The sequence below is a fragment of the Streptosporangium sp. NPDC000509 genome (genome assembly GCF_042898365.1).
Taxonomy (GTDB): Bacteria; Actinomycetota; Actinomycetes; order Streptosporangiales; family Streptosporangiaceae; genus Streptosporangium.
Genome location: NZ_JBIAYX010000019.1, coordinates 113,964 through 170,645, shown reverse-complemented (window position 1 = coordinate 170,645; position 56,682 = coordinate 113,964). Strand labels below are relative to the sequence as shown.

50 protein-coding genes and 1 pseudogene (2 of these 51 running past the window's edge) are annotated in these 56,682 nt (G+C 68.9%); 25 read left to right on the top strand and 26 right to left on the bottom strand.

Annotated elements, in window-relative coordinates; genetic code table 11:
- The 3 genes in view from ACFY3D_RS31620 to ACFY3D_RS31610 are tightly spaced (each overlapping or abutting the next) and all read left to right on the top strand, a layout consistent with a single transcriptional unit that may run on beyond the window.
- Window positions 1-101, top strand: the 3' end of a protein-coding gene (locus ACFY3D_RS31620) for an amidohydrolase family protein (RefSeq protein WP_389986185.1). The gene continues 1,129 nt to the left of window position 1, outside the view; 101 of the gene's 1,230 nt are visible here — the last part of the coding sequence; its start codon lies off the left edge, out of view; it ends in the stop codon at window positions 99-101.
- A complete protein-coding gene (locus ACFY3D_RS31615; RefSeq protein WP_389986182.1) occupies window positions 98-952 on the top strand; it encodes an alpha/beta hydrolase in 855 nt (284 codons plus the stop codon). Before ACFY3D_RS31620 ends, ACFY3D_RS31615 begins: the two co-directional genes overlap by 4 nt.
- Window positions 942-2,249, top strand: a complete 1,308-nt coding sequence (locus ACFY3D_RS31610) for an NAD(P)/FAD-dependent oxidoreductase (RefSeq protein WP_389986179.1) — start codon at window positions 942-944, stop codon at window positions 2,247-2,249. The genes ACFY3D_RS31615 and ACFY3D_RS31610 overlap by 11 nt, the downstream gene beginning before the upstream one ends.
- A gap of 524 nt (window positions 2,250-2,773) precedes the next feature.
- On the opposite strand, the gene ACFY3D_RS31605 is transcribed toward ACFY3D_RS31610, so the two are convergent.
- Window positions 2,774-3,247, bottom strand: coding sequence for a nuclear transport factor 2 family protein (locus ACFY3D_RS31605; RefSeq protein ID WP_350949921.1), 474 nt, complete (start codon window positions 3,245-3,247; stop codon window positions 2,774-2,776).
- Window positions 3,248-3,378: 131 nt separating this feature from the next.
- On the opposite strand from ACFY3D_RS31605, the gene ACFY3D_RS31600 reads away from it, so the two are divergent.
- On the top strand, window positions 3,379-3,933 hold the full coding sequence (locus ACFY3D_RS31600; protein WP_389986175.1) for a TetR/AcrR family transcriptional regulator: 555 nt from the start codon (window positions 3,379-3,381) through the stop codon (window positions 3,931-3,933).
- On the opposite strand, the gene ACFY3D_RS31595 is transcribed toward ACFY3D_RS31600, so the two are convergent.
- Complete coding sequence (locus ACFY3D_RS31595; RefSeq protein ID WP_389986172.1) at window positions 3,822-4,379, bottom strand: recombinase family protein; 558 nt, start codon at window positions 4,377-4,379, stop codon at window positions 3,822-3,824. The two genes, ACFY3D_RS31600 and ACFY3D_RS31595, sit on opposite strands and share 112 nt — an antisense overlap.
- A gap of 151 nt (window positions 4,380-4,530) precedes the next feature.
- Complete coding sequence (locus ACFY3D_RS31590; RefSeq protein ID WP_389986169.1) at window positions 4,531-5,118, bottom strand: helix-turn-helix domain-containing protein; 588 nt, start codon at window positions 5,116-5,118, stop codon at window positions 4,531-4,533.
- Between the two features lie 80 nt (window positions 5,119-5,198).
- Between ACFY3D_RS31590 and ACFY3D_RS31585 the strand changes: the two genes are divergently transcribed.
- Window positions 5,199-6,263: an alpha/beta fold hydrolase gene (locus tag ACFY3D_RS31585; protein WP_389986166.1), complete on the top strand. Its 1,065-nt coding sequence runs from the start codon at window positions 5,199-5,201 to the stop codon at window positions 6,261-6,263.
- Window positions 6,264-6,343: 80 nt separating this feature from the next.
- Window positions 6,344-6,634 (top strand): hypothetical protein, encoded by a 291-nt coding sequence (locus ACFY3D_RS31580; protein ID WP_389986162.1) that lies wholly within the window; start codon window positions 6,344-6,346, stop codon window positions 6,632-6,634.
- Between the two features lie 79 nt (window positions 6,635-6,713).
- Here the strand turns inward: ACFY3D_RS31580 and speB are convergent, their stop codons facing one another.
- Window positions 6,714-7,697 (bottom strand): agmatinase, encoded by a 984-nt coding sequence (speB, locus tag ACFY3D_RS31575; protein WP_389986159.1) that lies wholly within the window; start codon window positions 7,695-7,697, stop codon window positions 6,714-6,716.
- Window positions 7,698-7,883: 186 nt separating this feature from the next.
- On the opposite strand from speB, the gene ACFY3D_RS31570 reads away from it, so the two are divergent.
- Window positions 7,884-8,927 carry a serine hydrolase domain-containing protein gene (locus ACFY3D_RS31570; RefSeq protein ID WP_389986156.1) on the top strand — a complete coding sequence of 348 codons (1,044 nt, stop codon included), beginning with the start codon at window positions 7,884-7,886 and terminating at the stop codon, window positions 8,925-8,927.
- Entirely contained in the window at window positions 8,924-10,111 is a 1,188-nt protein-coding gene (locus ACFY3D_RS31565) for a M20 family metallopeptidase (RefSeq protein ID WP_389986153.1), read from the top strand. Before ACFY3D_RS31570 ends, ACFY3D_RS31565 begins: the two co-directional genes overlap by 4 nt.
- Here ACFY3D_RS31565 and ACFY3D_RS31560 read toward each other — a convergent pair.
- Window positions 10,087-10,932 (bottom strand): M55 family metallopeptidase, encoded by an 846-nt coding sequence (locus tag ACFY3D_RS31560; protein ID WP_389986150.1) that lies wholly within the window; start codon window positions 10,930-10,932, stop codon window positions 10,087-10,089. The two genes, ACFY3D_RS31565 and ACFY3D_RS31560, sit on opposite strands and share 25 nt — an antisense overlap.
- Window positions 10,933-11,046: 114 nt before the next feature.
- Here ACFY3D_RS31560 and ACFY3D_RS31555 point away from each other — a divergent pair, with 114 nt between their 5' ends.
- The 12 genes from ACFY3D_RS31555 (at window position 11,047) to ACFY3D_RS31500 (ending at window position 28,229) form a co-directional block, all read left to right on the top strand.
- The gene (locus tag ACFY3D_RS31555) at window positions 11,047-12,675 is read left to right on the top strand and encodes a PucR family transcriptional regulator (protein ID WP_389986147.1); all 1,629 of its coding nucleotides are present in this window, start codon (window positions 11,047-11,049) and stop codon (window positions 12,673-12,675) included.
- 152 nt (window positions 12,676-12,827) lie between these two features.
- Entirely contained in the window at window positions 12,828-14,393 is a 1,566-nt protein-coding gene (locus ACFY3D_RS31550) for an ABC transporter substrate-binding protein (protein ID WP_389986144.1), read from the top strand.
- On the top strand, window positions 14,390-15,418 hold the full coding sequence (locus tag ACFY3D_RS31545) for an ABC transporter permease (protein WP_389986141.1): 1,029 nt from the start codon (window positions 14,390-14,392) through the stop codon (window positions 15,416-15,418). Before ACFY3D_RS31550 ends, ACFY3D_RS31545 begins: the two co-directional genes overlap by 4 nt.
- Window positions 15,418-17,292: a dipeptide/oligopeptide/nickel ABC transporter permease/ATP-binding protein gene (locus ACFY3D_RS31540; protein ID WP_389986138.1), complete on the top strand. Its 1,875-nt coding sequence runs from the start codon at window positions 15,418-15,420 to the stop codon at window positions 17,290-17,292. The genes ACFY3D_RS31545 and ACFY3D_RS31540 overlap by 1 nt, the downstream gene beginning before the upstream one ends.
- Window positions 17,289-18,089 carry an ABC transporter ATP-binding protein gene (locus tag ACFY3D_RS31535; protein ID WP_389986135.1) on the top strand — a complete coding sequence of 267 codons (801 nt, stop codon included), beginning with the start codon at window positions 17,289-17,291 and terminating at the stop codon, window positions 18,087-18,089. The genes ACFY3D_RS31540 and ACFY3D_RS31535 overlap by 4 nt, the downstream gene beginning before the upstream one ends.
- Before the next feature lie 215 nt (window positions 18,090-18,304).
- On the top strand, window positions 18,305-21,400 hold the full coding sequence (locus ACFY3D_RS31530; RefSeq protein WP_389986132.1) for a serine hydrolase: 3,096 nt from the start codon (window positions 18,305-18,307) through the stop codon (window positions 21,398-21,400).
- Window positions 21,397-22,191, top strand: a complete 795-nt coding sequence (locus ACFY3D_RS31525) for a GNAT family N-acetyltransferase (protein ID WP_389986129.1) — start codon at window positions 21,397-21,399, stop codon at window positions 22,189-22,191. Before ACFY3D_RS31530 ends, ACFY3D_RS31525 begins: the two co-directional genes overlap by 4 nt.
- Window positions 22,192-22,193: 2 nt before the next feature.
- Window positions 22,194-23,321, top strand: coding sequence for an o-succinylbenzoate synthase (gene menC, locus ACFY3D_RS31520; protein ID WP_389986126.1), 1,128 nt, complete (start codon window positions 22,194-22,196; stop codon window positions 23,319-23,321).
- A 24-nt stretch (window positions 23,322-23,345) separates the two neighbouring features.
- Window positions 23,346-24,896 carry a GMC family oxidoreductase gene (locus tag ACFY3D_RS31515; protein ID WP_389986123.1) on the top strand — a complete coding sequence of 517 codons (1,551 nt, stop codon included), beginning with the start codon at window positions 23,346-23,348 and terminating at the stop codon, window positions 24,894-24,896.
- Between the two features lie 30 nt (window positions 24,897-24,926).
- Window positions 24,927-26,354, top strand: coding sequence for an aldehyde dehydrogenase family protein (locus tag ACFY3D_RS31510; protein ID WP_389986121.1), 1,428 nt, complete (start codon window positions 24,927-24,929; stop codon window positions 26,352-26,354).
- A 302-nt stretch (window positions 26,355-26,656) separates the two neighbouring features.
- Window positions 26,657-27,154 carry a hypothetical protein gene (locus tag ACFY3D_RS31505; protein ID WP_389986118.1) on the top strand — a complete coding sequence of 166 codons (498 nt, stop codon included), beginning with the start codon at window positions 26,657-26,659 and terminating at the stop codon, window positions 27,152-27,154.
- A 178-nt stretch (window positions 27,155-27,332) separates the two neighbouring features.
- Window positions 27,333-28,229, top strand: coding sequence for a DnaB-like helicase C-terminal domain-containing protein (locus ACFY3D_RS31500; protein WP_389986115.1), 897 nt, complete (start codon window positions 27,333-27,335; stop codon window positions 28,227-28,229).
- A gap of 129 nt (window positions 28,230-28,358) precedes the next feature.
- Here the strand turns inward: ACFY3D_RS31500 and ACFY3D_RS31495 are convergent, their stop codons facing one another.
- The 3 genes from ACFY3D_RS31495 to ACFY3D_RS31485 all read right to left on the bottom strand — a co-directional run bounded on the left by ACFY3D_RS31495 (window position 28,359) and on the right by ACFY3D_RS31485 (window position 31,003).
- Entirely contained in the window at window positions 28,359-29,225 is an 867-nt protein-coding gene (locus ACFY3D_RS31495) for an SDR family NAD(P)-dependent oxidoreductase (protein WP_389986112.1), read from the bottom strand.
- 88 nt (window positions 29,226-29,313) lie between these two features.
- The gene (locus ACFY3D_RS31490) at window positions 29,314-30,258 is read right to left on the bottom strand and encodes an alpha/beta hydrolase family protein (protein ID WP_389986109.1); all 945 of its coding nucleotides are present in this window, start codon (window positions 30,256-30,258) and stop codon (window positions 29,314-29,316) included.
- 19 nt (window positions 30,259-30,277) lie between these two features.
- Window positions 30,278-31,003, bottom strand: coding sequence for a TetR/AcrR family transcriptional regulator (locus ACFY3D_RS31485; RefSeq protein ID WP_389986106.1), 726 nt, complete (start codon window positions 31,001-31,003; stop codon window positions 30,278-30,280).
- A 154-nt stretch (window positions 31,004-31,157) separates the two neighbouring features.
- Here ACFY3D_RS31485 and ACFY3D_RS31480 point away from each other — a divergent pair, with 154 nt between their 5' ends.
- Together ACFY3D_RS31480 and ACFY3D_RS31475 are read left to right on the top strand one after the other, a co-directional pair.
- Window positions 31,158-31,376, top strand: a complete 219-nt coding sequence (locus ACFY3D_RS31480) for a helix-turn-helix domain-containing protein (protein ID WP_389986103.1) — start codon at window positions 31,158-31,160, stop codon at window positions 31,374-31,376.
- Between the two features lie 406 nt (window positions 31,377-31,782).
- Window positions 31,783-32,265 (top strand): hypothetical protein, encoded by a 483-nt coding sequence (locus ACFY3D_RS31475; RefSeq protein ID WP_389986100.1) that lies wholly within the window; start codon window positions 31,783-31,785, stop codon window positions 32,263-32,265.
- Between the two features lie 286 nt (window positions 32,266-32,551).
- Here the strand turns inward: ACFY3D_RS31475 and ACFY3D_RS31470 are convergent, their stop codons facing one another.
- Window positions 32,552-32,719 (bottom strand): hypothetical protein, encoded by a 168-nt coding sequence (locus tag ACFY3D_RS31470; protein ID WP_389986097.1) that lies wholly within the window; start codon window positions 32,717-32,719, stop codon window positions 32,552-32,554.
- A gap of 108 nt (window positions 32,720-32,827) precedes the next feature.
- Here ACFY3D_RS31470 and ACFY3D_RS31465 point away from each other — a divergent pair, with 108 nt between their 5' ends.
- A complete protein-coding gene (locus tag ACFY3D_RS31465; RefSeq protein ID WP_389986094.1) occupies window positions 32,828-33,532 on the top strand; it encodes a CPBP family intramembrane glutamic endopeptidase in 705 nt (234 codons plus the stop codon).
- A gap of 197 nt (window positions 33,533-33,729) precedes the next feature.
- Here ACFY3D_RS31465 and ACFY3D_RS31460 read toward each other — a convergent pair whose 3' ends face one another.
- From ACFY3D_RS31460 to ACFY3D_RS31450, 3 genes and pseudogenes are all read right to left on the bottom strand, one after another.
- Window positions 33,730-34,473 carry a MerR family transcriptional regulator gene (locus ACFY3D_RS31460; RefSeq protein ID WP_389986091.1) on the bottom strand — a complete coding sequence of 248 codons (744 nt, stop codon included), beginning with the start codon at window positions 34,471-34,473 and terminating at the stop codon, window positions 33,730-33,732.
- Window positions 34,474-34,533: 60 nt separating this feature from the next.
- Entirely contained in the window at window positions 34,534-34,746 is a 213-nt protein-coding gene (locus tag ACFY3D_RS31455) for a hypothetical protein (RefSeq protein ID WP_389986088.1), read from the bottom strand.
- Between the two features lie 164 nt (window positions 34,747-34,910).
- A pseudogene (locus ACFY3D_RS31450) lies at window positions 34,911-35,205 on the bottom strand (transposase family protein); the annotation flags it as partial.
- A gap of 139 nt (window positions 35,206-35,344) precedes the next feature.
- On the opposite strand from ACFY3D_RS31450, the gene ACFY3D_RS31445 reads away from it, so the two are divergent.
- A complete protein-coding gene (locus tag ACFY3D_RS31445) occupies window positions 35,345-35,701 on the top strand; it encodes a hypothetical protein (protein WP_389986085.1) in 357 nt (118 codons plus the stop codon).
- Between the two features lie 11 nt (window positions 35,702-35,712).
- A complete protein-coding gene (locus tag ACFY3D_RS31440; RefSeq protein WP_389986082.1) occupies window positions 35,713-36,234 on the top strand; it encodes a hypothetical protein in 522 nt (173 codons plus the stop codon).
- 504 nt (window positions 36,235-36,738) lie between these two features.
- On the opposite strand, the gene ACFY3D_RS31435 is transcribed toward ACFY3D_RS31440, so the two are convergent.
- The 14 genes from ACFY3D_RS31435 to ACFY3D_RS31370 form a co-directional block, all read right to left on the bottom strand.
- Complete coding sequence (locus ACFY3D_RS31435; RefSeq protein ID WP_389986079.1) at window positions 36,739-37,299, bottom strand: acyl-homoserine-lactone synthase; 561 nt, start codon at window positions 37,297-37,299, stop codon at window positions 36,739-36,741.
- Window positions 37,300-37,516: 217 nt separating this feature from the next.
- The gene (locus ACFY3D_RS31430; RefSeq protein ID WP_389986076.1) at window positions 37,517-38,041 is read right to left on the bottom strand and encodes an IS3 family transposase; all 525 of its coding nucleotides are present in this window, start codon (window positions 38,039-38,041) and stop codon (window positions 37,517-37,519) included.
- 338 nt (window positions 38,042-38,379) lie between these two features.
- Complete coding sequence (locus tag ACFY3D_RS31425; RefSeq protein ID WP_389986073.1) at window positions 38,380-39,033, bottom strand: hypothetical protein; 654 nt, start codon at window positions 39,031-39,033, stop codon at window positions 38,380-38,382.
- Between the two features lie 153 nt (window positions 39,034-39,186).
- Window positions 39,187-39,378 (bottom strand): hypothetical protein, encoded by a 192-nt coding sequence (locus ACFY3D_RS31420; RefSeq protein WP_389986070.1) that lies wholly within the window; start codon window positions 39,376-39,378, stop codon window positions 39,187-39,189.
- Window positions 39,379-39,803: 425 nt separating this feature from the next.
- The gene (locus tag ACFY3D_RS31415; RefSeq protein WP_389986067.1) at window positions 39,804-41,198 is read right to left on the bottom strand and encodes a salicylate synthase; all 1,395 of its coding nucleotides are present in this window, start codon (window positions 41,196-41,198) and stop codon (window positions 39,804-39,806) included.
- A complete protein-coding gene (locus ACFY3D_RS31410; RefSeq protein WP_389986064.1) occupies window positions 41,195-43,033 on the bottom strand; it encodes an ABC transporter ATP-binding protein in 1,839 nt (612 codons plus the stop codon). Before ACFY3D_RS31410 ends, ACFY3D_RS31415 begins: the two co-directional genes overlap by 4 nt.
- Complete coding sequence (locus ACFY3D_RS31405) at window positions 43,030-44,838, bottom strand: ABC transporter ATP-binding protein (RefSeq protein WP_389986061.1); 1,809 nt, start codon at window positions 44,836-44,838, stop codon at window positions 43,030-43,032. Before ACFY3D_RS31405 ends, ACFY3D_RS31410 begins: the two co-directional genes overlap by 4 nt.
- Window positions 44,839-44,984: 146 nt before the next feature.
- A complete protein-coding gene (locus tag ACFY3D_RS31400) occupies window positions 44,985-45,767 on the bottom strand; it encodes a class I SAM-dependent methyltransferase (RefSeq protein ID WP_389986058.1) in 783 nt (260 codons plus the stop codon).
- Entirely contained in the window at window positions 45,749-46,600 is an 852-nt protein-coding gene (locus ACFY3D_RS31395; RefSeq protein WP_389986055.1) for a thioesterase II family protein, read from the bottom strand. The genes ACFY3D_RS31400 and ACFY3D_RS31395 overlap by 19 nt, the downstream gene beginning before the upstream one ends.
- Window positions 46,594-47,868 (bottom strand): cytochrome P450, encoded by a 1,275-nt coding sequence (locus tag ACFY3D_RS31390; protein WP_389986052.1) that lies wholly within the window; start codon window positions 47,866-47,868, stop codon window positions 46,594-46,596. Before ACFY3D_RS31390 ends, ACFY3D_RS31395 begins: the two co-directional genes overlap by 7 nt.
- Window positions 47,865-49,871, bottom strand: coding sequence for a Gfo/Idh/MocA family oxidoreductase (locus tag ACFY3D_RS31385; protein WP_389986049.1), 2,007 nt, complete (start codon window positions 49,869-49,871; stop codon window positions 47,865-47,867). The genes ACFY3D_RS31390 and ACFY3D_RS31385 overlap by 4 nt, the downstream gene beginning before the upstream one ends.
- Entirely contained in the window at window positions 49,868-51,019 is a 1,152-nt protein-coding gene (locus ACFY3D_RS31380; protein ID WP_389986046.1) for a saccharopine dehydrogenase NADP-binding domain-containing protein, read from the bottom strand. Before ACFY3D_RS31380 ends, ACFY3D_RS31385 begins: the two co-directional genes overlap by 4 nt.
- On the bottom strand, window positions 51,016-56,526 hold the full coding sequence (locus ACFY3D_RS31375) for an amino acid adenylation domain-containing protein (protein ID WP_389986043.1): 5,511 nt from the start codon (window positions 56,524-56,526) through the stop codon (window positions 51,016-51,018). Before ACFY3D_RS31375 ends, ACFY3D_RS31380 begins: the two co-directional genes overlap by 4 nt.
- Window positions 56,523-56,682, bottom strand: the 3' end of a protein-coding gene (locus ACFY3D_RS31370) for an amino acid adenylation domain-containing protein (RefSeq protein ID WP_389986039.1). 6,590 nt of this gene lie beyond the right edge of the window; the window shows 160 of its 6,750 coding nt (coding positions 6,591-6,750); its start codon lies beyond the right edge, outside the window — the gene reads right to left on this strand; the stop codon is at window positions 56,523-56,525. The genes ACFY3D_RS31375 and ACFY3D_RS31370 overlap by 4 nt, the downstream gene beginning before the upstream one ends.

Sequence of the window (56,682 nt, the reverse complement as noted above, 5' to 3'; positions counted from 1 at the left end):
TCTGGAACGGCAACCCGCTCGAAGATCCGAAGCTCTTCGCCGACCCCGCCAACGCCGTCCTCGTCGTCCAGGCCGGACGCGTGGTGAAGGACCTGCGATGAGCGCCATGTGGCAGGGCTGCCTCGCCGACACCGACTACTTCGAGCTGCGTTCCAGCGGTGGGTACGACTACGGCGTCTGGGTCACCACGCCACCGGGCTACGACCCCGCCACGACGCCGGCGCCCGCGGTGTACGTGCTCGACGGCAATTGGGCCGTGGGCATGACGGCTCCGCTCATCGTCACCCAGCTGGACCCCATGCAGCAGATCCAGCCCTATATCCAGGTCAGCGTCGGTTACGCGGGCGAGGAAGCACAGCACTGGGCACGGCTGCGCAACAGAGACCTCGTGCCACCCGGCGAGCCCATCGCCCAGGAGTTCATCGATGCCGTGGAGAAGGGGTTCCAAGCGGGTGCGATGACGCGCGAGGAAGCCGACGCCTACCTCGCCGAGTTGAGCGACACCCACGCCGATACGTTCCTGAGCTTCCTCACCGCGGAACTGCACCCGCGGATCGAACGCGACTACGGCACAGCCGCGAGCGGTCACGGCCTTTACGGCTACTCCTACGGCGGACTTTTCAGCCTCTACACCTGGCTCTCCGGCAGCACGCTCTTCGAGAGCGTCGGAGCGGGCAGCCCCGGCGTCGTCAGTACGGACAGTCAGGTCTTCGCCCAGCTCGAAGAGATGGGGGACAGCCAGCGTGCGGCCAGGCTGCACGTGACCTTCAACGTCCGAGAGCTTCTCGGCGACTTGGCCGTCTACCAGAGCGTCACGAAGAACACGGCCACCCTCCTGCACCGCCTCACCTCACGCAGCGGAGCCGTCACCAGCGCGATCCTGGACGAGACGCACGTGACCGGCCTGCAGGCCTCGTTCCTCAGTTATCTCAGGACCTGCCGTGCCCGGTAAGCGCACGGATGTCGTGGTGATCGGGTCGGGGGTGATCGGCGCGTCGGTCGCCTTGGAACTCGCCCGCCGTGGCTGGCAGGTGACGGTGGTCGACAAGGCCGGGGGAGCCGGCCACGGCTCCACGAGTGCGTCCAGCGCGGTGGTGCGGTTCAACTTCTCCACCGCCGCGGGCGTCGCCGCCGCCTGGGAGGCGCACTTCGGCTGGAGGTCGTGGGCGGAGCACCTTGGCCGCGATGTCGGGCCGTTGGCTCGGTACGTACGGTGCGGGATGGCGATGCTGGACGTGGACGTGGCTCCTCGGTCGGTGTACCTGCCGTTGTTCCAGAACGCGGGTATCCCGTTCGAGGAGTGGACGAGTGCGGACCTGTCGGAGCGGATCCCGGGTATCGACGTCGGCAGGTACTGGCCACCGAAACGTATCGACGACGACGAGTTCTGGGCCGAGACCGAAACCACGCTGGGTGCCGTGTACACACCTGATGCGGGGTTCGTGAACGATCCGCAACTGGCGGCGCAGAATCTGGCCGCCGCCGCGCGGGCACACGGTGCCGAGTTCCGGTTCCATGCGTCGGTGCGCGGGATCGAACGGGCCCATGGCCGGGTCACCGCGGTGACACTCGCGGACGGAAGCAGGATCCCCTGCGGAGTGGTGGTCAACGCCGCAGGCCCATGGTCGACCCGCATCAACGAGTTGGCCTCGGTCGGATCCGACTTCACCGTGGGATCCCGGCCGTTACGGCAGGAGGTCGCGCACGTCGCGGCACCCGTGGGTTTCGGCGCCGACAACCGCGCCGGAATCTGTGTCGCGGACATGGACCTGGGTGTCTACCTGCGCGGTGAGGCCGGCGGGGGACTGCTGGTCGGTGGTACGGAACCGGAATGCGACCCGCTGCAGTGGGTGGACGACCCGGATGCCGTCACTGCGCATCCGACGACGGCGGTATTCGAGGCCCAGGTGACGAGGGCTGCGCGACGGCTACCGGCGTTGGAGATACCGAATCGGGCTCGCGGGGTCGTGGGAGTCTACGACGTCGCCGACGACTGGACGCCGATCTACGACCGTACGGAGCTGGACGGGTTCTACGTCGCCATGGGGACGAGCGGCAACCAGTTCAAGAACGCGCCGGTCGTCGGCAAGTTCCTCGCCGCGATCATCGAACAGACCGAGAACGGCGTAGATCACGACGAACGGCCGGTGCGATTCGTCGGCGAGCACACCGGCCTGGCCATAGACCTTTCGGCGTTCTCCCGCAAGCGTCCCCGCGGCACCGAGAACTCGGGCACAGTCCTGGGCTGATGCGCCTTCTTGGAGCGCGACAAGAACATTTAAAGACGCCGTAACAGGGCGACTCGGTAATATCCTCATCGTCTTGACACGCATTCGGACCATGCGTCGCCGCGCCACGGCGAACAGCAAACCGCGTCTCGTCATGCTGCGGATCGTCGATCGCTTACCCGGGCCGCACGATGGGAAGATCGATCGCCAGCCCTCCTCCCGCAACCCCGAATCATTCGCGGCTTTGACCACACCCGCGCTGGTGGCTCGGGTACCGGCCGGTCCGTTACCGTCGCATATACCTACCCGCTCGTGGACGAGAAGGGCGCTCCGGTCCGGTCCGGGCAGAGCTACCTAACGCTCATCAAAGGTGATCTGTTCGACCAGGCCACTCCAGAGAAGGCATGTGAGAGAAGCGAGAAGATTCGTGGCCAAGTGGGCGAACAGGTCTGCCTTGGCCGGAGGACATCCCGCTGAAAACGCGCAACGCCCGCGGCGAGGTCTCGCAGGGGCCACTCCCTTCGGTGGTTGCCGAGAAGGCGTCCTCAGAAGCCGAGATCGCTGAGGCCGGGGTGGTCGTCGGGACGGCGGCCCAGCGGCCAGAAGTACTTGCGCTCGGATTCGGCGATGGGGAGGGTGTTGATGGAGGCGTGGCGGGTGTGCATCAGGCCGTGCTCGTCGTATTCCCAGTTCTCGTTACCGTAGGAGCGGTACCAGTTCCCGGCGTCGTCGCGGTGCTCGTAGGCGAAGCGCACGGCGATGCGGTTGCCGTCGTAGGCCCACAGCTCCTTGATCAGCCGGTAGTCGAGCTCGGTGTTCCACTTGCGGGTCAGCAACGCGACGATCTCGTCTCGGCCCGTGGCGAACTCCGAGCGGTTGCGCCAGCGGGAGTCCACCGTGTAGCCCAGCGACACCTTCTGCGGGTCGCGGGTGTTCCACGCGTCCTCGGCCAACCGGACCTTCTCGATGGCCGTCTCCCGGGTGAACGGCGGCACCGGCGGGCGGGTCGTGTCAGCCATGTCGACTCAACTCCTTCGAACTCCGGGGACTCACCGCAGGTCCGGTGAGCTCTGGAAACATCGGAGAACACTCGTTCTCTCAACTACTTGCTAGAGTAGAGAACGTTGGTTCTCCGCGCAAGGGAGCACAGATGGTGGATCGGGAAGCGGCACGGGAACGGGTGCTCGACGCAGCCCAGGAGCTGTTCTACAGCCGGGGCATCCAGGCGGTCGGGATGGATGCGGTACGCAACGCCTCCGGGGTGTCTCTCAAGCGCCTCTACCAGCTGTTCCCCTCCAAGGAAGCGCTCGTGCTGGAATTCCTGCAGCAGCGGGATTCACGGTGGCAGCGGGCTCTCGCCGACTACGTCGAGGCGCAGCCGACGCCCGAGGAACGGATCGCCGCGGTGTTCGACTGGCTGCACAAGTGGTTCTGTGAGCCGGATTACCGCGGATGCGCCTTCATCAACTCCTTCGGCGAGCTGGGCGCGGTCTCGCCCGAGATCGCCGAGCAGGCCCAGCACCACAAGAGGGCCTTCCACGACTACCTCGCCCGGCTCGTGAAGGCATCTGGGCGGCCCGCCAAACTGGCCGATCAGCTCGCGCTCCTCGCCGAAGGAGCGATCACCACCGCAGCGATCTTCGGCACACCCGAAATCGCACACCAGGCACGAGACGCTGCATGCCTCCTGATGGCCCGTCCGTAGTTTCCAGACCAAAAACAACGATAAGCAGTTGATCTAGGCTCGTACCTGGGGTGATTGCCTCCAGGACTCGGGTCGCCGAAGGTCGCTTCACGATTTCCCGCAGTTTCGGTATGTGGGACGCGGGAGCAGAGAGCTGCTCGGCTACTTGAGCCGGTCGAGGGGGCGGCCCTGGATCCGGGCGGCCGGCTCGGGGTCGATTGGGTCGAGGACGCGGGCGGAACGGTCTCGCCGGCGGCGCGGCGGCGTAGCACGGTGTGCAGCATGTCGGCGGTGATGACGGCGGGCCGGCCGCCATGCTCACCTTTGCGGGCGGCGGCGTCGAGGCCTTCGAGGGTGCCTTCGCGGATGTTGTCGCGTTCGGTCTCGGCGAGGGCAGCGAAGAACGCGAACAGGATCCGGCCTGGGCCGGTGGGGTCGTAGATGCCGGGCAGGGGTCCGGCGAGCATCTCCAGGACCAGGTACGAGGTCGCGACGACCCCGGATCGCGACCGACACGGCGAGCCGGGCTGCGCCTGGCAAGGATGCTAAGGATGCTGTCGCTGGTCGCGCCACCCTCGGCCCGGCTTGGGTGAAATGTTTGCTCCAGAGCCGGTTCGTTCAGGTGGGCGATGTCAGGGAGGGCGATAGGTGGGCGCGTTCGCCTTGGGCGCCGAAGAGCGTGAGCAGTTCCGCGGCCTGAGAGTCGGCGCTGCCGATCTGGTGCGGGATACGGGTGTCGAACTCTGCGGCTTCGCCGGGGCCTAGCTGGTATTCCTGGTCACCGAGGACGAGCCTGACATATCCGTTGAGTACGTAGAACCATTCGTACCCCTCGTGGGTCTGCAGTGTCGTCGTAGCCGATTTCCCGGCCGGTGGATAGATCACTTTGTAGGCCTGGATGCCTCCGGGACGTCTGGTCAGCGGCACGACGGTGAAGCCGGATCGCCGTACTGGCCGCAGGTGGATACGTGGATCGCCGGTGGGCGGGGCCGCGACCAGTTCGTCGAGCGAGACGCCGTGCGCCCGCGCCAGCGGCAGCAGTTGCTCCAGTGTCGGGCGCAGTTTCCCGTTCTCGAGACGCGACAGCGTGCTTGCGGTCAGGCCGGTCTCTGCCGCCAAGGCGGCCAGCGAGATGTTCCGGGCCTGGCGTAGTGCGTGCAGGCGCGGGCCGACGCCCGCAAGGACGTCGTGCGACGTGACGTTCATGAACCCATGATGCGGATCCGCAACGTTTCTCGCAAATAGGCAACGCTGCTGGTCATGCTGGTAGCGGAGGTAAGTAACCAATGCTCACATCAGCAGCAACTTCGAGACCAGCAACACGGTGGTCGCGCACCGTCGCAGCCGTCACGGCCGCGCTCGTCCTGACGACAGCTTGCACGACCACCGGCGGCAGGGCGCAGAACACGACATCGCAGCAAGCGAGCGCCACCATCGCGGCAGGTTACGACGCGGCCACCCGGGATGACGCCCAGTTCAACCGTCAATTCAAGCACGAGACAGCCGACGTCGACGGCGTGAAGATGCACTATGTCACCGGCGGCACCGGCGAGCCGCTCGTCCTCCTGCACGGCTGGCCCCAGTCGTGGTACTCGTGGCGCGAGATCATGCCGGCGCTCGCCGAGAAATACACCGTGTATGCGCTTGATCTGCCGGGACTCGGCGACAGCGAGGGGGCGCCGTCCAGTTACGACAAGGCCACCCTGGCCCGCTACGTCCACCGGCTGCTCGCCGGCAAGCTGGGGCTGAACAAGATCAAGCTGGTCGGGCATGATCTCGGCGCCGGTGTGGCGTTCCAGTACGCCACACAGTTCCCGGACGAGGTCGTCGAGTACGCCCACCTCGACTATCCGATGCCCGGCCCCGCCCTCAGCGCGGACGCCTACCGGCAGGCGAGCTGGCACATGTCATTCCACAACCAGGAGGGGTTCCCCGAGCTGCTGGTCGACGACGACGTCCGTGACTACCTGTCTCTTTTCTACGGATATGTTGCCTATGGTGGGACCAGCTTCGGCGGGCCGGGCGCGAAGGCTCCCTTCACCGCACAACAGATTGACGAATACGCCCGCACATACCAGCACCCGCAGGTCCTGACCGGTGGGTTTGAGCTTTACCGCACCCTGGACCAGGACGAACGGGACAACAAGGCCGCGAAGCCGATCACCATGCCGACGATGCTGCTGACAGCCGAAGGCACGCTCGACTTCACCCGCTCGACGGTCCAGCCCCTCATGTCCAACATCACCCGCGCTGTCGAGGTGCCCAAGGCCGGGCACTGGCTGATCAAGGAGAACCCAGAATTCGTCACCACCGAGCTGGTGAAATTCTTCGCGAGGGGGGCGGGCCGATAACCGATACACTCAATGCCGAGTCGTTCTGGGAACAGCACCACCGCGCCCGGCGCGGCGGCGGCACCGGGCACCCCAACCCGGTGTTGGAAGAGACAGCCGAGACATTGCATCCCGGCGATGCCCTCGACCTGGGATGTGGCGCCAGCGGCGACACCATCTGGCTTGCCCGACATGGCTGGCAGGTCACCGCTGGCGAACCAGGTCATCGAAACCTGGACCGATCTGACCCAGCCAGCACCCCGGCCGCCCGGCCGCGGCGCCCTGCCGCCGTCGCAGCGATGGGTGCTGTGAAGTATCGGATCAGCTCGGCCCGGTTGATCTCCGGGAAGTCCCGAAGCCGCGCCGGTTCCTCCGCCGAGAACACGTCCTGAGTCGCCACAAACCCACCACCTGAGCATCGACCGTCGCCAAACGGGACGGGACGCTACGGCCAGGCAGTGAGTCCGATGACTACCTTCCCCGGGCAACCATGGCCAGGAGGTCGAACGTGAGGCCGGCGGCGGCCAGCGCGGTGATCTGAGCGTGGTCGTAGGCGGGTGAGACCTCGACGACATCCGCACCGACGATGTCGAGGTCCGCGAGGGAGTACAGCAGCAGCTGAAGCTCCCGGGTGCTCAGCCCGCCGGGCTCAGGGGTGCCGGTCGCGGGCGCATGGGCGGGATCGAGCACGTCGATGTCGATGCTGATGTAGACCGGCCGATCAGCCACTCTCTCCCGGAGCCGGTCGGCGGCGTGCTCGATGCCGCGCCGCGCGACGTCGAGTGTGGAGATCGTCGCGAATCCCAGCTCCCTGTCGTCCTCCAGATCCTTGGCGGCCGGGGTTGTGTGGCGAATGCCCACATGGGCGCAGTGGTTCACCGCCAGCAGTCGCTCCTCGGTGGCCCGGCGGAACGGAGTGCCGTGAGTGAGCCGCGCACCGAACATGTTGTCCCAGGTGTCGAGATGGGCGTCGAAGTGGATGAGTGCCACGGGGCCGTGGTGCCGATGGGCGGCTCGCAGCATCGGGAGGGCGACGGTGTGGTCGCCGCCCAGAGTGATGATCCGGTCAGCACTTCGATAGAGCCGCTGAGCGGCCGACTCGATCTGACTCACCGCCTCGGCGATGTCGAAGGGAGTCACGCCGACGTCACCGGCGTCGGCGATCTGCAACCTCGACCACGGCTCGATCTCGAGCCCGAGGTGGTAGGGCCTCAGGAGTTTGGAGCCGGCGCGAATGGCCTCCGGGCCGAATCGTGCGCCTGGCCGGTAGGTGGTACCGGCATCGAACGGCACGCCGAAGATCGCGACGTCGGCCCGGGAGACCTCGTCGAGCCGCGGCAGGCGGGCGAACGTGGATGGCCCCGCGAAACGCGGGAGCTGCCTGAGGGAATCGGGCGGTCCGACGATCCCTGTGTCGCCGGGCTCCGCGAGCCCGTCCTTCTCAACGCTCGACAACGCGATTCTCCCTCCAAGGTGACCGGCCCCGTCTTCTGGGCCTCACAGTAGTCAGAGCTCTCTCCCGGGCATTCGGTCGATCGCACGAGGGATTCGCGCCGCTTCCGGCCTTCGGCACAATGCGCCGATACCTGATGAGGACAATCATGCGAAGGTCGGCATAACACCCACGAGTGAGGATTCCGCTTGCCTGAGAATGCATCGGATGCGTATGCATCCTCGATTCCAGACCTGCTCGGCGCCTTGGACGGAGAGCGCCGGCGATTGGGCATCCCGGGTGCCGTCGTCCACGTGAGCGGTCCGTCGTACGGCAGTTGGACCCGTGCGCTCGGCGTCTGCGACCTGGCCACCGGGGTGCGGCTCACCGCCGACAGCCGTATGAGGATCGGGAGCCTCACGAAGACCATCGTGGCGCTGATCGTCCTACGCCTGGCGGAAGCCGGAGACCTCTCCTTGGACGATGAGATACAGGCCCATCTGGCAGAGCCGCAGATCCCGCGAGGAGTCACCGTTCGCCGTCTCCTCGACATGACCTCGGGCCTGCCCGACTACACCTCGGAGGAGTTCGTCGCCGGTCTGCTCCTCGAGCCCGACCGGCTCTGGGCTCCCTCCGAGCTGCTCGAAGTCGCCCTGCGGAACCCGCAGCAGTTCGAGCCCGGCACCTCCTGGGCGTACTGCAACGCCGGCTACATCATGCTGGGAATGCTCATCGAGCACGTAACCGGCGCACGAGTCGAGGACGTCGCGCGCCGGCTGGTCTTCGACCCCCTCGGCATGCGGGAGACCGAGCTCCCGCCGCTGACGCACGACGCCGCCGCCCTGCCGGATCCTCGGCTGCGTGGGTACCACCGCCGGGACGGCGAACTCGTCGACGCGACGCGCGTCAACCCGTCCTGGGCGTGGACCGCCGGTAACGCGGTGTCCACCGTGGGCGACTTGAGACTGCTCATCGAGGCATCGGTGCGCGGCGACCTCCTCCAGGAGCAGACCCGGCGTGAACACATGCGCACCCACCCGGTGCCCGACAGCACCTTCACCTACGGCCTCGGCATCGCGAACTTCGACGGCATGTGGGGCCACAACGGCGAACTGCCCGGATTCCAATCGTTCGCCGGCCACGATCCGGCGACCGCGATGACCGTCGTCGTCCTCACCAACCTCGACGACCACTCCGCGGACCTGCTCGCCGCGTTCCTGCGCACCCGGCTCGCGAACGCTGCCGGCTCATGAGGAAAAAGCCGACACCCGAGGATTCCACCGGGCCGGAGGTGTCCGGGAACCTGGCGCTCCTGCTCGAGGATCTGAGCAGACTCGTTCGTACCGAGTCGCCGTCGACGGACCTGGACGCGGTCGGCCGCTCCGCGCGGGTGGTCGCGGACTTGGTTCATGAGCGCCTGGGGCGTCGGCCAGAGATCCTGTGCGTCGGCGGAGTCGACCATGTCCTGCTGCGCGGGGCCGATCCGAAGGTCATGCTCCTCGGGCACCACGACACCGTCTGGCCGCTCGGCACGTTGGACGAGCTGCCCTACACCGAAACCGCCGGCGTCGTCAGTGGCCCGGGCTGCTTCGACATGAAACTCGGCCTCGTCCAGGCGATCCACGCTCTCGCGTGGCTGCGGCGATGCCGTGGCACCGGCGTCCTCGACCAGGTGACCCTTCTCATCACGGGCGATGAGGAGCTGGGGTCCACGACATCACGGGCACTGATCGAGCAGGAAGCAGGCCGCTGCCGGGCAGCCCTCGTGCTGGAGGCGGCCGGCCCGGGCGGCGCACTGAAGACGGGGCGCAAAGGCGTGTCCCTCTACCGGATCGAAGTGCTCGGTCGTGCCGCGCACAGCGGTCTCGATCCGGAGAAGGGCGTGAACGCGACCATCGCGATCGCCGAGGTGGTGCTGGCGATCGCCCAGCTCGCTGACCCGGCGGCCGGTACGACCGTCACCCCGACGGTGATGAGCGCGGGCACGACGCCCAACACCGTGCCCGCGACGGCCACTGTGGCTGTCGACGTCCGGGCCGGCACCGCCGAGGAGCAGCACCGCGTGGACCGGGCGATCCGCGAGGTCACGCCGGTTCTCGTCCCGGCGGAGATCCGGGTGCGGGGCGGAATCAACCGGCCGCCCATGGAACGGAGCGCGGCGGCGGCGCTGTTCGGCCAGGCGCAACGAATCGCACGCCGCCTCGGCCATCCTCCGCTGGAGGAGATGACGGTCGGTGGCGCATCGGACGGGAACTTCACCGCGGGTATGGGAGTGCCCACCCTGGACGGGCTCGGTGCCGTCGGCGGCGGCGCCCACGCCCGCGACGAGCACGCGGAGATCGCGTGGATCCTCCCGCGTACGCGACTGCTCACCACCCTCATCGAGGAAATCACAGGTAGGAGCGCCGGGCCTCAACGGCGGGTGGAGATCACCTGACGCGCGCGCTCGCTGCTCACCGCGAGTTCGTACAGGACTGTGATGAATCCGAGGAGATCCGCCGACGCCGTGAGGACTGCCGACACCGTCCGGTCGGCCGTCCGGGCGCAGCCGGGGATGCAGGCGGCGAGCTCGGCGGCCACCGGCGAAGGCAGGTCGACCTCGACCTCGAACGACGGGGGCGGCGGCGGACAGCTCAGTGCCGACGCGCGGGCCACGGCATCGGCGGCCCCTTCCCGCACCAGGTTCCTCGCCACGCTCGGCGCGACGGAGTCCGTGGCCGAGAATCCATGTGTCTTCTTCACGGTCACGATCGTGGCCTCGGGGAAGATCTCGGTCGCGATCGCGCCGATGACGTCATCCCCGGTGACCAGGCCCACCGGGACACCGAGCGATGCCGCGTACAGGGCATTGACCTCGGCCTCCGACACCGGTGATCCGTTGACTCTGACCTCACCGAAGTAGGCGGAGAAGGTGTGCGCCAAGAGCCCGGGCGTACCGGCCGGCGCGTGGTAGCCCACGAAGAGCGCCACGGCGCAGTCCTCGGTCAGGCCCTCGGCCATGCACTGGGCCTTGGGATGCCCGAAGACCAGCCGTGCCCTCGGGTCGAGGCGCTCGTGGATCAGGTTGTCCATCGTCCCGTGGGAGTCGTTCACGAGCACACTCGTCGCTCCGCCGTCGAAGGCGCCCGCGATCGCGGCATTGGCCTCCTCGGTCATGAGCTCCTGGGCTCGTGGGTAGCCGTACCCGCCGCGCGCGATCTGGTCGAGGGTCGCGATGCCGGCGACGCCCTCCATGTCGACGGAGATGTACGCCTTCATCGCTGAGCTGCTCCTTCGTCGGTGCCACGCGTCACTCCCATTGTTGTCGAGGCTTTCGCGCCAACACTGGGTCGATCAACCGAATCAAATCGGACACAGATGTACGATCACACAATGCAAGGCGGTACGAGCAGTCCAGCGGACCTGGGGCGGGTGGTCGAGCGGCTCGGCTCGACGCTGCTGACCATCAAGGCGGGGCCACGTCAGCCGGCTCGTGCCGTGACGACCGTCATCCTTCACGATCCTCTGGACCAACCCGACGTCCCGCCGGACGCAGTGGTGCTGGGAGTCGGCGTGGCGGCTGACGACAGCTTGGTCACCCTGGTCAGAGCGCTGGGCGAAGCCGGGGCCACGGCTCTCGTGGTCCGGGAGCCGCTGGCCGTCGACGAGGAGGTCGCCCGCGAGGCGGAGCGCGGCAAGGTGTCCGTCTTCGGCCTGGTGCAGGGCGCATCGTGGATCCAGGTGGCGACGTTGCTGAGCGGCGCTCTGCATCTCGGTGCCGATGGGGCGCCCGCTGTCGGCGGCGATGCGGACCGAGACCTGTTCGCCCTGGCGAACTCGCTGTCGGCTCTCCTCGATGCCCCGGTCACCATCGAGGATCTGTCGTCGCGGGTGGTCGCCTTCTCGGCTGACCAGGCCGGCGCCGACGAGCCGCGCCGCCTGACGATCCTCGGCCTCCAGGTGCCGCAGATCTACAGCGAATACCAGAGAGAACAGGGCATGTTCCGCCGCGTGTACGCCTCGGAGCGGCCGGTGTTCATGCAGAACCCCGCCCCTGGCACCCGTCCTCGGGCGGCGATGAGGGTCCAGGCGGGCAATGAGCTTCTCGGCTCCATCTGGGCCGCCGTGGCAGGGCCGCTCACCCCCGAGCGGGAGGTCGCCATGATCGAGGCAGCACGGGTGATCGCGCTCGAGATGCTGCGTGCCCGCGTCAGCGCCGATGCCTCCCAACGACTCGGAGTGGCCCTGCTGTCCATGCTCCTTGAGGGAGGGACCGGCGCGCGCGAAGCCGCGCAGCAGCTGGCCTTCGGTTCGTCGCCGGCCTGCGTCCTGGTCCTGGGGCCGCTGCAGTCCGACGACGAGGTCCGCACGGCGGCCGACATCCAGCGAACGGCCTCCGCATTTCGGACGCACCTCAGGCCCACCTATCCGCGGGCCATCGTCGCCCAACTCGGTGGCGCGGTCTACGCCGTCGTCCCCGTGCGTGCCGCGGCCGCCCCGGTGCTGGCCGCCATGAAGGACCTGGCCGCCGAGTTCATCGCCCGTCTGGACACCACCACCGGGTTCTGCGCCGGACTCGGCGGCATCGTCGAGGACGTCAGCGAACTCGGCTCATCCCGGCGCGATGCCGATGCCGCGATGCGGGTGCTGAGCTCCAATCCGCGCGCGGGCAGACGGGTCGCGTCACTGGCGGACGTGGCGATCGAGTTCCTCCTGCTCCGCCTCGGCGACCTGATGGCAGCCGACCGCGTCGAACTGACCGGCCCGCTCGCCGACCTGGAGGACTACGACACCGAACACGACACCCAGCTGGTGCCGACACTCCAGAGCTGGCTCGAGCACTTCGGGGACGTCGCCGCCGCGGCACGAGCCGTCCACGTGCACAAGAACACGTTCCGATACCGGCTCGGCCGGATCGAGACGATCGGCGGCGTGGATCTGGCCGACCCCGACGAACGATTCGCTCTGATGCTGCAACTCCGCCTCGGCCCCGGTCGGCGATCGCCGCGGCCACCCGCGTAGCGACCGGGACCGCATCAGCCGGTCCCGGGTTGGTCGATCGTCCAAGGTCCGCGCACGCAGATCAGGCGGACGTACGATGCGCCTCTCCGACCAGGCGGTGAGTCTTGGTGTTCAACGTCACACCCCGACTCGGACCTTAAGGCGGGCCTGCCATGAATCGACGCGCCGCTGCTTTCGCAGCCCTCCTCATCGCTCTGCCGGCTCTTGCGGCTTGCGGCGGCTCGGGCTCGGGCTCGGCCTCGGACAGGGGCCAGGCGGGCTTCGCGACGGACGGCACGTTCGCCGTCGCGATCGACTCCGACCCGGGCGACCTGAATCCGCTCGTCACCAACCTCGTCAACGCGCAGATCGTCGGAATGTACTCCTACGACACGCTGCTCTCCCTCGACCCCGAGACGGCCAAGCCCGCGCCCTTCCTGGCGAAGAGCTGGACCGAAAGCCCGACCAAGATCACCTACACCCTGAACGACGCCATCACCTGCGCCGACGGCACGCCGTTCACCGCGCAGACCGCCGCTGACAACCTCAACTGGATCGCCGACCCCGCCAACAAGTCGCCTCGCCTGGAATCCGTCGTGCCGGCGGATGCCAAGGCGAGCGCGAAGGGGAACGTTCTCACCGTCACCACCTCCAAGCCGCGGCCCTTCATGCTGTACGACATCGGCGCGCAGCAGCTGGTGTGCGAGCGCGGCCTGAAGGACCCCAAGAGCCTCTCCGCGGGGAGCGACGGCACCGGCCCGTTCGCCATCGATCGCGTCGTGGCCGGAGACTCGATCACGATGACCCGCCGAGAGGGCTACACGTGGGGCCCCAAGAACAGCACCTCGAACACGCCGGGGATGCCGAAGACCGTGACGGCCAAGATCGTGCCGAGCCCGTCGACCAGAGCGAACCTGCTGCTGTCCGGTCAACTCAACGCGGCCATGGTGAGCGGCAAGGACGAGGAACGCCTCGCCGCTCTCACGTCGCAGCCGACGCCGGCCATGTCCGGAATGATCGTCTACAACCACCATCAAGGTCTCCCGACCGCTGAGGCCGCCGTACGGCGCGCACTGACCCAGGCGATCGACCTCGACACCCTCACGAAGATTCTGACCGGCGGCAAGGGCGAACGGGCGAAATCGCTGCTCTCCGAAAACCCGAGCCTGTGCGCCTACGACACCGTCCAGGGCAACCTGCCTTCCCACGACCCGAACGCCGCCGGCCAGGCCCTGCGCGCGGTGGGCAAGCCGGTCGACATCACACTTGTCTACGACAACTCCACGGACACGGGCAGCGCCGCCGCGGAATACGTCGCGAAGCAGTGGGAGACCGCCGGCGCCGCCGTGAAACTCGACGGTGGTGACGAGAACTACGTCATCAGCCGGACCTTCGCGGCCAAAGACCCGTCGGGCTGGACGGCATCGCTGGGGCTCAACCTCCAGACGGGCACACCGGCCATCTTCCCGCAGTACCTCTCCGGACCTGCCGTCCCTGCGGGGACGAACTTCGCCTCCATCGACAACAAGGACTACAACCGCAGCGTCGCCGCGGCCGCCGGCCGGACCGGTGACGATGCCTGCAAGGCCTGGGCCGAGGCGGAGAAGACCCTGATGACAAGCGCTGACCTCATACCGGTGTCCGTCACGCCGTACAAGATGTACTTCAACGGCGCGACGACGCTCTACCCGCCCGTCGGCGGGCAGCTGCCCGGCTCCGCGATCCGCGTGCTGAAGTGACCACGGAACCGACCGTCACCCTGCTGACGGGAACCGGGGCGGGACCGGATTCCGCGACCGGAACGTTCCGGGGCAGAGGTGGGCGGCTGGGGGCCTTCATCGTGCGGCGGCTGGTGCGGCTCGCGTATTCGGTGGTCACCCTGGTGACCGTCGTCTTCCTGATGGTCCGGCTGGTCCCAGGAGACCCGGTCCGCAATGCCCTCGGAATCAACGCGACGGCCGCGGTCGTGGAGGCACGACGCGAAAGCCTGGGACTGAACGACCCGCTGTGGACGCAGTACCTGAACTTCTGGAAGGGGCTGCTCACGTGGGATCTCGGAGACTCTTTCTCCCTTCACCTGCCGGTGACCACGATCATCGAGCAGCGCCTGCCGGCGACCCTGGAACTCGCGTTCCTGTCGCTGGCGCTGGTGCTCCTGGTGTCGATCCCGCTCGGCATCGTCGTCGCCGCGCTCACCCGAGGCGGCCGCAGACCCACCGTCGACCTGGCCTACACCTCGGCGAGCGGCCTGTTCGCCGTCATCCCCGAGTTCCTCATGGGAGTCGCTCTGGTGTACTTCTTCGCCGTTCAGAGCCACCTGCTGCCCGTGGCGGGCCGAACCGATCCGAGCTCGTACGTGCTGCCCGTCCTGTCACTGTCGATCGCGGTCGCCGCGGGCGTCTCGAGAATCGTCCGGGTCGAGGCGCTCACCGTGTTCGAGCAGGACTACATCCGGACGGCGCGGGCGAAGCGCATGTCGAGGTGGCGCCTGTACTTCCGCCACGCTCTGCCGAACCTGGTGACCTCCTCGCTCACCGTCGCCGGAATCGTGCTCGGCTCCCTCGTCGCGGGCACGGTGCTGATCGAGACCATCTTTTCGTGGCCCGGACTCGGGCTCACGATCGTGGACGCGGTGCGGAGCAAGGACTTTCCGCTCGCGCAGGGGATCGTCATCGTCTACGGCTTGATCGTCCTCGTTTCCAACCTCTTGATCGACATCGTCCTGGTCTGCCTTGACCCGCGTTCAGCGCTGAAGGACACGTGATGGCAGTGACAAGCATGTCCTCTCCCGACTCCGCGCTGGCGGGGCCGGCCGCCGCGACCGCGGTGGGCGAGCCGATGCCCATGGCGGTCTCGTCTCGCCGCAGGTTCCTGACCGTCCTGCGTTCTCCCCTCGGCATCGGCGCGCTGGCCGCCCTGATGGTGGTCGTGTTCTTCGCGGTGTTCGGACCGGTGCTGTGGGGCGAGGCCGCGCGGCAGGCCGATCTGACCCAACTGTCCGCGAAGCCCAGCGCGGACCACCTCCTCGGCACCGACGCGGGTGGCCGGGACGTTCTCGCGCGGGTGCTGACCGCGACCCGGCTCTCGATCGTCACCGCCGTCCTGTCGGCCGCCCTCGGCGTGTCCGTCGGTGTGGTCATCGGCCTGCTGCCGACGATCGCGCCCCGGCGGCTGGGGCGGTTGGTCAACAGCGCCATCGGCGTGGCACTCGCCTTTCCGGCTCTCCTGCTCGCCATCGTCGTGTCGATCACCCTCGGTGTGGGCGCCACCAGTGTCACACTGGCGATCGGCCTGGCCATGGCGCCGTCCTACGCCCGGCTCACTCAGACCCTCGGTGCGTCGGTGACCGGGCGCGACTTCGTGGCCGCCGCTCGCATCCTCGGCGTCAGCCGAGCGCGGATCCTGGTACGGCACGTCCTGCCCAACGTGCGAGACCCGCTCATCGTCAACGCCAGCATCGGCGCCGGCACCGCGCTGGTCGCGGCGACGGGGTTGTCCTTCCTGGGCCTCGGCGTACAGGCGCCGGACTACGACTGGGGCCGCATGCTCAACGAGAGCATGGGAGCCATCTATGTGAACCCCGCTCCATCTCTGGGGCTGGGCGCCGCCATCGTGTTCGCCGGCGTGACGTTCGCGCTCGCCGGTGAGGTGCTCGCCCGGACATTCGGGCTGCACCGGCCCTCCGGCCGCCGCCGTCGGCGGCCGACCACCGGCTCGACGGCGGCATCACCGGTCCCGCAGGTCGCGGCCGACCCCGTGCTCAGGGTACGCGGCCTGCGCGTGGAGGCGCCCCGGGGGGACGGATGGGTGACGCCGGTTCGTGGCGTCAGCTTCGACATCGGTCGCGGGGAGATCGTCGGCATCGTCGGTGAGTCGGGCTCAGGGAAGTCGCTGACCTGCATGGCGGTCGCGTCACTCCTGGAAGAGCCACTTCGCGTGACGGCGTCATCGGTCCGGTTCGAGGACACGGAACTTGTCGTCAGGGGCAAGGTGCCCGGGGGAGCGCGGTCCAGGTCGCTGGCCCGCCAGCTGGGTACGCGACTGGCGTTCGTCTTCCAGGATCCCTCGACCTCGCTCAACCCCGCCCTTCATGTCGGTACGCAGGTCGCGGAGGTCGGTCTCCTGCATGGCGGCCTCAGCCGACGCGCGGCACGTCAGCGTGCGGTCGACCGGCTGGCCGCGGTGCGGCTCTCCGACCCGGCTCGCCGTGCTCGCCAGTATCCCCACGAGTTCTCGGGTGGCATGCGGCAACGGGCCACGATCGCGATGGGGCTCATGGGCGAACCGGCGCTGGTCATAGCCGACGAGCCGACGACGGCCCTCGACGTCACGGTGCAGCGGGAGGTCCTGGCGCTCTTGCGGACGGTGAACCGTGAGCATGGGACGGCCGTCATGTTCGTCTCACACGACATTTCGCTGGTCGCGTCGTTCTGCACGCGCGTCCTGGTCATGTACCGAGGAGCCATCGTGGAGAGCCTGAGCACCGAGGATCTCGCGAGCGGACGCGCGGAGCATCCCTATACCCGGGCGCTGGTGGCGGCGGTGCCGCACATGGACGCGGTCCCGGGCACCGAGTTCGCCACGATCACCGAGGATGCCGAGTTTCCCCTCGATGCCGTAAGGGAGGGGTCGGCGTGAGCGACCTCGCCTTTGAGAACGTGGGAGTCAGGTACGGGAGCGGACCCGCCGCCCACCAGGCGGTCCGTGGGGTGAGTCTCCACGTGCCGAGCGGCCGGACGGTCGGGCTGGTGGGTGAGTCAGGTTCGGGCAAGTCGACGCTGGCTCGTGCCGTCGTCGGCCTGCACGAGGCTCATACGGGCCGCATCCTGGTCGATGGCACCGATGTCGTCGGTGCCCGGGGGAGTGCCGCGTCCGTTCGCCGCACCGTGCAAATGGTTTTCCAGGACGCCAACTCCTGCCTGAACCCGAGGATGTCCATCGGCGCCTCGATCGAGGAGGCGCTTGCCGTACGTGGACGATCCGCGCGACGCGATCGCGCTCACCGGCGCGGCGAGGTGGCCGCGCTTCTCGAGATGGTCGAGCTCGACCCGGCCCGTGCCGGTGATCTGCCCATGCAGTTGTCGGGGGGTCAACGTCAACGCGTCGCGATCGCGCGGGCGCTTGCCGCCGAGCCCCGGGTGCTGCTCGCTGACGAGATCACTTCAGCGCTGGATGTCTCGGTGCAGGGAACCGTGCTGAATCTGCTGATGCGTGTCCAGCGGGACCTCGATCTGACGGTTCTCTTCATCAGCCACAACCTCGCTGTGGTCAGGCAGTTGTGCGACGACGTCGCGGTCATGAAGGACGGGCAGGTCATCGAGGTCGGATCGGCGACCGAGGTGATCGACGACCCCGAACATCCCTACACACGTGAGCTGGTCCGTGCCGTCCCCCGGATCGGCACTCCTCTCTTCGGCAAAGGAACCACTCTATGAACTCTCGCCCGTTCAGTCTCGATGACGTCCCTCAGGTCGTCACCGTTCCCGAGACTGCGATCACGGCGGATGGAAGAACGGTCGTCTTCACGCGGCGCCAGGCGGCAGACCACCGCACGGAGACCTCGCTGTGGGCGGTTTCCCCCGGCTCTCAGCCACAGCCGCTGACCCACGGGCCGACGGATCGAGCACCTCGCATCGTCCCAACGGGGATCATGTTCCTGCGCGATGTCGACGGATTCCCGCAGTTGCATCTCCTGCCGCACCTGGGTGAGCCGACGCGGTTGACCGAGCTGCCGCTGGGGGCCGGGGCCGCGGCCGTCAGCCGGGACGGTCGCCGGGTCGCGTTCTCCGCACCAGTGAACCGCGCGCCCGGCGGCGCCGCTGCGCCCATCGTCCTCGACACGCTCGACCAGAAGGCGGACGGGATCGGCTGGATCGGCAGTGTCCGCCGCCAGATCTTCGTGATGGACCTGGGATCCCGGCAGATCAGACAGGTCACCGACGGCGACTACGACGCGGACGGCCCGGCATGGTCGCCCGACGGCGACCGTCTCGCATTCACGGCCTCCATGGCCCACCGCGCGGACGTCGAGCTCGAACGCCGCGCCTACGCGGTCGAGGTCGACGACCCGCTCGCTCCGGTGCAGGTGCTCGGACAGGCCACAGGAGTGACCGGTCCGGTCATGTGGGCTCGCGACGGCGCGTCGCTGCTCGCCGTGGGATCACCCGCGATGGTGGCAGGCCACGCCCGGCTTCTCCGGCTGTACGGCGACGGCAGGCCCGACACCGACATCACGGCTGGGCTGGACCGCAATGTGCTGCCGGGCGCGACGGGCTACCCAGGTGGTCACCCGGCGCAAAGCCACGACGGCAGCGAGATCGTCTTCTGCCTGCGTGACCGTGGCTGGACCCATCTGTACGGGGTCGGTCCGGATGGCGGAGAGGGCAGGCCGATCGTCGCGGAGCCGCATCAGGTCGTCTCCGCGCTCTCGGTGGCCGCTCAGGCACCCCGTGCCGCGATCGTCCTGACCACTCCCGAGTCGTTCGCCGAGGTCGCGATCGTCGACCTCGTCACCGGCGAAGTCGAGGCCCTCACCTCGCTGATGGAAGAGAGCCTCCCCGGGGTCCAGCTCTGTCGACCGGAGCCACGAGAGTTCACGATCAGCGATGGCGTCGTCGTCCACGGGTGGCTGATGGCGGCACCGGACACGACCGGAACCGCTCCGCTCCTGCTCGACATCCACGGTGGGCCGCACAACGCCTGGGCCGGTGTGGCCGACGAGATCCATCTGTACCAACAGCTCCTCGCCGCACGCGGGTGGCGTGTCCTCACGCTCAACCCCCGTGGATCCGACGGGTACGGCGAGGAGTTCTACCGAGCCGTCGACGGCGGCTGGGGACGAGCTGATCTGGCGGACTTCATCGAGCCGATCGACCAGTTGATCGCCGAGGGGATCGCCGACCCCGAGCGACTCGCCGTCGCCGGCTACAGCTACGGCGGCGTCGCGACCTGTGCCCTCACCGCTCACACCGACAGGTTCGCGGCCGCGGTGGCCGGCGGCCTGATCTGCGACTTCGCCTCCATCGCCGGTCAGCGACTGCTGCCGGAAGGCTTCTTCGCCTCGGCGACCGCAGGTGCCGCGCCGACAGACGTGGTCCGGCTCATCGAGAGCTCTCCGATCGCACGCGTCGAGCAGGTGAAGACACCCACGCTGGTGCTGCACGGCGAGAACGACAACACCTGCCCGATCGAACAGGCGCAGCAGTGGTTCTCGGCACTGCGGATCCAGGGGGTGCCGACTCGCCTGGTGGTCTATCCAGGAGGCAGCCACCTCTTCATCGCCGACGGCGAGGTCGATCACCGCGTCGACTACCACGCCCGGGTCGTGCAATGGGTCGAGCTGCACACCCGCGCCGCCGCACGGCCGGCCGCGCTGTCGCCGGCCCCACGTGGGGAGCACTACTGGCGCCGCCGTCTGGACCTCCTCCGAGAACGGCACGGAGTCGTCGGGGCGCAACTCGGCATCGTGCAGCTCGATCGGAGCGGAACGGTCTTCGACCGCATCACGGTCAGCTCCGGGGTCCTGAACGTCTCGACCCGGGAACCCGTCATCGACGACGCCCTCTTTCAGATCGGGTCGATCACGAAGGTCTGGACGACGATGCTCGTCATGCAGCTCGTCGACGAGGGGCTGCTCGATCTCGACACTCCCGTGCGCGAAATCCTGCCGGACTTCAGGCTGGCCGATGACGAGTCGCCCTCGGTGACGGTACGGGCGTTGCTCAACCACACCAGCGGCATCGACGGGGACGTCTTCACCGACACCGGGAGGGGAGACGACTGCGTTGCGCGGTACGTGGAGCACCTCGCCGCCGTCTCCCACATCCACCCGCTCGGCGAGAGGTTCTCCTACTGCAATGCCGGCTTCGTCGTCGCGGGCCGCATCGTCGAGGTGCTCCGCGACATGACGTGGGACGAGGCGCTGCTCCACTATTTGATCAAGCCGATGGGCCTGCGGCACACCATCACCCTGAGCGAGGACGCACCCAGGTTCGCCACCGCGACCGGCCACGTCGGCTTCGGCGACGGGTCGGCCCCGGTGCCCCAGTGGTCGATCACCCGATCCATGGGACCCGCGGGCCTGATCGTGGCGAGCGTCGGCGACCTGCTGACGTTCGCGGAGATGTCACTGCGCGGAGGGGTGACCCGGGAAGGCGTTCGTCTGCTGTCAGCCGACAGCGCTCGCCTGATGACCATCGAGCATGTCGATCTGAGACAGAGCGTCGCCACCTTCCAAGGCTGGGGACTGGGCTGGTTCCTCGAGGACTGGCGGGGAACCTTCGTATACGGCCATAACGGCGGCACGATCGGCCAACATTCATACCTGCGCTTGATCCCCGGTACGAACTACGCGGTGGCGCTGCTGACCAGCGGTGGTCAACCGGATGGTCTCTTCTACGAGCTGTTCGCGGACGTCACGTCGTCGATCGACGGCAGTCTGCCCCCGGTCGGGGTCCGGGCCGACATGACACGTCCGCCCGAACCGCTGGAGGGCGCCTGGGAGTGCGCCGGCTATCGCGCGGAGGTGGCCCCCGACGCGGACGGTCTCAGACTGACACTGTGGGAGCGGCAGGGGCATCTGCGCGACGGCACGGCAGCAGAGCCGGAGTTCGTCGCGCTGCATGCCTCGAACATCCCGGGCGTCTACGCTTACACCACCGCTGAGCTCGCGGGGGAGAAGCAGTTCCGGCCCGTCGCCGGCGGCGTCTACAACGGACACCGCTTCCTGCGGCAGGAGAGCTCATGACGGCCCAGGCGCCGAGCTCGACCTCCATGGAGTTGCGGCTGCTTCACCGCCCGGAGGAGATGTCTGCCGCCTCCGAGCTCGTGGCGCAGATCTGGAAGGTCCAGAACACCCAGTCGCATGTCAGCCCGGAGCTCCTCACGGCGTTCGCGCACGCGGGCAACTACGTCGCCGGTGGTTTCCGCGGCCATGAGCTCATGGCGGTCTGCGTCGGGTTCTTCTACCCGCCCCGGGAGAATGCCCTGCACTCCCACATCACCGGCGTGCGACCGGACGCGGCGGGCACAGGATGGGGCAGAGCCCTCAAGCACCACCAGCGCGACTGGTGCCTGGCCCGCGGTGTCACCCGCGTGACGTGGACCTATGACCCCCTGGTGGCCCGGAACGCGTACTTCAACCTCCACAAGCTCGGCTGTGAGGTCGAGGTCTACCTGCCCGACTTCTACGGACCGATGGGTGACGGGCTCAACCAGGGCCAGCACAGCGACCGGATCATGGTGGCCTGGCACATCGGGCAGGCCACGACACCCTCACGAGCCGAGAAGGAGCACGGCCCCGCCGTACTGAGGTCCGTGGACCGGCGACCCCAGCTCGACCTCGGCCGGGCGGAGTCGCTGACCCGATGCACCGTGGAGATCCCCTCGGACATCGAGGCTCTACGGCGCCACGAACCCGAACTCGCGATCTCGTGGCGGCTCGCGCTGCGACGGGCGCTGGGCGGACTGCTGGAAGAAGGCTGGGTCGTCGTCGACTTCGACCGCCGGGGTCACTACCGCCTCACAAGGAGCACCTGAGAATGCACATCGAGCGTGTCGAGCTCATCACGGTCCGGATGCCGCTGATCCACCCGTTCACCACCTCGTTCTCCACCCAGACGGAGCGACTTCCGCTCCTGATCCGGGTCACGGCCTCGGACCACGGCGGCACCGTGGCCGGGTGGGGCGAGTGCGTCGCCCTCGCCGAGCCGTTCTACTCGCCGGAATACCTTGAGGGAGCACGAGAGGTCCTGCGGCGATTCCTCGTGCCCGCGCTGTTCGAGTGGCAGACCGCGGGTCACGCCGTGTCGGCGTCGACGGTCGGCGCGGCACTTGAGCACGTGGTCGGCCACCGCATGGCCAAGGGCGCTCTGGAGATGGCGATCCTGGACGCCCAGCTGCGGCTGCGGAACATGTCGTTCGCGGCGCAGCTCGGTGTGACCCGCGCCTCGGTGCCCTCGGGGGTCAGCGTCGGCATCGAGAAGTCGATTCCCGACCTGCTCAGCCGGGTGGGCGACTTCGTCGACCAGGGTTACGCGCGCGTCAAGCTCAAGATCCAGCCCGGGTGGGACCTCGAGCCGGTCAAGGCGGTGCGCGAGCGGTTCGGCGACATCGCGCTGCAGGTCGACGCGAACACCGCCTACCGGCTCTCCGACGCCCCGCTGCTGCGCGGACTCGACCCCTTCGATCTGCTGCTGATCGAACAGCCGCTGGGCGAGGAGGACCTGCGGCAACACGCTCTGCTCGCGGACCTGCTCACCACGCCGATCTGCCTGGACGAGTCGATCGTCGACGCGCGGTCCGCCGCCGACGCGATCGCGCTGGGGGCGGCGAGTGTCATCAACATCAAGCCAGGAAGAGTCGGGGGATACCTCGAGGCGGCACGCATCCACGACCTCGCGCTGGCGCACGGCGTCGCGGTCTGGTGCGGCGGCATGCTCGAAACCGGCATCGGCCGAGCCGCCAACGCGGCGCTGGCCGGGCTCCCGGGCTTCACGCTGCCCGGCGACCTCTCGGGCTCGGATCGGTTCTACGCCCAGGACATCACCGAGCCGATCGTCATGAAGGACGGCGCGGTGCCGATCCCCGGCGGACCCGGGTTCGGCGTCGAACCCCTTCCCGCGGCACTCGGCGAGATGACCGTTCACACGCTCGACCTCACCGCCTAGCGACGAGACCAAGGATCAGGCCCGATGGGATCAGCAGGCAGCTACGACACCATCGTCGTCGGAGCGGGCTCGTCCGGCTCGGCACTCGCGGCACGGCTCGCCGACGCGGGACAGCGGGTGCTGCTGCTCGAGGCCGGCCAGGACTACGCGGCCTCGCAGCTTCCGGAGGCATGGAGGTCGCCGAATCCGTTGAACGCGATCCTGAACTCCGACTACAACGCGTTCTTGTGGGACGGGCATCTGGCCACCAGGACCGAGGCCCAGGAGCCCTACCTGTACTGGCGAGGCAAGGGCCTCGGCGGAAGCTCGACGGTGAACGGGCAGATCGCGATCCGGCCGCCCATCGAGGACTTCGACGAGTGGGCGGCCTCCGGTTGCACCGGATGGTCGTCCGCGGAGGTCATGGCGGACTTCGTCGCCCTGGAGTCCGACGCCGGCTTCGGCGACGAGGACTACCACGGCACCGCCGGCCCGATCCCCGTCTACCGGGCCCCGGTCGACACGTGGGGCTCGGTCGACCAGGCGCTCCGCGCGGCAGCGCTCGCCTCGGGTTTCGGGTGGGCCCCGGACGTCAACGCACCCGGCGCGACCGGCGTCTCTCCCTACCCCATCAACTCGATCGACCGTCGACGGGTCTCGTGCCACGACGCCTACCTGGAGCCACGTCGCGACAACCCGGGCCTCACCATCCGCGGCGACAGCCTGGTCGACGTGGTTCTCTTCGAACGTGCTCGGGCAGTCGGCGTCCGGCTGGCCAACGGATCGGCCTTCCACGCGAACCAGGTCGTGCTCAGCGCGGGCGCCACGGCCTCGCCCTCGATCCTCATGCGCTCGGGCATCGGCCCCGCCGATGACCTCCGACGGCTGGGCATCGAGGTCCGTGCCGATCTGCCGGTGGGCCGTGGGCTCCAGGACCATCCGATGGCCCTGATCGGCATCCCGCTCACCGAAGCGGCCTTGGCCGGCCCCGCCGACCGCCACACGAACTGCTGCGTGCGCTACAGCAGCGGCACCGTGCCCGGCGGGAACGACATGATGCTGGTCGCCCTCAACCAGAACGCGCTGGCCATGGCGGCGGCCGAAGCGCGCGCCGGCGCCGGTGCCGTCGGGGTGTTCGTCAACCGGACCTACTCGCGCGGAACGCTGAAGCTTCGAAGCGCCGACCCGAGCACGCAGCCCCGGGTGGCGCTGAACATGTTGTCGGACGAGCGCGACATCGACCGCCTGGAAGCGGGCATCAGGCTCCTCGGCGACCTGGTGGCCCACTCCAGCTTCGCGGAGATCGCCGACGGCGATCTCTGGCGGGTCAATTCGTCGCTGCGCGATGCCCTGGACACACCAGGGCGACTGCGCGATTACCTGCGCGCCAGCGTGGTCGACACGCAGCACGCGACGAGCACGTGCCGGATGGGAGATCCGAACGCGCCGGAGACGGTCGTCGACCCCCGGTGCGAGGTCCTCGGTTTCGAGGGTCTCCGAGTCGTCGATGCCTCCGTCTTCCCCTTCGTCCCACGCGCCAACACCCATCTCGCCTGCGTGATGTTCGGCGAGCACATGGCCCGCAGGCTCCACTGAAGCCGGCTTCGATCCAGAAGGAACGAGCAGATGAAGCGCCTGAGCAACATCATCGACGGTACCCCGGTCGAAGCCGCGGACCCGGAACTCCGCGGCGTCGTCAACCCGGCCACCGAACAGGTCGTCGCACTGATTCCGGCCGGATCGGCCGCCGACGCCGCGGCGGCGGTGGAGTCGGCGCAGGCCGCGCACGCGGGCTGGGCGAGGCTCGACCTCGAGGACCGCCTCGGCCGGCTGAGCCGCACCGCCGACCTCCTCGAACGGCATGTGCGCGAGCTGGCGGAACTCGAGAACCGGGAGATGGGTAAGCCTGTCCCGCTCGCCGAGCAGTTCATCGCGGGCGGAATCGCCTCGTTCCGGCTCGACATCGAGCGGGCGCGGTCCTATCCGTTCGTCGCCGACGTCACAGCTCCGGGCGAGTCCGGACGGACAGTGGTCATCCGTGAGCCGCTGGGCGTGCTGGCACTCATCGTGCCCTGGAACTTCACGGTGACCTCGATCCTGGGAGCCCTCGGCCCCCTGCTCGCCGCCGGCAACACAGTGGTGATCAAGCCCTCGGAGAAGGCGCCGCTGTCCGCGGCCCGGCTCGTCGAGCTGTGCGACCTTCCGGCAGGCGTGGTGAACCTTCTCCTGGGCGACGCGCGCGCCGGCAAGCCCTTGGCCGAGCACGAGGCGGTCAAGCTGGTGCACTTCACCGGGTCTGTCGAGGCGGGCCGCAGCGTCGCCGTCGCCGCGGCCAAGCGCCTTCAGCGAACGATCCTGGAACTGGGAGGGAACGACCCCGTCCTCGTCGACGCCGACGTCGACGTGGCCGCCACCGCCAAGGCGGTCGCGACGTCGACGTTCCTCAACAGCGGACAGATCTGCACGTCGTCGGAGCGGATCTACGTGCACCGCGCGGTCGCGGACGAGTTCATCGCCGCCCTCGTGGCCGAAGCCGAAGGCTGGACGATGAGCGACGACCCCTACTCCCCGGGCCTGGGACCACTGGTCGACGACGCCCAGAGGAGGATCGTGCACGACCACGTCCACGAAGCCGTCGACCGCGGGGCGACGCTGCTCTGCGGTGGCGGGCAACCGGACCGGCCCGGATACTTCTACCCGGCGACGGTGCTGACCGAGGTCACCTCGGACATGCGCATCATGAAAGAGGAGACCTTCGGGCCGGTCGCCCCCGTCACCGTGGTCGACTCCTTCGCCGAAGCCATCGACCTGGCCAACACCACAAGCTTCGGACTCGCGGCGACGGTCTATTCCTCGACCCCCGAGAACCTGCGGCGCTGCAGGGAGATCAACGCCGCTCTCGTGTGGATCAACGAGTGGCAACACGGTGGCGTCAACATGGTCTACGAGCCGTGGGGGGCCAGCGGGATGGGGGCGGCCGGGGCAGCGGCGTCGTTCGACGCCGCCACCCGCCCGGTGTCGATGCTCTACTCGCCGTCCACGAACCACGGGTAGTACGGGGCCGTGCTCCCGGCGGGGGTCGCGCCGGTCGTGGCGGCCTGAGCAAGGGCCCACCCCGGAGAGCCGGATATGAGTAGGGGCTACTCATGTCCGGCGGTGGGCCGCGGGACAGGATGCGATCACGGGGCTGGGAGTGCCCGCCCGCGATCCGTTCCTTGATCTCTTCCAGAGGAAGAACATGCTCACACGTTCCGGCAGGCTCGCGGCGATGACCGCGTCGGGATGCCTGGCGATGTCGGTGCTCGGGGTTACGGGGGCCGGCGCCGAGACCGCGTTCGCCCCTGACACCTGCGCCAGTGGGTACGTCTGGCGCGGCGCGCGGTCCAGGTTGCCCGGCGGGATGCGCAGGAACCATCCGGATCGGGAAATGGCTCAAGCAGCAAGAAGCGCAATGGATACGTGCAGGGCACAACGCCGTCTCGCCTATCAAAGATGACGGCTGGCGAATGAGCTTCCAAAAACTCGCACAGGTCATCGACGCCATGACGGCGGCCCTTACCGTGGCGCGGACCGTCGACGCCTTCGCTGAACTGGCTGACATCGTTCCTGAGGTTGTGCCCCAGCCACGCGTGCTGCACCTGGTCACCGGCCGCTCGGTCACCGAGACTTTCGACGTTAAGGGCTTGCAGGCAATCGCCGAGGCCGGCTCCTCTCATGGCGGACATGTCCTAGCCGACCCCGACCTTGATCTCGCCGATCCCGTCGCTCGAAATGAGCAAGTTCACGCCTGGCTGGTCCAAATCGCCCTGGACGCCGGTCTGCTCGGTATGGAGAAGCTGCTGAATCCCCGTTAACGGGGATGTCGACGGCCGCGCGGTAGACCGCAAGTCCCATGTGCCGTACGGCGGTCTGCCGCCGAAACTTCACTTCCCGGATCCGCTCTCTGACCTGCGCCTTCAGGTAGGCGCGGCCGGTTCCCACCGTGTTTCGGCGGCCTTTCTCCATCTGCCTTCGGCTGGCAGGATGGCCGCCATGCCCTACGTCCCCGCTCCCGTCCCGGCCCGCGAGGAGTTCCTCGACCTCCTGGAGCACCTCGACGTCACAGATCACTCCGGCACCGAACATCTTCGCAGCCGGCCGCCCGGCCGCCCCCTTACCGGCATCACCGATCTCGACGCTGTCCTCATCAACCTGCCCGCCGGCACCCTGACCGTCGTGGCTTCCCGCCCCGGGGTGGGAAGCACGACCCTGCTGCTCGCCTTCTGCCGAGGCGCCGCTTTCAACCGCGACACCCCCACCCTGCTGGTCAGCTACGAGTCCTCCCGCCGCGACCTGCTCACCCGCCTCACCTCGGCCGAGGCCCGCGTCGCCGGTCACGCGCTGCGCTGCGGCGCCCTGCGCGACGACGATCGAGCCACGCTCGCCCGCGTGATACCCCGTCTCGCCGACGCCCCCCTGCACCTGGCCACACCGGCCGACTGGACCCTGGGCGAGCTGAGCGACCACATCACCCGCGCCTGCACCGCCGACGAGCCCGCAGCCCGCCTGGTCGCCATCGACGGCCTGCGCCACATCCGCCCCGACGTGCGCGGCGACACCCGTGAACACGAGGTCACCCAAACCATGCACACTCTCAAAGCGCTCGCTGTGCGACTGGAGATCCCTATCATCGTCTCCGCCGATCTCGACCGCTTGGCAGAGATGGGGGGCGGCCGACTGCCGGACCTGCACACCGATCTGTGTGACGCCGTCGCCCGCACCGCCGACCTCGTCATCCTGGTACACCGCGAGGACGCCGCCGAGCGCGACTCCCCCCGCGCGGGAGAGGCCGACCTGATCGTGGCCAAGCACCGCAACGGCCCCACAGCCACGATCACCGTGGCCTTCCAAGGCCACTACAGCCGCTTCGTCGACATGCCACCCGACTGAGAATCTCAGAAGACCAGACCGAACATGCCGAGAGGGATACCTCACCTACCCGGGAGTCGAGGAGACCCTCCGCAGGCAGTGATCTAGGGTTTCATGCCCACCAGTTCCGCGCTGCGCTCCCACAGGGCCTCACACCGTTCGGGGGAGAGCGTGTGGTCGGGGGTTGGTGACCTCTTCGTGGTCCACGAAGAAGCGTCCGTTCACGCCGTCGAGGCCGGGATCGGTCGCCACCCACACGGGGTTGTCCGCGCCCTGATCGGGGCCCTTCTTGAAGGGGTTGAGCTCCACCATCGTGTTCAGCGCCTTCTCCAGTCCGCGCGCGTCGCGGGACAGGCCGGTCTGGGCGATGATCCCGGGGTGGGCTCCGTTGACGGTGATGCCGCTACCGGCCAGGCGGCGTGCCAGGCTGTGGACGAACATCGTGTTCATGTTCTTGGTGCGAGCGTAGGCGGCGAAGCGCCGCAGGCTGGGGAAGCGGCTGAGCGCGCGGCCGTCCTGGGCGTGGAGATCGTCCAGGTCCACCGGGAAGCGTTTCAGCACGGTGGGGCTGGCGCCGACCACCACGAACCGGGCGGGGGTCTGCGTGACCGACTCGGCGAGGGTGCGCATCAGCACGTAGGGCGCCAGGTGGTTGGTGGCGAGGGTGAGCTGGTTGCCCTCGTCGGTGCGAGCGCCGATGTCGGCGGTGATCGCAGCATTGTTGATCACCAGGCTCGGTGACGTGCTGTGGGCGAGCCGGTCGGCGAGCGCGCAGACGTCCCGCACCAGGGACAGGTCTGCGCGCTCCAGGCGCAGGTCGGCGCCGGGGACCGCCGAGCGGATCCGGTCGGCGGCCTGCTGCAGTGTCGTGTCGCTGCGGCCGACCATGACCACGCTCATCCCCCGAGCGGCGAGCCGACGGACGATGGCCTCCCCGATGCCGCGGGTGCTCCCGGTGACGATCGCCTGCGTGCCCTCGTGCACCTGTGTTCCCCGGCCTTCGGCTCTCTCGGTCATGGTTTTTCCTTTGTCTTGTCATGCGAATTGGTCTGCGAGGGACGTGAGCCTTCGCGCAGCAGTGCGACCTCAACGCATCCGGGAGCTGTCATGCCATGTGGCGTGCGAGGAAGTCGAGCTTGGGCTGCGGGTCGCGCCGGAAGTCGAGGTATCCGTCCCAGCGGGCGGTCGTGCCCTCGATCCAGTGCAGTTCCTTCTCGTCGATGGGGATGTTGTCGTACATGGCCTGCACGTCACTCGGGTCCGTCATCAGGTCGTCCTTCACCTGATACAGGTAGGTGGGCGTCCGAACCGCTTTGGCCCACGGCACGGGCGTCATCTCCTCGAAGGTGAAGCTCACCTGCATCTGGATCTCACGCTCGAGCTCGTCGATGCGGTCGGGGAAGCCGAGCCTCTCGAGGTTCCGCCTCATCGTGACGCCGACCGACAGCGGCTGCGGGGCCAAGACGCATCGGACGTCGTCGAACTCGCCGGGATGCTCCTGCATCGCGAACATCGTGGCGTTCATGCCCTGGCAGCGGCTGAACAGCCCGATGGTCATTCCCCTGGTTCGGGCGTCGGCGCGCGCGAAGTGCAGGGAGCCGATGACGTCGCGGGCCTCGAAGCGGCCACCGCTTCCGCCGCCCGAGTTGGCGCTGCCGCTCTGTCCCAGGTTGCGGAAGTCGTACGTCAGGACGTTGTAGCCGGCGTCGTGAAGGATGCGGTAGTCCGGCACGTAGTCGACCTCGAAGTCGTTGCCGGTCGCGGCGCCGATCGATCGCCACGGCTCGAGGTGAGCCGGGAATCCGTAGCGGCTGAACCACAGCGGGTGGTTGGCGATGATGAGCTTCTTGGACCCTTCGCGGGGGATCCACCAGGCCTCGAGCGGCGTGCCGTCGAGCGAGGGAAACGTGACGTTCTCGTAGTCGAGACCGTAGTCGCCGGGATCCTTCAGCAGCGGCGACCGTAAGACCGTTCCATATCCGGCGGCCAGGGCCTTGATGATCTCCGTCACCCCATCGTGTGAGAGGGCGCGTTCGGCTGTATCGGGCATGTGTTTCTCCCTTGTTCTGTCAGGTGGAGCTGTCTGCGAGGGACGCGAGCCATTCGCGCAGCAGTGCGACCTCGGTCGGCCGCAAAGGTTCCAGGGGGCCATGCGGCAACGCGTCCAGGAGCTGTCGCGCGGGACGGGTGACAGCACCGGCGACGCCGTCTCCCGTCTCGGACGGGCGAAACAGTGCGTCGGCGACGGTGTCGCGGACGTTCGTCGAGAGGGGGTGCGTGCTGTCGGCTTGCGCGGCGATCAGTTGCAGCGTCACACCGACCGCGGCGGCGGACATCGTCTCCGTCGCGGCGTCGACGGAGACCTTCAGATGGCCCTGCTCTCCCCATTCGGCGACCGTGCGTGCGACGGCGTCGTGAGCCAGGGACGCGGCGGGAGCTGCCTGTCCGGCTTGGGGGTTGCCGAACATCAACCGGTAGTGGGCGGGATGCTCGCAGCCGAACGACACATGCATGTCCCAGCCCGTACGGAAGTCTGTGAGCACATCGCCGCTGGGTGAGATGGCTCGCTTGCCCTCGAGATACGTGCTGAACCCCTCGAGCACCACCGCATCCAGCAGCGCGTGTTTGTCCGCGAAGTGGTGGTAGAGGGTCGGGGCCGTGACCCGCGCCAACGAGCAGATCTCGCGCGTCGAGATCTGACCATCGGCAGACGCGCCCAGAAGCTGCTCCGCAGCACGCATCAGCCGGGTACGCACGTCGCCGTCGATCGCCTCGGCAGATCCGTTCTCGCTCATGGGTAGCAACGATACACGATTTGATCATATCTAGGCTAGCGGTGATATACGGGCGATGCTCTGCATCACTCCCACGAAACATCGGTAGGTCACCGCACCCGCTCCTCGATGGAGCGGGAACACCTCCGCCCCGTGAGCGCCACTGAGTAGCCCCGTGCTTGTCCGGAACTCGGGCCATCCGGCCAGCGTCAAGCTGGAGGACCTGGACGTCATCTGCGCCGTGCTCGGTTGCGGCATCGCAGAGCTGCTGATCCCAGAACCGGAGCTCGTGCCTGCTCCTGCCGAGAGTGGCCAGGCCCGCATCGAAGCCGCCGGCCAGACACCCGTGGTGACACCCAAGCGGCGGGACGGACGGTCGCTGCCACCCGCCTGATGGGCTTCATCTCCCCGACCAAGCCGGCGGCGACCTGCGTGGGCTGCTATGCCTGAGGCGTGCTCCCGGGCCGATACCGCCGCGCCTGCTACACCTTCGGCCGGCTCCACCAAGTCGGCCGGTGCGCAAGCTGCCACCGCGAGGTCCCGATCAAGAAGGGGTATTGCCGGTTGTGCCGGCTGCAGGCCAGCCTGGAGGCCAAGGACCAGGTCACCGTGCTGGAACCGTTCCTGCGCAGGCTCACCTGCCAGCAGCTGTTCCTTAGCAACATGCACCGGCAGCGATCCCAAGGTCCTGGGCCGCGCATTGGGCGGCAGGGACGCCGACGCTCCCGTCCCCAGCCGCCGCCCGCTCAGCCGGAGATCTTCCCCCATCGCCGGGCTCAGCTGCTGCTGCCCATCACAGTGTGCGTCGCGACTACGCCAGGTTCGACCGGCGCCGGCACGCAGATCCAGCCAACCCGGCCTTACGCACGGCCCGCGCGGCGGCCGCTGCCCTCGCCGGGGCTCGGGGCTGGACCCGGTGGATCATCAGTGACGTCGACCGGGCCCTGGTTATGCTGCTGTCCACCCACACTCCCGGCGACATGATCCGCTTCTCGGAACTGTTTCCCAAGCTGCGTCACCACGGCCTCAGCGTCGGACGCACCGTCGAAGTCCTCGCTCGCATCGGTCTGCTCGATGATGACCGCGTCCCCGCCTTCGACAGCTGGCTGGCCGGCAAGCTGAGCGGCATCGCTCCCGGCATCGCCGCCGACGTCGAGGCATGGGCCCACCTGCTGCACGAGGGCGGGCCTCGCCAGCGAGCGCGCAGCATCCAGACCGTCTGGAGCTACGTCATCGAGATCCGGCCTGTCCTGCTCGACTGGTCAGGCACCTCAGTGCGCTGAACTCACGAGGCGAACAGGCCTTGAGATGCCGAACCCACGTGAGTTCCCGCTAAAGAAGCTTCAGTTCGCGTGAACTCTGGGCTTTCAAGGCCCTCCGCTCCCGAAGCCGACCCCAGCCCCAAAGCAGGAATTGATCTTAGGTACTGCTCTCGCGGAGTGTCGGGATTAGCAGGTTTTCCGACAGGCCCTGATCACCATCTGAACCGTACTGGGCGATCTGCTGCCCGACGAGAGGATCCCATCTCCTCGATCGTCCTGATCGCGAGAACACCCGGCTGACCTGGGCTCAGTTCTTTGAAACCGTGTGGGTTCGGCGGACTCGGTCGTAGATCAGGGCCATCGCGCCCAGTTCGCCGGTCTCCTGGTGGGTGAGCTTCCACTTCGACGGCGGGAGGCCGTCGTCGAACAGCCGCAGCCCACCTCCGGCGATCTCCGGGATGACGATGAGGTACATCCGGTAGCAGTAGAGGACGCGACGCCCATGTGGTCGATGTAAGCCCACTTCCATGGTGGGAGCCGTCGGTTTGACCGTGCCCTTAGGGCACGGATGAGACTCGTTGCCATGAACACCGTGAATGAAGTCCCCATGAACCAGAGCCGCCGCACGCCCGCCCGGCCCGGCTGGCCCGAGCTCGGCGTCGCCGTGCTCGCGGCCGCGATCCTGTACGGGGTCGGGGCGACGATCGCCTATCTGCTGCCGGCCGGCTCCCCGGTCTCGCCCGGCCAGGCGAACTTCCTTGTCTCGGGCCTCGCGCCGCTCGGAGCGTTCGCCGTCGCCGTGCTCATCCGCATCCGCGACGTCCGCCCGTTCGGGATGCGGCGCGTTCATCCCGGTTGGCTGCTCGCGGCCATCGCGATCGGCCTCGCGTGCTTCGCGCTCAGCTGGCCGGTCTCGGCGATCTTCGACCCGTTCTTCCCTGGGTCGGAGAGCCTTCAGGAGGGCTATCGCGACGCTGCGCGCGCGGGCGCGCTCTCCCTCGCGGTGACGATCGTGCTCGGCGGCCTGCTGACGCCCTTCGGCGAGGAGGTCCTGTTCCGCGGCGTGTTCGCGAGCTTCCTGTTCCGCTGGGGCACCTGGATCGGCGTGATCGTGAGCGCGGCGGTCTTCGCCGTCGCGCACGGCGTCAACAGCATCATGCCGATCGCGTTCGTCGCCGGGCTCGGCGCCGGGCTGCTGTTCCGATTCTCCGGCTCGATCTGGCCGGCCGTGGTCATCCACGTCGTCCACAACAGTGCGGGCTTGCTGTACCACGGCATCGGATACTGAGCCGTTCGACGAGCCTCCCCACAGCCGAGATCTCACGCATGAGTGCCGCGATCTTGTCGGGGACGGGGTCGATCGCCTCTTACCGCTGCGTGGCCGTACGCGGTCCTGGTGCGTTGATGGCACCGGCGAGCGCGACGATCACCGGCTGTAGGAGAAGGACAGGCACTCCACGTGAGCCTGGAGGGGCATGAAGAGGTTCACGGTTCCCGTCGCCCTGGCGGCTCCGTCTCCTCGATCAGCGCTTGGGCGCGAGCGAGTGCCTTCAGCTGGGCGGCGTTGAACAGCTCGGCGAAAGCGGACCCGATCGCGGCCTCGGTGAAGCCCGGGCTGTGCGTCGCCGCAGAGCCGGGGTCCGCCATCCAGGGGAACCGGGCCTGGCTCCGCCGGATCGACTCGGCCAGATGGCGCGCGACGGCCTCGATCGTCGCGTCGTCGGCGTCCGCTGGGAGGTGGTAGAACTCGTCCTCGGCCTTGCCGTCGGTGACCTCTGTCATCAGCTGACGGAGGTCGTCGAGCGCATCGTCCTTGAGTACCCCCGAGAACACCGTCAGCAAGGCCCGGTCCCGCTCCGACAGTCCTTCGGCAACCGGGCCGAACGGCACCGGGGTGTCCAGGGGGACCCGGTACTCGAGGATGACCGCCAACTCCGCGCGGATCCGTTGCAGGCGCTCGATCGTGCCTGCCAGTTCGGCGTCGAGCACGCGGATGGCTTCGTCGGGCTCCTCGTCCGCACTCCCCATCGCTCGGATCTGGGCAAGCGACAGTCCGAGCTCGGTCAGCCGCTTGATCTGAAGCAGCCGCACGAAGTGCGTCGTCTGATACTGCTTGTACCCGTTGGGCGCTCGGTCGGGCAGCTTGAGCAGTCCCATTCGGTGATAGTGCCGCACCGTCTTGACGGTGGTGCCGGCGAGGTCGGCGAGCTGTCGCGTGCTCCAGGCCATGCCCAGGTCCTCCTCTGATGTCGCGCCGGATCGTCCTGGATCGAGGCCCCGGAGGCACGTTCAACCACCGGGTCGTCGATCCTCGTTGCAAGACCGGACGACCATCATCATGCTCGTCCGCCCATGATCGGGAAGCCCGGTCGGATCCGGCACGACCGTCATCGGCAGGTGCTCGGCCGGCTCGCTGACGACCTCGAACCGGCCCCTGCCCACGACTTCGGCGACGGCCCGGTCCGCCTCGGCATCGATCCAGATGACGGTGAAGTCGACCAACGCAACCCGCTCCCTCTCGCTCAGGTGAACGGCTCTACCCGGTGGAGTCCGGCCAGCAGTGCGCCGAGCGGCCGGAGGCGGAGACGATGGCCGCGCCGTCGAGTTCGACGGTCGTCAGCTCGACGCCGCCCAGCGGCCACTCCACGGCGAAAGTGCAGCCTGTGCCGTCTGGCCATGCGTAGTGCCCGGTCGAGTTTCGGGGAGCGGGCCGACAGCAGCGTCACGGTCTCTTGCACGTACCGTCAGGCGGTGGCGGTCGAGACGCCGAAACCCGCGGCGATCTCGGTGAAGGTCTCGCCTGTGCGCAGGTGGACCAGCACGAGCAGGGCCTGCTGGCCGGGGTTGAGTCGCCGCCAGGGGGTGCCGATCGTATTGCGGTGCCGCCGGATGATTCCGGCCACGTAGTTCAGCGTTCAGCGTTGAGCGCGACAAATCGACCGCGGCACGGTAGAACAACACCCAGAACTCCTGGTTGTGACGGTGATGGTTGTGGTGATCAACCCGTCTACCAGGGGCTCTCTTGCTTCGTCAGGCGAACGGCAGACTCTCGATCACGCTGTGATCGGACAGCGGTCTCCAGCGGGATGAAAAAGGTTCAATGCCCAAGGTGCAAGCCGAACTTCTCCGATGGGCCAGGACGCTAAAAGCCATCTGCGGCCAAATGATAAAATTTATCACCGTGTGCAGCGGAATGCCAGGCGAGCTCATCCCTCCAGGGCGTATCGGCTACAAAATTGCAGGCATATTCTTCGCAAAAGAGACCAACAGAGCAATCATACGTGATCCTCTGCTCAGGCGCGAGTATGTACATACGCAGCAATGGTACCATTATGGAGAGCAGACCGGCTACTGGTTCTCGTTTGCAATTCTTTACGCCCTTGCCGGAGAAAACGCCTGTACGAACAAATACGAGCAGCAGGCCGGCTTGGCAGAGGGGAACTACCCTTGCCCTTGAATATGTCCATCATGCCTCGCAGGATCCCGGCAGTAAAATCCGCAGTTGCGCTTACCCTGCTTCTTTCACTGGTCGCCTGCAGTCCGGAGGCTGGAGGCGTGACCGGCGTCTCAATCGACGATAAAGGACAGATGGTAGTTGTCACCGCATGGTGCGGAGATGCACCAAACGGCCTTTCTGTCTACCATAAGTCCGAAGAAAATCGATCGGTCGTTGATGTGGAATACCGGGCTCCACTCCTCCAGGGAGGTGTGACGTCTGTGAATTTAGAACAACCGGATAATGGCTGGCGCATTTCCAAAGGGAAAGCTCAATTCGACCCGGGCCGCACGTACCGCGCATTCTCGTGGAGCCGGACGGATGGCAACGTTAGGTCGTTCGGCTCTGTCAGCTTCACCTTGGATTCGGCCAAAAAAATAAAGCCGGGCCATGTATTGGTTCAGAGATACAACGAAGAAATTAGCGGCGAAATGGATGTTTTATTAAAGATGGCTGATTTTCAATCAGAGGCTAACGCGTACTGCGCCGAATAACGCTCCAGCCCTCCTTGCTGAGGATGAAGGCTGGGCGTTATGGCGGTTGGAGGGACAGGACGGTCTCGGCGACGAAGCCGTCCAGTAGCGTCGGCTGGTACTGCATCTGTTTGAGCTTGCTGCAGATGACGAGTGTGAGCTGGTCGATGCCGTCGACGGCGAGGTTGAGCAGAGGACAACTGCGCGTCGATCTGGCTGTTAGGCCCGCCCAGCTCGTCGCCGCCTCTCATCGGGAAAGCGGCCCAGATGGCTAAGAGAAAGACGGCTAAGGCCACTAATGCGAGCGTCACGCGCACTGATCACTCCGCTGAGGTCTGCGGCTCATTCGAATTGGGGTGGTCGGCGATCAGGTACGCCTTGTCGACCAGTGTGAGCCAGGCCAGGTTGCGCCGCCATGCATCGGAACGGGGGATGGACCGGCACGGGCCCCAGCTGCCATCGCGACATAACCGCCGCAGAACGGCCAGAACACCACCCACCCGAACCAACCTAACGAAGTACTACCTAGGACTCGTCCTGGCAGGGAATCGTCGCCGCCGTTGGCGCGGCAGGCGCGTTCTCAAGAAAGGCCTGGGTTGAGACGGCATAGGCGGAACACAGAAGCTGGCCAAGGCGCGTCGCCCTGCCGTCACCGAAACGCCGGGTGGGAACACCCATGACATGCAGGCGCCGTTCCAGGGCCACGCCTGAGACCGCGACCACCGTGTCACCGTACCGATCAACCCAGCGAAACGCGTCCCGGAGCAGCGCAAGGGCAAGCGTGCCGAAACCCGCTGCCGTAGTGCGGGGCCAGGCCCGGCCAGTGGCCAGGCGGCTGAGCTCCCAGATGCTCGGATCACGAGGAGCAGGGGCGCCGCGCAGCGTCTCGGAGAAGACGTCGGGGATCATATAAGGACCGTCGGTGGGCAGGAGCCGACAGCACCCTGTGACCTCCCGGCAGACCTCCCCATGGCTGATCACATAGACCGGATCGCAGTCGTCGTAGGAATCTCGCTCCATTCCGTGGAGGCTGTCGACGTCCCAGCGGAGGCGTTCGTAGAACACCTCGTAGCGGAGGCGGAACATGCCGGTGAGTAACCACGCCGGGAGATCATCCGTGCGGCCGACGACAATCCGTTGTACGCACCCCATAGGGCTGGTCAATGAATGGTTACCGGCGTCGATGTCGTGTCTCTCCAGTGATCGGGTCCCGCGCCACCCACTGGCTGGCGTTTGGCATGCGCTGCATCTTGTCGCGCCACTCGTTGACGAGCAGTCCGGCTACACCCCCAGCGTGACCACCTCACCGGCGAACCGGTAAGAAACCTTCCTGATCGGACCATACGCCCTGGGCGGGGCGGGTCAAGCACTTTCTATGCCCTCGCCAGGACAGGAGCACCCCGTGATTCTGTTGTGTGGTGTTGCCTGCCGTTTTTAGTGGTCTGCCGTGTGATGAGGTCTCCAGGGGCGAGGGCGGCCGAAGGCCGTCGCGCAGCGATCGCACCGGCGACCCTTGAGACCGGAGTAGGCGGCCCCGGACGCTGCGCGGCGCACCCCCAGCCAGATGTGGCACTCGCTGGAAAATCGTGGCGGCTCGCCCCCTCTTCGACCGCGTAGCGGCCCGCTGGTGTTCGTACTCCACCGGGCAGCACATCCCGTTGGCCGAGTGCAGCCGCATCGTGTCGAAGTCATCGACCCAGACCGCGACCGCGCGGCGGGCTTGCTCACGAGTGGCGAACGGGCCCAGGATACGAAACAGCTCAAATTCCAGGCTGGAGAACAGCGATTCGGCGGCGTCGTCGTCGAGGGAGGAGCCGACCAGGCCCATTGACCGAGCAACGCCCATCCGCTCACACGCCGCCCGGAAGTGCTTGACGGTGTACTCCTCGGGTTCAAGCTGTCGTCGCCGTTTCCCCCCTAAGGCGATGTCTCTACGTTACGAGGGAAAGCCCATTACTACCGGAACCCCCTGTAAGGGTCTTCGAGTACAGCCCGGAAGAGAGACCGCTGACCTGCATATCCGTTGTTTTCTGTGCCGCTACCATCAGACCCCCTCCGTGGCGCGGACGCTAGGGAAGACCTCGCTGCAGCTCAAAGGGCCAAGCATCGTGGGTGGCGTGATCACCATGCCGACGAGCTCGGCAGCCGTACTGCCCAGGGGACCACCTACCCCACCTGGTACAGCCAGTACGACACGCTCTGCGGAGCACCCGGCGGCTGGTAGGCCTCCACCGTCGCGCCCTCGTATCCGTAGGTCGTCGAGACCGTGCTCGTGGCCCCTGTCTCGTAGTCCTCGTACTTCTCTTCGTAGTTCTTCGTGATGAACATCTGGCTGGTGTCGTAGACGCTTTCCACGATCACCCGCCCGGGTCCGAACACGCCGATGAGGTCCTGCCGGAACAGCTTCAGGCGGGCCTTGCATCCGGTGCACGGCCCGATGTTGCCGACCACCACGACCCGGATGTGGGCGTCATGAGGGAACGAGGAATGAAGCGCCTCGATCCAGTCCCAGGCTTCCTGCAGGACGGCGACCTCGCTGTCCTGTTTGGACATGCGCGCCTGCGCCTTGTCGACGCGTCCCTGGTAGCTGCGGCTGGCGTCTTTGGTATCCGTCAGGGAGTAGCGCGTCGTCCCCCCGGAACGCGCTCCCGCGACCGGGGTCCTGTAGCTGTGCGCCTCGTCGAAGGAGAGGTCTCCGTTGGCCATCACCAGCGCCCGGGAGAACAGGCCCGTGCCCTTGGCACGGATCTCTGCCAGCGACTGTGCGATCTGCGGTGCCGCGGGGTCTGAGGTGAGGGCTTCGGGGGGCGTCGCGGTCATCGTGGTCCTCCTTGACCAGAAAGAAGAACCTCAGCCTTTCATCCGGAAGGGTGCTGTCAAGGCACGTCAGCGTCCGGCTCAGGCCAGCCTGCTCCGCGCAAGTAAGAAGGTCGACGCGGAACCTGTCAATTTGATCAAGGCAGCTGAACTGGTCTAATTCCGTGTCAGCTTTTCTTGTTCGCCCTTCTGATCCAGGTCGTTGGGTTTGTTGATCCATGCCGGTCCGGGCAGATCGGGCGGGGTGGGTGTGCCACCGGAGGCGAAACGCTCGGGATAGGCGGCCTGGGCGGTGGCCAGGACGTGGACACGCCGATCGCGGACCATGCCGGCCTTGCCGTAGTGCACGTCGGCGGGATGGTGACAGCCGATCCCGGAGTGGTAGTGATCGTGGTTGTACCAGGCGTGGAACTCCTGGCGGAAGACGCGAGCGTCCTCGATCGAGCCGAACCGGCCGGGGAAGGCCGGGCAGTACTTCAGCTTCCCCGATCTTCTTGTGGTGTGAGTCGACCTTGGGTCGGCCGACCGGCCGGGTCGGCGCCTCGGCCGCGCCGTGGTCCCGGGCCGTCCTCCAGCTGGAGCGAAGCCGACCCCTGCGCATCGCGGAGACTTCTCTGAGCGTCCCTGAGACGCTCACGCTCTTCCGCTGTGGCGGCCGTCGACGCCGGAGAACGCCTCTCCCGACACCGTGCCCGCCCCGACTCAAAGGCTTCAGGTATCGAGCCTGATCAGGTGAAGAGACGGGCATCCGAGCCGATGGGGCATGCGCTTCCTCACGTGCGGTGGAAGCGCATATGCGGGACGACGCTTCGTAGCTTCTCGCACGTCTCCTCGTATTCGCGTTCCGGGGTGGACTGCCCCATGACGCCCGCCCCGGCACGGAGCCAGGTGCGCTCTTCCTGCGCGAACAGTGTGCGCAAGACCAGTGCCGCGTCCAGTGAGCCGTCGGTTCCCGCTCGGAACACCGCCCCGCCGTAGAGCCCTCGGGGTTCGGGCTCATGGCGGTTCAGAGCCGCGAGGGCGGCGCTTTTAGGTACGCCGGTGACGGTGACCGCCGGGAAAAGCGCCGCGAACGCCGACCAGGGGCCGAGGTCCTCGCGCAACTGCCCGGCGACCTGGGAGGCGAGATGCTGTACCGAGCCGCGTGCCTTGACCGTCATGAACTCCTCGATCACCACCGAGCCGGGCCGGCAGATCGTCTCCATCTCCTCGGCGGCCAGTCGTACCGAGATCGCGTGCTCGTGCACCTCCTTCGGATCGGTGCGAAGCTCCTCGCGCAGGCGGCCGTTCTCGGCGGGGTCGGGCCCCAGGGCTCGGGTGCCCGCGAGTGGCTGGGTGCGGATCCGGCCGTTCGCCTCCACCTCGACGACGGTCTCCGGGCTGAAGCCGGTGGCTCGCCGGCCGCCGAGGTCCAGCAGGAAGGAGCGCGCGGGGGTGTTGGCCCGGCGTCCGGCGAGGTAGGAGGCGGCGAAGTCGGGCTCGTTTCCCTCAGGCAGTACGACGACCCGCGACAGAACGGCTTTTTCCAGGAGGCCCGCCTGGATGTCGGCAACGCTGCGGGCGACGGCGTGGCGGTAGGCGGACGCGCCGGAGGCGATGAGGCGTTCGACGTCCGTCGCGGTCGTCGGCGTGTCGGCCGCGACGGGATCGTCCGGGCTCTGGAGCAGGGCCGTGACCTTCGCGGCCCAGGCCTCGTCGATGGCCCGCAGTTCGGCCTTGCCCGGGCTGAGGGCGACCTCCACGCAGGGAACCAGGAACGACAGGAGCGGTTGCGTTCCCGCGGCGGCCGGATCACCGTGCAGCAGGTGGGCGAGTTCGAAGGTGGCCCATCCGTACAGGTGACGGGTTGCCTCACCGCCGTTTCCGAGTGCCGTGAGCGCTTCGGCGACCCTGTCCAGTGGCTTGCCTTCGGTGGCCGCGCTCCATGCGCGTCCGTCGGCGCGGGCGACGACATCGGTCGCGTCCGCGGTGAGCGTGACGGCGGAACCCGCCGCGAAATACCAGATTCCGGCGTGCTCGTAGACGGCGTACTGTTCGCCGAGGCCGGCTCTGGCCAGACGCGTGGCCGCGCGGGCCGGGTCATCCGGGGCGTCGAACAGGGCCGTGCATGTGAGGGCGGGTACGGCCCGCGCCCAGTCGGTCCACGGTTCGGATCGCCTGGCGGTCATCGTTGTGCTCCTTGCCGTGCGGTGTTCTCGTGCTTCGGTGGACGCGCCGGTCGGGGCCGCTGGGGGCACGGGGCCACTTCCAGCCGCCAGCCGTCCGCGTTGGTGCGCTGTCGCCAGAAGTCGGCGTAGGTGCCGCCGCTGGCGGCGAGGTGGGCGTGCGTGCCGCGTTCGGTGATGCGCCCGTTCTCCATGACGAGGACCTGGTCGGCGGCGAGCACGGTACTGAGGCGGTGGGTGATGACGAGCAGGGTCTTCTCGGCGGCCAGGGCCTGGACCGTGGACGTCAGCACGGCCTCGTTCTCCTGGTCGAGTGCGGCGGTCGCCTCGTCCAGGATGAGGATCGGCGCGTCCTTGAGCAGGGCGCGGGCGATGGAGACACGCTGACGCTGTCCGCCGGACAGGGCGGTGCCGCCCTCGCCGACCCGGGTGGCCCAACCGTCGGGCAGTTCCTCCACCACCCGGTCCAGCCCGGCCATGACCGCGGCGCGGCGCAGTTTCTCCTCACCGGCGTCCGGATCACCGACGCGGACGTTGTCCTCGATCGTGCCCTCGAAGAGGTAGACGTCCTGGAAGACGATCGAGACGGTCGCGGCCAGGTCCTCGGAGGTGATGTCGCGGACGTCGACCCCTCCGATGCGGACCGTGCCGCCGGTGGTGTCCCAGAAGCGGGCCAGCAGCCGGGCGACGGTGGTCTTGCCGGCGCCGGACGGCCCAACGAGAGCGGTCATGCTGCGTTCGGGGATGCGGAAACTCACGTCACAGAGCAGTTCGGCCTTCGGATCGGTGCGGGAGGTGGAGTCGCCTGTGGTGTCGTGCCGATAGCCGAAGCGGACCGCGTCGAACTCCACGTCGGCTCCGTGTGGCAGCCGCGGTTCGGCCGGTTGCGGGAACGGTTGCCGACCGAGGACGGCGTCCAGCCGTTCCAGGCTGTTGCGGGCGATCCGCATCCCGGCGCCCAGGTCGGCCGCGCTGGACAGGCTGTCGGTGAGCCGGCCGACGAGCACCAACAGGGCCAGCAGGGTCGGCACGTCCATGGAGCCATCCAGGGTCCAGGAGACTCCCAGGGCCAAAAGGAGGGCGAAGACCGTGCGGGTGACGAAGGCGAAGGACACCAGGCCCGGCACGCCGCGGCGGATCAGCCGGCGGTCGGCACGCGCCTCCGCCACCAGGGCGTCGTCGAGTGCCCCGTAGCCGTCGACGGTTCGGCCGAAGGCGCGCAGGACCGGCTGGTTCTGCGCGAACTCCAGAACGCGGTCGGCTGATTCGCCGATCGCTCCGTCACGTCCCCGGTCCAGCCTGCTCATCACGGAGGTGCTCCACAGGTGTACCGCCAACAGCACCGGCGCGCACAGCAGCAGCACGAGCGCGACCCGGACGTCGAAGAAGAAGGTGGCGGCCACGATGGTGAGCGGGGTGAGCACCGAGCTGGTCAGCGGGCGCAGCAGGTGCGCCGGCATGTTCATCACCTGGATGACGTTCTGGCCGGCCAGGCGGCTGAGTTCGGCGGCCCGCCCGGGAGTGAACCAGCCGATGGGCAGATTAAGGGCGCGGTCGGCGAGTCGCCGGTGCAGCACCCGCGAGAGCCGGGAGCCGACGGTGAAGCCGCTGCTCACAGCGACGGCTTGGAGGGCGGCGTAGGCCAGTGAGCAGACCGTCAGGGCGGCGAGCCACGGCCATACCTCGCCCGGCCTCTCGCCGAGCAGGGCACGCAGCACCGGCACCAGCAGGGCGAAGGCGAGGCCTTGGAGGATGGCTGCCCCTGCCAGTACGACGAGGAGACGGTTCAGGAAACCGGATCCCTCGGGTCCGAGGACACGGTAGAGATGACGGATCATCGTGAGGTTCTCTCCGGGGAGGCGGCGGGGCTGTCGTGAACGGTCGGTGCCGTCGAGACCGGGATGGGGAAAGGGGTTGTTTCGCTGCCGGCCTGTGCCGCCTCCTGGGCTCTCCACAGCCGGGCGTAGCGGCCTTCGGCGGCCAGCAGGTCCAGGTGGCGCCCTTGTTCGATGATCCGCCCGCCGTCGAGCACCACGATCTGGTCGGCGTGACGGACGGTCGCCAGCCGGTGGGCGATGACCAGCAGCGTGCGACCGGTGGCCAGGGTGGACAGCGCGTCCTGGATCAGCGCTTCGGAGTAGGGGTCGGCGTACGCGGTGGCCTCGTCCAGGACGAGGACGGGGGCGTCGGCGAGCAGGGCGCGGGCGATGGACAGGCGTTGTCGTTCGCCACCGGAGAAGGAGACTCCGGTGGTGACCTCGGTGGCGTAGCCGGCGGGCAGTTCGGTGATCCGGTCGTGGATCTGGGCGGCGCGGGCGGCCTGTTCGACCTGGTTGTCGTCGGCCGAGGGGCGGCCGAGACGGATGTTGTCGGCGACGGAGGCCCGCAGCAGCCGCACGTCCTGCAGGACGAAACCGACATGGCGGTAGAGGTCGGCGGCGGGTATGTCGCGGACATCGGCACCACCGATGGTGACGGCGCCCGCCGTGACGTCGTGGAAACGCAGCAGCAGTGAGGCGAGGGTGGATTTACCCGACCCGGAGGGGCCGACGAGCGCGGTTACGGTACCGGGTTCCAGGTCGAGGTCGATGCCGCTCAGGGCGTCGGTGCGGCCGTCGTAGGAGAAGGACACCTCGCGCATCGAGATGCGCGAGCCCTGGGGGACGGCGGGTGTCGGGCTCCGCGGCAGGGATGGGGTGTCGAGCAGCGCGGAGATGCGGGTGGCGGCGGCCTGGCCGGCCCGGATCTGCTGGATCCGGGGGCCGACCACGCCCATGGGGGCGGCGATGGCCGGTCCGAGCAGGATGAACGGCACGAGGTCCGCGGCGGTCGTCCATCCGCCGGTGACGAAGGCGGCTCCCACCACGGCCAGCAGGAGCAGGACGACGGCCGGGGAGACGACGAGCAGAGCCGCGGTGGAGGTGACCAGTGTGGTGCGGACCCAAGAGGTGAAGAAGTCGGAGAAGCCGTCGGTGGCGGCCAGGAAGCGTTCGTGGACCTTACGGCTTCGGCCGAAGGTCTTCACAACGGCGATGCCGTTGGAGAACTCCACGGCGGCTGAGGAGATCCGGCCCAGGGCCGCTCCGTACTCGGCCATCTGCGCCGCCGCTCCGGCCATGGCCCGGCTGAACAGGTAGGCGCCCAGGGCCAGGGGCAGCACGCTGAGCAGCGCGAGCCGCCAGTCGAGGGTGAACAGGTAGACCAGCGCGAGAAGCGGGGCGACGAGGACGGCGGTGACGTCGAGGAGGGTGTGGGCGACGAGCGTGTGCAGCGCGTGCACGTCGTCTTGTACGGCGCGTTTGATCTCTCTCGCGCCCTTGGAGGTGATCCATCCCAGCGGCAGGCGGCCGGTGTGCTCGGCCAGCCGGCGGCGCAGCGCGAGTTGCAGGTCGTTGTCGGCGAGATGGCTGACCAGCCCGGCGGCGGATCCGAGGAGCATGGCCGCGAGACCGGACAGGCACGCGAGGGTGACCAGCGGCCAGAGCTCGTCGCCGAGGGCGGGGGAGCCGTCGGTGAGGTGGACGGCGATGCGGGCGACGGCGATGAAGGGGATGACTCCGGCCAGCGCGCCGGCGGCCTGCAAGGCGACGGCCAGGGCGAGGCGGCCTCGGACCTGGCGCAGGATGCCGCGTAACGGCGCCACTCTCGGGGCATCTGACGAGGCCGGCCCTTGGGGGGCACCGGGATCGTCAGGGACGTCAGGGACGTCAGGGACACTGTGCAGGCCGGACGTTCCGGAGGCCGCGGACGCGCCGGGCCGCTGCGGGTCTCGGCGTGAGGTGGGTGGGGTCATTTGACGAGGACTCCGATTTCAGGGATGGCCTGGCCGCCGGCCTCGGTGATGCGGCGGCTCGTCATGCCCGCTTCGCGGGCGAGCCGGGCGACGTCGAAGGTGTGCCAGTCGTAGCTGTCGGTGATCTCGCGGACGGTGCGGCCGTCTCGCAGGACCTTCCAGGTGGTGGTGAATCGCATGGCGTCGCCCTGGGCGGGCTCGCCGCCGATCCACCACTCGTAGGTCTGGCGGCCGATGGTTTCCCGAAGGGACATCACCGGTGGGATGACGCGTGGGGCGGAGACCCCCATCAGCTCAACGATGATGAGACCGCCGTCGGGCAGCCGGTCGCGCAGCCTGCGCCACAGGGCGCCACGTTCGGGGGCGGTGAGATGTCCGGCCACACCGAAGATCACTACCGCGGAGAGCCGTTCGGGGAGTTGGAGGTCTTGTGCCGAGCCGTCGACGACGGTGACGCGGCGGCGCAGGTCGGCCTCCCGGGCGATCCGGGAGGTGAGGACGGCCCGCATGGTGGCGGAGGGCTCAGCGGCGATGATCTCCGCTTGCGGCAGCGCGGCGGCGATGACCTCGGTGATCCGGCCGGTGCCGGCGCCGATCTCCAGCACGGGGCCGCAGGAGACGTCGACGCCGGCCAGGACACGGGTGAGCGGTGGTCCGCTGCTGGCGGTGTGGCGGGTGGCGACCATCTCGTAGAACTCGGCCGAGGGCGAGTAGTAGTCGATCATGGGGTTCTCCTGGTCGGGCGGGCGCGGCCGGATGGTCAGGGGGTGCTGGGCCACCGGTGAGCGCCCATGGCCAGTGAGGGGTCCAGACGGCGAAGCACCGCCGTGACGACCTCCTGGCGTCGTGGAGCGAGGTAGAAGTGGTCGCCGGGGAAGGTGTGGACCTCGGTGCGGGCGGTGGTGAGATCCGCCCATCCGCCGGCTCGGTCGCGACTGCTGCGCGGGGTCAGCTCCGGGTCGGCCGCGCCGGTGAACACCTCGATCGGGCAGCGCAGCGGGGGGTGGGGGGTCGGGTGGTAGGTCTCTATGAGGCGGTAGTCGTTGCGCACGCAGCCGAGCACCACCGGGCGCAGATCGGGATCGGTGAGTACCTCGTCGCTGGTGCCGCCGAGCCGTCGCAGTTCCCGGGACAGCACGTCGTCGCTCTGCCGGTGGATGTCGCCGATGGTGGCGGTGCCCGGGGCCTCGCGGCCGGAGACGAACAGTCGTCGCGGGCCGAGCGCCTGGCGGCGCCGTAGGTCGTGGGCCACCTCCCAGGCGACGGCCGAGCCCATGCTGTGACCGAACAGGGCATAAGGGCGGTCGAGCAACGGCGCCAAGGCGTCGGTGACAGCTGTGACCAGCTCGTCCATCCGGTCCACCGGAAGGTCTTCGAAGCGGTCCTCCCTGCCCGGGTACTGGATGCCCCACAGCTCGACCTCCGGTGGCAGCAGGGTCGCCCAGGGGCGGTAGAAGCTGGCAGTGCCACCGGCGTGCGGCAGGCAGATCAGCCGTAGCCGGGCCGCCGGCCGCGGGCTCCAGCACCGGATCCACGGGCCCAGACGCCGCGGCGCCGGGTGGGAATCGGTGCCTGTCCACGGGGCGGGTACGCCGGGGTGGGCGCTCACCATGTCACCGGCAGCCGCTCGATGCCGAAGGTGGCCGAGTCGTGCTTGAATTCGATCTCCTCGTCCGTGGCTGCCAGGCGCAGCGTCGGCACGCGGCGGATCAGCGTCTCCAGGGCCACCTCAAGCTCCAGCCGGGCCAGGTGCTGGCCGATGCACTGGTGGACGCCGTAGCCGAAGGCGACGTGGTGGTTGTCCGGGCGCCGGAAGTCGACCTGGTCGGGGTCGGGGAACTGCTCGGGGTCGTGGTCGGCGCCGGCGAGCAGGGCGATGACGCCGTCGTCGGCGGGTATCACCGTGCCGGAGATCTCGATGTCCTGGGCGGCGACCCGCAGCGGGATGGAGTCGGCGATCGACATCACCCGCAGGAACTCGTTGACGGCGGCCGGCATCAGGGAGGGGTCGGCCCGCAGTTCCTCCATCAGATCGGGCCGCTGCAGGAGCAGCAGGGTGCTCAGAGCGATCATGTTCGTGCTGGTCTCGCGTCCGGCGTTGATGGTGATGCCCACGGTGGACAGCAGTTCGGGCAGGGTGATGTTGCCGGTCTGCAGGTGGTCGACGACGAGTCTGGACAGCAGGTCGTCGCCCGGCCGCTCCTGCCGCTGGGCCACCAGGTCGGAGATCAGGGCGAACAGTCCGCCCAGTGCTTCGGCGACCTGCTCGGCGCTGCTGTGGCGGGAGCCGGAGATGCGGGTGACGTCGCGGAAGAACTCCAGGTTCTCTGCGGGGATGCCCAGCAGTTCGCAGATCACGGAGGTGGAGACGGCGTTGGCGTAGAGGGGGACGAAGTCGACAGGGGCCTGGGTCGCGAGCATGGAGTCCAGGAGGCCGTCCACGATGGTCTGCACGGCGGGCCGCATGGCGCGGATCCGGCGGACGGTGAACTCCGGCAGCAGCATCCGGCGGTAGCGGGTGTGCTCGGGGGCGTCGGTGCGGATGAAGGGGCGCAGCCGGGCCCCGATCTCCTGCTCGCCCTCGCCGAGGGCGGGGAAGTTGGGGCGGCGAATGTCGGCGCTGATCCGCGGGTCGGCGAGCAGTTCGCGGACGTCCTCGTAGCGGGAGACCACCCAGGCCTCACGTCCGGTGGGCAGGGTGACCCGGGCGACGGGTTCGAGGGTGCGCAGGCGGGTGTACTCCTCGGGGGCGGAGAAGGGGCAGCCCCGGCGGATGGGGAAGTCCCGCGGGCGGGGGGCGTCCGCTGTGGGGGAGGTGGCCTTGTCCGCGGCGGGCGCGGGAGCGGGGGAGGGCACGCTGGAAGGCGTGGGCGGGTTCATCGGTCGTCCTTCGTCGTTGGCGAGGAGGGGAGAAAGAAGGGAAGGGAAGGGGCAGGGGAGGCCGCGACCGGCTGCCGGGTGAGTTCGGCCAGCGGCGGCGCGCCGGGCCGGGTGGGCAGCAGCCGCGCGTGCAGCCCGGACTCCTCGGCCACCTGTCGCAGCCCGAAGGGAATCCACCGGTAGGAGTCGTGCACCAGGCGCAGCGGGACGTCCTCGTCGTCGCGGTACACCCGCCAGGTGGTGTGCAGCCGCATCGTGGCGGGATCGTCCTGGTCGGGGGCGCCGGAGAACCACCATTCGTAGCGGTGGCGACCGGCGCGGGCGGTGGCCATCCGAGCCTCGGGAAGGATCAGAGGCCTTTCCATCCCCATGAGCTCGACGATGACGACGCCCTGCGGGGACAGGCGCGGCAGCAGGCGCTGCCACAGCCGCCGGCGTTGCCCGGCGTCCAGGTGGCCGAGCACGCCGCACAGCAGGACGGCGCTGACGCGGTCGGGCAGTTCCAGTTCCGGAGCGGCGTCGGCGGTGATCGTCACTCTGGGGCGCAGGTACGGGTCGCTGAAGACGCGGCTGGTCAGGACGGCCCGCATGCCGGTGGCCGGTTCGCAGGCGAGGATCTCCGCATCGGGCCGGGCCCGGGCGACGGTTTCGGTCAGCAGGCCGGTGCCGGCCCCGATGTCGAGCACCGGTCCGTGCGAGAGGTCCGCGGCGGCCAGTGCCCGCGCGACGGCGGGGGCACTGGCGCCGGCGGTGTGCTCGGTGGCGATGAGGTCGAAGAACTCGGCCGACGGCGTGTAGGAAAGCTCCACCTCGCTGCCTGTGCCGGGTGGGCCGGACGGCTCCGGCGGGGGAAGCGGCCCAGGTCCGGTGCCGGCGGGGGAGCCGGGTGCGGCGCTCGCCTCTCGTGCTTCGGCCGGGCCTGGCCAGGCGGGGAACAGCTCGCCGGCCGGAAGGGGACGTGGTGCGGGAGGCCGGATGATCTCCGGCGGCCCGAGCCGTGCGGCCAGGTCGGACCAGATGCGGCACACCGTCAGGTCGTATTGTGCTGCCCGCAGGACGTCTTCGCCGTCGGTCACGGCCGTTTTCAGCCCGTCGAGCGCGTGGCCGACGGCCTGGGGCCACAATCGGGTGAACACCTCGCGGAACGTCCCGGTGCCGCCGACGACGGAGGTCGTCGTGAGGTCGAGGTCGCCGGTGCCCGGCCCGTCGAGGACGAACCGGCGGTCGTCGTCCCGGTTGACGTGCAGTCGTGGGCTCCACAGCAGCGGTCCGTGGGTGTCGGCCAGTGTGAGGACCCCGCCCTCGGTGCCGAGTGACACTCGGTGCCAGTGCAGGGCGTGGTTGTCGCGGTCGGCGGGGTCGAGCTGGTGGTGGACCCGAACGGTCAGCGCCACCCCGCCGAGGACTCCCTGCAGGAGCCGGAACGGTTGTGTGCCGATCTGCGTGGGCAGGGCCAGGGGGTCGGTGAGGCGCCAGGGTCTCAGCGAGCCGAGTGCCCGTCCGAGGATGTCCACCATCGGTTGCATCAGGTGGACGGGAGTGGCGGCGTCGACGAACAGCGGCTTTTGGCGGGTGGTGAGCCTGCGGGCGGCCTGGATGAACGCGCGCACCGGCTCGACGTGCGGGTAGTGGGTGTTGAGCCGGTACTGCACGCGGTGGCGGTGGGCGAGTTTCAGGCACTCGGTCAGCTCGTCCAGATGAACGGGGTGTTCCTGCATGACATGGATGCCGCGGCTGATCAGGGCCTTGGCCAGTGCGGTTCCCTCTCCTCCCGATATCGATGAGCCGACCACGACGCATGCCGCGTCGATGTCGTCCGGCAGTCGGTCGACCTCGGTGTAATGGGGGACGCCGAGACCTCGCGCGTAGGCGCGGGAGGCCTCGGAGCCGCGGCTGAGGATCGCGGCCAGGGTGTAGCCGGGGTGGGCCAGGACGGCTTCGGCGTAGAAGCGGCCGAAGTTGGTGCCGCAGACGACCACCCGCAGCGGAGCTCGCTCGTTCACAGGACGCCTTCCTCGACCGGCTCGTCGACGGATTCGGACAGCTCGAACCGGTCGACGGCCCCGCCGCCGCGGAGCCGGTCGGCGACGGTGTCCGGGTCGAGCACGTCGCAGGCGAAGTGCACGCCGGGCGGGACGCTCGTCCTCAAGATCGCGTCCACGGCCAATGCCCCGACGGCGGCGGTGAGCCGGTAGCTGCTGGCGGTGCGTACCGTCAGCCGGCGCCACGCGGGCCGGCCGGCCGAGGTGCCGGTCAGCCGGAAGTCGAGCACGTAGTAGGGGGCGCGCCCGGCCAGGTCGAGGTCGGCGGCCAGGATCAGCCGGGCGGCGAGTTCGTCGAGGTCGGCTCCTGAGGCGAGGCGGCCCGGCAACAGGTTCAGCAGGGCACGTACCTGCGGGCCGGGGTGGACGTTGAACCAGTCCACCCGGTCCAGCCCCAGACGCGTGGCCAGACGTTCGCTCTCGCCGCTGAGGAAGGGCTGCACGGCCACCCGGCCGGGAAAGCCGGGGATCTCGCCGTTTTCGACGGCCCGCAGCGCCCGGGAGACCCGGCGCCCGCCGCGGACGGCGGCCAGCGGTTCCCCGTAGGCGGCGCCGTTCGCGCCGCCTGCGGTGAGGGAGAGCATCAGGTCGACGGCCACGGTCGGGGAGCAGGGCTCCAGGCCGCCGCAGTGAGCGGTCAGCGCCGATGCCTCCTCCAGATCCTGGCGGGCGAGCCAGCGCGGCAGGATGGCCGACAGGCCGGGCAGCGCTCCCGCGGACAGGATCACGGTCCGGCCCTCGCGGGCCGGGTCGCCGTCGTCGAGTAGGTCTTCCGCGGCCGGGTCGTCGCCGGCCACGTCGACGCAGTGCGCTCCGGCGGCCAGCGCGGCCGAGGCCACGGTGGCCCTGAGCCGGTAGGTCGGGCCGACGCAGTTGAGGACGACGTCGCATCCCCGCGCGAAGGCGGCCAGGCTCGCGGCGTCGTCGACGTCGGCCCGGACGACGTCGCCGCCGCCGGCGAGTTCCTGGCCGGCCACGGCCCGCAGCGCGTCCGTCCGGCGCCCGCCCAGGCGCAGCGCGCCGTGGCCGAGGTCGCGCAGCTCGCGGACCGCGACCCGGCCCACCGCGCCGGAGGCGCCCAGTACCCCGATGACGCGCGTGTCGCTCATCGGGTCACCGCGCCGTCGGTCAGCTCGACGAGGATCTTCAGCACCGCGGGGGCGTGCTCGGCCGACAGGCAGCTGAAATGGTCGCCGCCGATGTCGATGATCTCCAGGTCGCCCAGGGTGAGCTCCTGCCAGTACTCGGTGACGGCGGCCTTGCTGCCGGGGAAGGGGTAGGCGCCGTCGTGCCGCAGGAAGGTGATGTCGCCGGCGTAGGGTTCGGCGCTGTAGCGGGTGATGGCGAAGACGCTCTGGCGGTAGGCGGAGAACAGCCGGGTCATGTGGTCCGGTTCGTAGCTGCCGGCCGAGGCGGGTACCGCCTCGCACATCCGGGCGATGCGCGTGACGCGGGGTACCGTGGCCAGGGTGCGGAAGCATGCGGCGACGTCGGCGTACTCGCCGGTGAGGGCGGCGAGCCCGCCGTCGGGCAGGACGCCGGGACTGCCGGCCAGCACAACGTCGGTGGCGGCCGCCACCCGGTACTGGTCGTCGGGGAAGCCGAGGTCGGCCGGGTCGATGCCCATCATCACGGCGAAGGAGTACTCCGACAGCAGTTCGTCGTCGAGGCGGAACCTCGGGCTGTGACTACTGATGACCGTCAGGCTCTCCACCTGGGCGCCGGACTCGGCCAGGTTGCGGGCCACCTCGGTGGCGATCAGGCCGCCCAGGCAGTACCCCACGACGTGGAAACGCCTTTCGCCACCCGCGGTCAGCGCGCGGGCGTAGTCGGCCGCGAGCTGCTCGATGAGCCCTTCGGGCGGGGCGGCCAGATAGCGCTCCAGGCCGGGGACCTCCAGGCCCACGACGTCGGCGACTCCGGGGGAGCGCCGCCTGATCTCGGTGACCAGCGCCCGGTACGGCATGATCGTCCCGGTTCCCGCGTGGACGAGGACAGTGGTGGGCTCGTCCGCCGAACGGGCGCCGTGCAGGTGGATGACGGGATCGACCGGCGCGTCGGGCCGGTCGATCGGCGACTCGCCGGTGAGGCCGCGCAGGAAGGCGGCCAGACCGGCCACTGTCGGGCGGCGCAGCATGTGCCGCAGCACGACCTCCCACTCCAGTTCGGCGGCCTGGGGGATCCGCTCCCGCAGCCGGCCGACCATGCGGGCCACGAGCAGGGAGTCTCCGCCCAGGGCGAAGAAGTCGTCGGTGCGGCCGACGTGCTCCACGGCCAGCAGCTGCGTCCACAGCTCGGCGAGCTTGCTTTCCAGCTCGTCCATCGGCCGCTCGTCGGCGGCCGGAGCCGCCTGTGTGCCCTCGCGGGGCAGCCAGGAGCGCAATCGGTTGCGGTCGGTCTTGCCGTTGGCCGTGCGGGGCAGGGCGTCGACGATCTGCCACAGCGACGGAACCATGTACTCGGGCAGCCGGGTGGACACACCGCGCGTCAGCTCGCCCGCCGTGACGTGGGCGCGGTCGGCCTTCAGGCGGGCGAGGAAGAGTTCCTGGCCGGTGGCGGCCAGCGGGTCGCCCGGTTCGGGAAGCGAGACGACGTCCACCGCTTCGTGCCGGTCCAGCAGGTCCAGCCATTGTGGCCGGGTGAGGAAGGACTGCCCGTTGTGCGCCCTGTGGTCGGTCCAGGTGCGGCCGGCGACCTCCAGGAACTCCATGGACACCAGCAGCGGGTAGTGGTCGTCGCGGGTGTTCTCCACGAACATCAGGTGGCCGCCGGGTACCAGCAGCTCACGAAGCCGGGCCAGCGCGGCCTCGGTGTCGCAGGTGGCGTGCAGGGTGTTGGCGCACACCACGACGTCGAAGGAGTTGGGGACGAATCCCTGCTCACGCAGGTCCTCGTCCACGTCGAGGCGTTCGTGACGCACCCAGGGGTGGTCGGCGAAGCGCTCGCGTGCCTCGTTGAGGAAGAACGTCGACGGGTCGCTGAACACGTAGTCCACGCCGTATTCGGCGAGGGCCGGCACCAGTTCGCCGGTCGTGCCGCCGACGCCGCCGCCGACCTCCAGCACGCGCAGCCGCTCCTCGCCCGCGTGGCCGGCGGCGATCTCCCGCACGGCGGCCACGAGGGCCTGGTTGAGGTGGCGGATGGCCAGGTTGTCGCGGTAGGCGGCGTCGGCCGCCTCCACGCCGGCCCCAGGAAAGAGCAGCGCGCGGATGTCGAGGTCGCCTGAGATGAGTTCGGGCAGCCGGTCGGCGCAGGTGCGCATGACCTCGAGCAGCGCGCTGCTCCAGCCGACCTCCCGCTCCAGCGCGGTGGCGCGCTGCCAGGCGTGCTCCAGCTCCGCCGCGGAGACCGGGCGCAGTCCGCCGAAGGTCGCGGTGGCCTCGTCGAAGCCCAGGCGGCCCTGGCTGGTGAGCGCGCGCAGCCAGCGGCGCAGGACATGGCGGTGACGCGGGGTGGCGCGCAGCGCGGCGCAGATCTCCTCGGCGCTGTGTCCGGCGCTGTCGGCGAACAGCCCGGCGTCGGTGAGCACCCGGCTCATCACCGAGAGCGCGACCTCGTCGAGTGTGTCGAGGAAGGTGGCCAGCCGTTCGGTGTCGATCCGCGCGGAGGCCTCGCCTACGGCGTGCGCCGCGGCCTGGCGCGCGCGGGCGGCGGCCGGGGGCGCGGGTTCGCCGGACCCATGGTGCGCTGTTTCGACGAACGCGGCCAGGCGGCGCCCGCCCGAGGTGGAGTCGTCGACCAGGACGGCTCCCACGCCGACCGAAGGGTGTGCCTGCAGGGCGGCCTCGATCTCGGCGAGTTCCACTCGGTAGCCGCGGATCTTCACCTGGGCGTCCTCACGGCCGAGGAACTCGATGTCGCCATCGGGCAGGTAGCGGCCCATGTCGCCGGTGCGGTAGATCCGCTCACCGGTTGCCGGGTCGGTGATGAAACGCTCCGCGGTGCGGGTTTGGTCGCCGAAGTAGCCCATGGCCACTCCGGCTCCGCCGATGTACAGCTCACCGGCGACCCAGTCGGGCCGGGGCTGCAGGGCGTGGTCGAGGACGGCGAAACGCTGGTTGGTCAGCGGACGGCCGTAGGGGATGCTGGGCCGGGCGGTGTCCACCGTGCCGACGGGATGGGCGATCGACCAGATGGAGCCCTCGGTGGCGCCGCCCAGGGAGATGACCTCCAGGCCGGGCAGGATCGTTCGTGCCTCGTCGGGCAGGGTGACCGGGATCCAGTCGCCCGACAGCAGCGCCAGGCGCAGTGTGCCGTCTCGGCCGGGGGGTTCTGAGCGCAACCAGTCGCAGAGCATCTGCAACTGGCCGGGCACCGAGTTCCAGACCGTGACACCGTGGCTGGAGATGAGATCGGCCCAGTGCGAGGGGTCGCCGCGGCGCCCGGCCTCGGGCAGCACCAGCACGCCACCCGCCGACAGCGGGCCGAAGATGTCGTAGACCGACAGGTCGAAGCCCAGCGAGGCGATGCCGAGGACGCGGTCGCCGTCGGTGACGGCGTAGCGGTGGTTGATGTCCTGGACCGTGTTCAGGGCGGCCCGATGGCTGATCATCACTCCCTTGGGTGTGCCGGTGGAGCCGGAGGTGTAGATGACGTAGGCCAGATCGTCGGGGGCGGCGCGACGCGCCGGGGCGGCGTCGGGGGCGTCTCCCTCGGGCAGCCGGTCCACCACGACAGCCGACACCTCACCGGGCAGATCGTCGATCTCCGCCAGCCAGGACTGGGTCAGCACGGTACGGACGGCGGCGTCGGCGAGAATCGCATCGCGGCGGGCCGGGGGCTGCACGGTGTCGACGGGCAGGTAGGCGCCGCCGGCCAGCAGCGTGCCCAGCACGGCGACGACCTGCTCCCAGCCCTTGTCCATCCAGACGGCGACCGGTTCGGCCGGGCGCAGTCCGGCCCCGGCCAGCAGGTCGGCCACTTGCGTGGCTCGCCCGAGCAACTGGCGGTAAGTCAGGGTGCGTTCGGGGGAGTGCACCGCGACCGCCTCAGGGGTGGCCAGGGCGCGGGCCAGGATCGGCTCGTGAAGCAGTGCGTCCGGCAGTGGGCCCTGCGTCGTGTTGACCTCGATGCGGCGGGCCGCCTGCGCCGCGGGCAGTTCGACGCGGGCCGGCCGCTCCCAGGCGTCCTCGGCGTCGTCGCCTTCGGCCGCCAGCAGTTCCACCAGCGTGAGGTAGGCGCCGAACATGTCCTCGGCGACGCCGTCGGGCAGGGCCCCCTCGCGGATGTCCCAGGACATGACCAGCGTCTGGCCCCGCTCCATGACCTGGCAGTCCAGCCACACCTGCGGGGTCTGGGTGAGGGCGTAGGAGACCTCCGGCGGGATGCCGTCCGCTGCTCCGGCGCCGCCCAGGGCGCTGGTGAAGACGACCGGCATCAGCACGGGGGCGCCGGCCCGGCGCGAGAGCTCGGCCAGCACCTCCGAGCCGGTGAACAGCGGGTGTTGCAGGTCTTCCAGCAGCTGGGCGCCGATTTCCCGGACCCGCTCGGTGAAGGAGGCCGGCGCGCTCAGGTCTACGGCGAGCAGCTCCACCGAGGTGAAGTCCCCGACGAGGCGGCCGATGTCCTCGTGCAGCGCCGGGCGATCCACGGTCGGCACGTTGAGGGTGAAGCGCGCGGCGCGCGACCAGCGGCCGACGATCTCGGCGTACGCCGTGAGCAGCAGCGTCGAGAGGGTCAATCCACGCCGCCCGGCGCGCTCGTGCAGCCGTCGCCTGGCCTGCGCCGGCAGCGACCGCTCCAGGCGGCGGAAACGGACGTCACCGTCACCGGGGTCTTCGGTGGCGGCCCAGGATTCGGCGGTCGGCAGTTCGGGCGGGGGCGGCAGCTCCTGCAGCCGCGCCGTCCAGTACTCCCGGTCCCGGGCGTAGGCGGGGGTGTCGGTCAGGGCTCGCCGGGCCAGGACGTAGTCCCGGAAGGTGATGCCCAGCGGGGCCGGTGGGGCGGTGTCGCCGCGGTACAGGTGGTGGAACTCGGCCAGCAGGATGCGCAGGCTGGCGTGGTCGACGGTGAGCATGTCGAACGACAGGTGCAGCACGGCCCGCCCGGGGGCCCGGGTGATGTGCACGTCGAACAGCGGCCAGCGGTCGGTGGGCCCGCGGCGCAGGGACATCCTGGCGCGGGCGTCGTTCAGGGCGGCGTCGGCCTGTGCCGCGCCGGCGGTGTCGGTGTCGGTGACGCGCAGTTCGGGGGTCTGCGGCAGCACCTGCTGGTATCCGTCGGTGTGGACGACCGCGCGCAGCATGTCGTGCCGTTCGATCAGATGCTGCCAGGCGGCGCTGACGCGCTCGGTGTCGAGTTCGGTGTACTCCAGCTCGACGTAGGCGTGGCAGGCGACACCGCCGTAGGCGTAGGCGTCGGCCCGGCCGATCAGGTAGGCGGCCTGGATGCCCGTCAGGGGGAAGGGGGCGTGGCGGCCGGCCTCGTCGTGGTGCAGGGGGCGCCCCTTCTGCTCGTCGGCCAAATGGCGCACGATCGCGTCCTTGTGGGCGCGCAGCTCGGCGCGTCGCTCGTCGGTGAGCAGGCCCTTGGGCGCCCGGAAGCGCAGTTGCCCGTCCTGGGCCCACAGGACCACGCCGTCACGTGCGTATCGGGCCAGCAGTTCGGTGATGTTCACAGTTCTCCGATTTCGATGTCGGTCGCGCCGGCGACCGTTGCGGTGATCTTCGCGCCGAGCGCGGCGATGGTCGGCGCGGCCAGGAGGGTGCGGATCGTGATGCCGGTCCCGAAACGGCGTTCGATCGCCGACACCAGGCGGATCGCCGACAGGCTG

What these genes read in the sequence shown, in the direction of transcription:
- ACFY3D_RS31615 (WP_389986182.1), top strand. Translation starts at nt 98, where the DNA reads ATGAGCGCCATGTGGCAGGGCTGCCTCGCCGACACCGACTACTTCGAG.
- ACFY3D_RS31605 (WP_350949921.1), bottom strand. Translation starts at nt 3,247, where the DNA reads ATGGCTGACACGACCCGCCCGCCGGTGCCGCCGTTCACCCGGGAGACG.
- ACFY3D_RS31600 (WP_389986175.1), top strand. Translation starts at nt 3,379, where the DNA reads ATGGTGGATCGGGAAGCGGCACGGGAACGGGTGCTCGACGCAGCCCAG.
- ACFY3D_RS31595 (WP_389986172.1), bottom strand. Translation starts at nt 4,379, where the DNA reads ATGCTCGCCGGACCCCTGCCCGGCATCTACGACCCCACCGGCCCAGGC.
- ACFY3D_RS31590 (WP_389986169.1), bottom strand. Translation starts at nt 5,118, where the DNA reads ATGAACGTCACGTCGCACGACGTCCTTGCGGGCGTCGGCCCGCGCCTG.
- ACFY3D_RS31585 (WP_389986166.1), top strand. Translation starts at nt 5,199, where the DNA reads ATGCTCACATCAGCAGCAACTTCGAGACCAGCAACACGGTGGTCGCGC.
- ACFY3D_RS31565 (WP_389986153.1), top strand. Translation starts at nt 8,924, where the DNA reads ATGAGGAAAAAGCCGACACCCGAGGATTCCACCGGGCCGGAGGTGTCC.
- ACFY3D_RS31560 (WP_389986150.1), bottom strand. Translation starts at nt 10,932, where the DNA reads ATGAAGGCGTACATCTCCGTCGACATGGAGGGCGTCGCCGGCATCGCG.
- ACFY3D_RS31555 (WP_389986147.1), top strand. Translation starts at nt 11,047, where the DNA reads ATGCAAGGCGGTACGAGCAGTCCAGCGGACCTGGGGCGGGTGGTCGAG.
- ACFY3D_RS31550 (WP_389986144.1), top strand. Translation starts at nt 12,828, where the DNA reads ATGAATCGACGCGCCGCTGCTTTCGCAGCCCTCCTCATCGCTCTGCCG.
- ACFY3D_RS31540 (WP_389986138.1), top strand. Translation starts at nt 15,418, where the DNA reads ATGGCAGTGACAAGCATGTCCTCTCCCGACTCCGCGCTGGCGGGGCCG.
- ACFY3D_RS31530 (WP_389986132.1), top strand. Translation starts at nt 18,305, where the DNA reads ATGTTCCTGCGCGATGTCGACGGATTCCCGCAGTTGCATCTCCTGCCG.
- ACFY3D_RS31525 (WP_389986129.1), top strand. Translation starts at nt 21,397, where the DNA reads ATGACGGCCCAGGCGCCGAGCTCGACCTCCATGGAGTTGCGGCTGCTT.
- menC (WP_389986126.1), top strand. Translation starts at nt 22,194, where the DNA reads ATGCACATCGAGCGTGTCGAGCTCATCACGGTCCGGATGCCGCTGATC.
- ACFY3D_RS31515 (WP_389986123.1), top strand. Translation starts at nt 23,346, where the DNA reads ATGGGATCAGCAGGCAGCTACGACACCATCGTCGTCGGAGCGGGCTCG.
- ACFY3D_RS31510 (WP_389986121.1), top strand. Translation starts at nt 24,927, where the DNA reads ATGAAGCGCCTGAGCAACATCATCGACGGTACCCCGGTCGAAGCCGCG.
- ACFY3D_RS31500 (WP_389986115.1), top strand. Translation starts at nt 27,333, where the DNA reads ATGCCCTACGTCCCCGCTCCCGTCCCGGCCCGCGAGGAGTTCCTCGAC.
- ACFY3D_RS31495 (WP_389986112.1), bottom strand. Translation starts at nt 29,225, where the DNA reads ATGACCGAGAGAGCCGAAGGCCGGGGAACACAGGTGCACGAGGGCACG.
- ACFY3D_RS31490 (WP_389986109.1), bottom strand. Translation starts at nt 30,258, where the DNA reads ATGCCCGATACAGCCGAACGCGCCCTCTCACACGATGGGGTGACGGAG.
- ACFY3D_RS31485 (WP_389986106.1), bottom strand. Translation starts at nt 31,003, where the DNA reads ATGAGCGAGAACGGATCTGCCGAGGCGATCGACGGCGACGTGCGTACC.
- ACFY3D_RS31470 (WP_389986097.1), bottom strand. Translation starts at nt 32,719, where the DNA reads ATGTACCTCATCGTCATCCCGGAGATCGCCGGAGGTGGGCTGCGGCTG.
- ACFY3D_RS31465 (WP_389986094.1), top strand. Translation starts at nt 32,828, where the DNA reads ATGAACACCGTGAATGAAGTCCCCATGAACCAGAGCCGCCGCACGCCC.
- ACFY3D_RS31460 (WP_389986091.1), bottom strand. Translation starts at nt 34,473, where the DNA reads ATGGCCTGGAGCACGCGACAGCTCGCCGACCTCGCCGGCACCACCGTC.
- ACFY3D_RS31445 (WP_389986085.1), top strand. Translation starts at nt 35,345, where the DNA reads ATGCCCAAGGTGCAAGCCGAACTTCTCCGATGGGCCAGGACGCTAAAA.
- ACFY3D_RS31440 (WP_389986082.1), top strand. Translation starts at nt 35,713, where the DNA reads ATGCCTCGCAGGATCCCGGCAGTAAAATCCGCAGTTGCGCTTACCCTG.
- ACFY3D_RS31435 (WP_389986079.1), bottom strand. Translation starts at nt 37,299, where the DNA reads ATGTTCCGCCTCCGCTACGAGGTGTTCTACGAACGCCTCCGCTGGGAC.
- ACFY3D_RS31430 (WP_389986076.1), bottom strand. Translation starts at nt 38,041, where the DNA reads ATGGGCCTGGTCGGCTCCTCCCTCGACGACGACGCCGCCGAATCGCTG.
- ACFY3D_RS31425 (WP_389986073.1), bottom strand. Translation starts at nt 39,033, where the DNA reads ATGACCGCGACGCCCCCCGAAGCCCTCACCTCAGACCCCGCGGCACCG.
- ACFY3D_RS31415 (WP_389986067.1), bottom strand. Translation starts at nt 41,198, where the DNA reads ATGACCGCCAGGCGATCCGAACCGTGGACCGACTGGGCGCGGGCCGTA.
- ACFY3D_RS31410 (WP_389986064.1), bottom strand. Translation starts at nt 43,033, where the DNA reads ATGATCCGTCATCTCTACCGTGTCCTCGGACCCGAGGGATCCGGTTTC.
- ACFY3D_RS31395 (WP_389986055.1), bottom strand. Translation starts at nt 46,600, where the DNA reads ATGGTGAGCGCCCACCCCGGCGTACCCGCCCCGTGGACAGGCACCGAT.
- ACFY3D_RS31390 (WP_389986052.1), bottom strand. Translation starts at nt 47,868, where the DNA reads ATGAACCCGCCCACGCCTTCCAGCGTGCCCTCCCCCGCTCCCGCGCCC.
- ACFY3D_RS31380 (WP_389986046.1), bottom strand. Translation starts at nt 51,019, where the DNA reads ATGAGCGACACGCGCGTCATCGGGGTACTGGGCGCCTCCGGCGCGGTG.